The sequence below is a fragment of the Mucilaginibacter pankratovii genome (assembly GCF_014773265.1).
Lineage (GTDB): Bacteria > Bacteroidota > Bacteroidia > Sphingobacteriales > Sphingobacteriaceae > Mucilaginibacter > Mucilaginibacter pankratovii.
Genome location: NZ_JACWMY010000003.1, coordinates 57,672 through 113,534, shown reverse-complemented (window position 1 = coordinate 113,534; position 55,863 = coordinate 57,672). Strand labels below are relative to the sequence as shown.

Sequence of the window (55,863 nt, the reverse complement as noted above, 5' to 3'; positions counted from 1 at the left end):
ACAAACCGTAGAACAAAAGCTTAAAGCTTTATACGACCTGCAAACCATCCACACCAAAATTGATAAAATTCGTCAGGTACGTGGTGAATTACCTATGGAAGTTGCCGATCTGGAAGATGACGTAGCCGGATTAGAAACCCGTATACAAAAAATAAAAAACGAGCTTGATGATCTTGAGGACGAAATTGTAACCCGCAAGAACCTCATCAAAGACTCACAAGCCAACACCAAAAAATACGAGGCCCAGTTAAACGAGGTTAAAAATAACCGCGAATACGATGCTATCTCCAAAGAAATTGAGATACAGGGTTTAGATATACAAGTAAGTGAGAAAAAAATTCGTGAGTTTGGTTTTGAAATTTCTTCAAAAACGGCCATTTACGAAAAAGCACTGGCCGACCTTGATGCACGCCGTGCAGACTTAGATGCTAAAAAAGACGAGTTAGGCACCATTACCGCCGAAACCGAAAAAGAAGAGAACGAGCTAACTGCCCTGGCAGAAAAAGCTATCCCGAACATCGAAGAGCGTTTGCTTACTGCGTACAACCGTTTACGCGGCAACGCGAAAAATGGCCTGGCTGTTGTAACCATTCAGCGCGATTCTTGCTCTGGTTGCTTTAACCAGATCCCGCCACAACGCCAGTCGGATATACGCCAGCGCAAAAAAATCATCGTTTGCGAGCACTGCGGTCGTATCCTGGTTGATGAGCTAATGGCTTTGGAAGAAGAGAACGCATAATAAGCAACCAACTATAAATTTATATTTAGAAGGCCCCAGCTATGGGGCCTTTTTTTGTGGGCGGGTATTTATTCCAAGGGAAAACTATCCATGTACTTGCGCCCTTTATCCATTTACCGGGATGGCTGCATGCTGCACCTTTGTATTGTTAATAACAATAAACAAAACAGCAAAATGAAAAAGCAATTTTTAATACCCACCCGCGACGAAGTAACCCCAACCAACCAGGCCATATTTGATAATCTTAAAAAAGCCCTCGGTTTTGTACCTAACCTGTACGCTGCTATAGCTTATTCTGATACCGGCCTTGCCCGCTACCTCGCTTACCAAAACGCTAAAACAACTTTAACCAACAAAGAAAAAGAAGCCGTTAACTTAATTATAAGCCAGGTGAACGAATGCCAGTATTGTTTAAGCGCGCACACCGTAATTGGTAGAATGAATGGCTTTAGCGATGAACAGATACTGGACCTGCGCAGAGGCAAAAGCGAAAACCCTAAACTGAATGCTCTGGTACAGTTAGCCGCCGACATCACCCGCAACCGTGGTAACGCTGCCGATGAAACCGTAGCAGACTTTTATGCCAATGGCTACACCAACGAAAACCTGGTTGATTTAATTTTACAGATAAGCGATAAAACCGCTATGAATTACCTGCACAATTTAACAGATATTGCGGTAGATTTCCCGGCAGCACCGGCATTGTAATAATGCCGCCCGGCTTAAGCAAATTAGAGATGAGCGCAGAAAACAAAAGATACCCGCTACCACCATTTAATATGGAAACCGCCTTGCAAAAAGTACAGGCGGCAGAAGACGCCTGGAACACCCGCGACCCGGAGAAAGTGAGCCTGGCGTACACCATAGATTCGGAATGGCGCAACCGTACCGATTTTATAAACGGGCGCGAGGAGATCAAAGCCTTTTTAACCCGCAAATGGGAAAAAGAACTGGATTACAAACTGAAAAAGGAACTGTGGGGCTTCCGCGAGAACCGGATGGCGGTACGTTTTGAGTATGAATGGCACGATGAAGCCGGGCAATGGTACCGCAGCTACGGAAACGAGCTTTGGGAGTTTGACGAGAATGGCTACATGCAAAAACGCTTTGCCAGCATAAACGATATGCCCATTGCCGAAACTGACCGTAAATTGTAAGTAATGACAGAGCAGCAGAGCTTTACCCTGGTTAATCCGCAAACTGGTAACCTCGCTTTTAAGCTTTTTAGTTTTAGCGATAATAGTTATTTCGACCATGTGCAGCGGAATAACTATTATTCGCTTATTTGGATAAAGGAGGGGAGCGGTAATGCGCGCGCCGATTTTAACGACCATGCCTTTACAGCCAATACGTTGTTTGCCTTTGCGCCGTATCAGCCCTTTATGTTTACACCGAAAGACGGGATAGCCGGGCTTGCCCTTCATTTTCACCCCGATTTTTTCTGCATCCATAAACATCAAAAAGAAGTGGCCTGTAATGGCGTGTTGTTCAATAACATCTATAACCCCCCGTTTTTACATTTAGACGAACCCGCTTCCGCAACGCTGGAAATGTTAATTTCGCAGATCCGTACCGAAATGCAGAACCCCGCGCTGGCTCAGTACGAGCTGCTGGTATCTTATCTTAAAATATTGTTGATAACCGCTTCGCGTTTAAAAACACAGCAGCAGCCCGAAGCCGAGAAGGTATTGGAAGGGGCAAAGGAGCCCTTCATCCTGCAGAAGCTGAAGGATTATATAGAGCAGCATTTTAAAACCCGCCACGCCGCAGGAGAGTACGCCGACTTGCTTAACATCACCCCGAAAGCGCTTGCTAAGATCGCCAAGGCGCATTTCAATAAAACACTTACCGATATGATCTCCGAGCGCATTATCATCGAAGCCAAGCGCGAACTATACCTCACCAATAAGCCCGTAAAAGAAATCGCCTACGAACTGGGTTATAACGACGAAAGCTACTTTAGCCGCTTCTTTAAAACCAATGCTGATGTAAGCCCGCAAATGTATCGCGATACGGTTGGGTTTAACAGGATGGGGGAAAACGATTTTCAGCGGGCGGGGCGACCGTATGCGGGGTGATGAGGTGATGGGTTGGGCTGAGAAATCGCTTAACAGGCAAGTCAATAAACTATATTTAGATGGCTCTCATTTAAGGGGCTTTTTTGTTGGGTAGTTTTGGTGCACAACCTTTTCAATAATGCCTTGCAGCCTAAATAAAACTGTCTGCCGGTTTTTATAATGATTTTTGTTAAAAAATTTACCGTCGATAAGCTTGGTATCGGTGGCAAAATCGTCGATGCTCACTTCAAACTGGGCTGAAGGAACTTGTATTTCAAAGATCGTATGGCAACTATGATCTATATAAACCGTTAACTCAGTTTTTTTACCATTATAAATTCTTGTGTATTGCGGGTATAATATTTTTTCGTTTTTAATTCGTTTTAAATTATTGAGTACGGTATTTAAAAAAGCCGGCGGAATAACTCTCGCTTCGCTGATATTGCAGCCGTCGAACTGTCTGATGTAAGATTTATTGTCATGTTTCCAGATGATATATTTCGTCTGCGATGAGTTGCAGCTATCGAGCTTAATTGCTTGTACGCCTCCTAAACAATTCAAATAATAAAATACAATAGTGTCTACGGTCTGCTGCTTTAACTCAATAATCGCCCGTTTTACCTGAGTTTCGGTGTCCCCGAATTTAATGCGGCTCAATGTAATCGAATCTGCCTCCTGCCCGTGCACCAAGCCGGAAAACAATAAAAAACATAACAGGCTTATGATTCTTTTGTGCATTTAAAAGGAATAATATGCTTTAAATATAACAGGAGTTCTCTTCCAAAACAAGCACGCTCCCTTTCAAAACATCCCCATCTGCTTACCACCTTTCGGCGTAAACAAAGTCAAATCATACGAGGGCATTTCCCGCCCTGCTAAAAAGCGTACACAGGCCATGCGGTATAGCTGGTGGATGGAGTTGGCCACATGCCCGTCGCCGCTCATGCGGCGGCCAAATTCGCTGTCGTTCAGGTTACCGTCGTGGCAGGCTTTTATCATGTTCAGCACCTTCTCGGCGCGGTCGGGGTAAGCTTTGTGCACCCAGTCGGTAAAGATCTCGGCAATGCTGCCGTTGAGGCGTACAATGGTAAAGCCGGCGGAGAGTGCGCCACGATCGGCGGCGGCTTTAATAATATCGGGCACCTCGTTACTGTTTAAGCCGGGGATGATAGGCGCTACCATTACCCTTACGGGGATACCTTTTTCGGATAGTTTTTGGATCACCGCCAGCCTGCCCATGCCAGTTACGGTACGCGGTTCCAGTTTTTGGCGGAGCGATTCGTTCAGCGTTGTGATGGAGATATTTACATGCGCCAGGTTCATCTGCGCCATTTCGGTTAAAATATCCATATCGCGCAATACCAGGTTGTTTTTGGTGATGATGCTTACCGGGTTTCGGTATTTATGAAAAACTTGCAGCAATGCCCGGGTAATCTTCAGCTTGCGCTCGGTAGGCTGGTAGCAATCGGTATTGCCCGATAGTACGATGGGTACGGGCTGGTAACCCTTTTTATTAAAATGCTTTTCCAGTAGTTCGGCGGCGTTGCGCTTTACGATGATCTTGCGCTCAAAATCCAGCCCGGCGCTAAAGCCGTAGTACTCGTGGGTGTTGCGGGCGTAGCAATAAATGCAACCATGCTCGCAGCCCTGGTAGGGGTTTACCGATACAAAATGACTCAGGTCCGGGCTGTTAGATTCGCTTACTATCTTTTTGGCGTTCTCCTCAAAAAGCTGCGTGCGGGTATCTTCCAGCAGCAGTTCGTCCAGCCCTTCAATATGGTCCAGTACGTATTTTTGCTTTAAAAACTTGTTGTGTGTGTTTACCTGGGCGCCTCTCCCCTTAAAAAACTCCCCGTTCTCCTCGTGTGCCATAAGCACAAATTTGCTAATTTAATTAGCAAATCACAACTGTACCAAATTGTTTTTTATGGCATAAAGTACAAGGCCTACGCGGCTTTTTATTTGAAGTTTTTCAAAAAGCTGGTCGCGGTACCCATCAACGGTGCGCGCGCTGATACACATATGGTCGGCAATTTCTTTGTAGGTAAGTTCGGTGCCGGCCAGTTTTAAAAACTCCAGCTCGCGGCTATTCAGCTTTATTTCGTCGGCGCTGCGATTGTAGCTGTTCACCAGGTGGCGGGTAACAAACTCGGGGTAATAAATTTCGCCCTGTGCTACTTTGCGGAGGGCGTGTTCAAACTCGTAGGGTTCGGCATCTTTTAGCAGGTAGCCTTTTACGCCAAGCTTTACCATGGTTAATACCTTTTCGGCATCCTCAAACATCGATAGTACAATTACACAAATGTCCGGATAGTTTGATTTTAGCCAGCGCGCGGTTTCTATGCCGCCCATTACCGGCATATTGATATCCAGTAAAATAATATCAGGTTTTAGCTGTGGGGATAGCTTGCGGGTAAGCTCTTCGCCATTGGCGGCCTCGAACAGTATTTTGTACCCGCCCAGGCTGTTTATCAACGATACCAGCCCACTCCTGAACAGGCGGTGATCATCAACCAGCACTATTTGTATAGCTTCCGTGGGCATCTGTTTGTTGTAAAAGGGGGATACTAAAATTGTGATACAACAACCCCTTCCTTTGTTGCTTTTTAGCAACAGCATCGGTAAAGGCTGCTCTGTCCTGCTTGTTTTTAGTGCCGACGAGCCGTTTTTAACCTATAATATCAAAGAAAACGGCTACATCATCTGCGAGGGTTAAGTTAAAAAAATGTGAAGAATACCACAAACAAATTTTAAACTCTTTACCCGCGCCTGTTTAAGTGGCTTTGCAGCCCGGATCAACCTGGTTCTGCACCCTTGCGAAAACACAGGAACGCAACCGCCAGGCACGAATAAAGGATAGCATTTGAAGCGTTTGCGATGCCCCAAAAAAGCAAAAAATAGTTGTAGTTGTTTTTGTAGGCCATGTAAGCGTACGACGCGAAGAACATAAATGTAATAATGCAAAAAAAAAGGAGTCCGGTATTTACCCAGAAACCAGGGAGCTTAATAATTGATAAAGGTTGCAATGTGTAATGCATTAATTCCGAAAAATACAGGCAGCATAAAACAATAAGTACTACGTCCTGCAGCAGGATGCTCATGGTATCGAGTTTCCAGAAACCCTGAAAAAAAGCCATGTTGATAATGGAGAATCCGATAGTAAAAACGATGGTCGCCCCCAGGTGTTTTTTAAATGCGGGTGTTTTGAGCTCCCCCAGCAAAAAGAGCGCGTTAAATAAGAAGAAAATGGCCATTTGGATATTAGCGATCCATAAATTAGAGTGATTGATGCTGAACCAGTTATGAATAGTGCCAAATTCGTAAATTACGATATACAGCAAAAAAGGCATAAAATAGCTGTACGGTGTTCCCTTCATTTTTGGCCATTGTACAAATGCCACTATAAAAGCCATCAGTTCGAAAAGAAAATAGATATAATCTGACCACAACATTGCCGACAATATACGCATTCGGCCTTACAGCAAAAAGCAAGACTAACAAGCCTCAACTAAACGGCAAAGCCCTCATGAAATAGTCTTCCACCGGTAGGGAAAATCTCCCCTGCCCGGTGAGATTTAGAGGGCCCCCGCTGCCTATGTATGTTTAGCTATGGGATCTATGGTAATGGTGATGGTGCAGCCTTTGCCCGGCTGGCTACTGATATCGGCAACACCGCCGATAAGAGAGGCCCTGTTCTGCATATTCCTCAGGCCCGAGCCGCCCGTGGTCAGGGCGTCGATGGAGAAGCCGGCGCCATCATCGGCAATAGTTAGCCGGAAGGAGGTTTCGGTATATTTAAGGTTGATCTTGAACTGCCTGGCGCCGGCATGTTTAAGCGCATTATTCAGCGCTTCCTGGAAGATGCGGAAGATCACCAGCTCGCGCTCGTCGCCCAAACCAAATGATTGCCCCTCAATATCCATCACCGCATCCATAATACTGCTTTTGTTTATGCGGTCTACTTCAATAGCTATGGTTTTTACAAGGCCAAGCTGCGCGATATGCTCGAAACTAAGGCTTTTAGACAGATCGCGCAGATCGCCGATGGCCTGGGCAACCAGTTTGCGGCTTTCGTCTATCTTATGAGCCTTATCGGTTTCGTTTAAATTGCCCGTAAGCGCCAGGTTTAGCTTTACAAAAGAGAGCACCTGGGTAATATTGTCATGTATCTCCTGGCTTACATAATGCAGGGTCTGCTCCTGCATCTCTATCTGGGTTTTAAGCAGTTCCTGGCTAAAAGCGGCCTTTAGCTGCTCCTGCTCCATGTGGTATTTGTTATGCCTGCGCTGGTACAAAAACAAAAAGCCAATAATAAATACGGCCAGCGATAGCAGCATGCCGGTGCCGGCTATAACTATATTGATAATTTCCTGATCGGGTTGAGGCATAGGAAGGAAATAATTAAACAGGTATATAATATAGCGTTGGCTATATCGGATATCATTCGGTATAATAAATAGTAATCATAACTGCGCTTGTAGGCCATGTAGCTAAACGACGCAAAGAACAAAAATTCGCCCAGGTAAAAAAATAATACACCTGTACATAACCAAAACCCCGGCAGTTTAACAATGCTAAGGCTATTGCTGAACGAAACCTGCATAAGCTCCCAAAAGTAAACACCCGTAAGAAATATGATCACAATTGTTTGCAGTATAATGGCACTTACGTTAAGTTTCAAAATCCCCTGGATAAAGAATTGGTTGATGATGTTATAACCAAGGCATACAAAAATGGTTATTAGTATAACCTTTTTATAAAACGGGCTTTTAAGCATGTTCCTGATAAAAAAGCTGTAAAAGGCAAATTCAACAGTGGTTATAAAATTGGTTGCCAACATGTTGTTGTTGCCGATGCTGAATTTGTTATACAGCGACCCGGTTTCGTACAATACAATTACGACCAGGAACGGGATAAAGAACTTATAATCAGATTCCAGTAGCGACCTGTATTTTACCAGGGCAATAAAAAGGGCAAACAGTTCAAAGCCAAAATAAATTTCAAATGTCATATTGCTAAGGGGGGATATGCCGTAGCAATATAACATTTTAGTAAATACAATTTAAGCCCCTATACGCAATTGTCGGGCGGGCACATTTTACCATGATTTAACCCATCGCCGCCGGTAACTTCTTCGCCGCTTGCTGCCGCGATTGTTTTAGCTTGAGTGCTCATTAGCATATCAACATGGGCCGCCTCGGGCGATGGTGCTTTGGTGGCCACAAGTACGGTCATCAGCCTATTGTGCGCGTGTTCGGGGATATCGGTTAAAATATTTTTCTTATCGTGGATCCCGAAATAAATGCGCAGGCCGAAACCGGTAGAGTCGCCGGTGTACCCGTTATCGGCGAATAATTTATCGATAGCTTCTTTAGAGAACCATATCGATTTACTGTCTTTTTTGGGGTCGAGGGCTTCGAATTTACCATCTTCGCGCATGATCTGCATCCTCTTGAAATAATTGTCAGAGAGTCTTTTGATCTTAGCTGCAGGTACGTCGGCTCCTGCCGCGCCCTTCAGATCTGTAGTTGCCATAGTTAATTGTGTTAGGGTTTAAAACTGTTTTCTAAGTTAGGAGTTGGCGTTTAAATTAAGGGGGTGTTTTCACGGTATTTTTTACCGTTAAAGCCGCGTTTTTTTTGGGTGTTCTGCTTCTTTCGGCGCAGCCAATTATGGTGTTACTTTGTCATATCAGATAATTAGTTGATTGTGCCTCTGCTTAAGGGTTACAACCCGGGCAAAGGAAAAAAAGTGTTACAAGCGCTTAGGCTCAAATAAGCGTTTAAAGTTAATCCTTACTTCGGGGGAATTTAGGGATGGAAGGAATGGTTGGGGAGCAATTCGCTCCCCGCGCCTCCTTCCAATTAAGATCATCTCTCCCTCAAAAAAAGGCCCTGCATCTACCAGCAACAATTTAGGCCCCTTGTGCGTTATCCACCCATGCGCAAGTTTTTGCAAAAACTCTTATATAAGCCCGTAGTACGGCTTACTGATAAATACTCGTCGAGACCAAGCAAAAACCGGGTGGATAAAGCGCTTAACGCGCTTTACAAAAGCATCACATCGAAACCGGGCAAAAAGGGGCTGGTGATACCATTTGATGCGAAGCACGATAAATTCATTATTTTTTCCGATCAGCATAAGGGTGCCCGAGATGGTGCCGACATATTTGCGCATTCGCAGCGGAACTACCTGGCCGCCCTGGATCATTATTACCGGGAAGATTTTACCTATATCAACCTTGGCGACAGCGAAGAGCTATGGGAGAATATTTTTTTGACCATAAAAAGGCACAATAAGGCAACTTTCCTGAAAGAGAAGCTTTTTATTGACAAAGAAAGATTTATTAAAATATTTGGCAACCACGATCTGTACTGGGGGAATGATCCGCTGGCGATGGTGAGCCTGGCGCAAATTTATGGAAAAGTGATAAGGGTGTACGAGGGGGTGGTATTGCAAACCAGTATTAACAATAAGCCGCTCTCCATTTTTATGACACATGGCCATCAGGGCGACCTGCAAAGCGATGGTAACTGGTTTAGCAAGTGGTTTGTATCTAATGTATGGGGGCCGCTGCAAGGGTACCTGCGCATTAACCCCAATACCCCGGCTTATAACAACCAGCTGAAAACAGACCATAACCGTATTATGTACGAATGGAGCAGCCAGCGAAAAGATCTGCTGCTGATAACCGGGCATACCCATCAGCCGGTGTTTCGGTCCTTAACGCAATTGGAAAGTTTGTACATCAGCCTGGATAAAGCAAAAGAAGCGAACGATGCAATAAAAACAGCCGAACTGGAAAGAACGATAACCGGCCTGCATTTAAAAGGAAACACCCCGCCCGATTTTAACGGCTACCTGGACACTTATTTTAACACAGGCTGCTGCTGTTTTGATGACGGCGATATTACCGGGATAGAGATTGAGGGCAATTGCATCCGCCTGGTAAAATGGACCTACCATAGAAAGGTTAGTGAAAGGATTGTATTGGAAGAGTGTAAGCTGGAGGATTTGAAACTGGCGTGAGAGTTGAGAATCAAGAGATAAGAAACAGGGCAGAAAAAATCGCAGCAGAGGTTTTATCTTGATTCTTGGCTCTTGATTCTTGACTCGTCCTGTTACCCGTCCAGCAGAAAAACAAAAAGCTCTTTAGGGCCATGGGCGCCTAAAACAAGTGTTTTTTCTATATCGGCGGTGCGGCTTGGGCCGGTAACGGTAGTGATCATGGATGGCAAGCGGGTGCCGTATTTTTCTTTGAGGAGTTTAAAGCCGTCTTTAAGATCGAGCACCAGTTGCGAGGTGTAGGCCAGCACAATGTGTACCGGCGGGTAAATGCTTAGCCTGCGGCCCGCCGCATTGGCGTTAGAGAGCATGATGCTGCCGTTGCGGGCAATCAAAGCTTCGCAGAGGGTGAAGCCAACATCGGCCTGTTCAAAATCTTTGTCGGTTTCAAAAAAGGGGTACTCGTAAGTGTTTAGCACTTGCTGCAGGGCGGGTTCCCAGCAGTATATTTTATGCCATTTGCGTTCTTCGGCAAGCTCCAGCAGGTTCTCAATAAATTGTACCTCGTCCTCACAAAAAACAAACTGACCGCTTACGGCCGTAAACTGCTCTGCAAAAACCACCTCCAGCAAATCCTCGTTGGGCGGATACATGGGCAGGTCTTCCAGGTTGGGATAGGGGTTATCGCGCTTTTCTAAAAGTGCCTTGCGCACTTTTTTTAACAGCTTTTCTTTTGATGTAGTGATATCCCTCATGGTATAGCTAAAAGCAAAAAGCTTAAAGCGAAAAGGTGTTGCTTTGTCCTTTCTGCTTTAAGCTTTTTGCTAAATAATTATTTAGTCCTTCGCTGTTGTATCGGTTTCACCGGGGTTTCTGGAAAAAGTTCCCGAGTGGTCGCTCACACCTTCGTGTATTAAGCTCTGTGCAACAGGCTCCTGGTTACTTTCGCCTTCGCCATTTACAAACTCATCGTAAGTGGTGCGGTTATCAAACGGGCGTTTACCCAGCAATTCTTCCAGATCTGATTGGAAAAGAATTTCTTTTTCGATCAGCTTGTTGGCTAATTTCTCCAAACCTTCACGTTTATCTATCAGTAAAGCTTTGGTACGTGCGTAAACTTCAGAGATCTGGTTGCGTACTTCGTTATCAATCAGTTCAGATGTTTTTTCTGAATAGGGCTTGTTAAACTGGTACTCGCCCTGTTGGTCGTTGAAAGATACATTACCAACTTTTTCGTTCATACCATAAATGGTAACCATGGCGTAAGCCAGTTTGGTAATGCGCTCCAAATCGTTTTGCGCACCGGTAGAGATCTTACCGAAGGTGATATCCTCGGCAACACGGCCGCCCAAAGTCATACACATGCCATCAAGTAATTGCTCGGTGGTGTATAAAAATTGCTCTTTTGGCAGGTATTGGGCGTAACCCAATGCTGCAACACCGCGCGGAACGATTGATACCTTCACCAACGGATCGGCATGCTCTAAAAACCAGCCTGCTATAGCGTGGCCTGCTTCGTGGTAAGCCACAATGCGTTTTTCTTCCGGAGAGATGATCTTGTTCTTTTTCTCTAAACCACCAATTACACGGTCGATAGCATCCTGGAAATCCTGCATATCAACGGCCTCTTTGTTTTTACGGGCAGCTATCAAAGCAGCTTCGTTACAAACATTGGCTATTTCGGCACCGGCAAAACCAGGGGTTTGTGCCGATAATTTTTTAGCATCTACACCCTCTGCCAGTTTAACCGGTTTTAAGTGCACTTTAAAGATCTGCTCGCGGCCAACCAAATCCGGTTTATCAATAGATACCTGCCTGTCGAAACGTCCCGGGCGCAATAAAGCGGAATCCAGTACATCCGGGCGGTTGGTAGCTGCCAGGATGATAATACCACTGTCGGTACCGAAACCATCCATCTCTACCAGTAACTGGTTCAGCGTATTTTCGCGCTCATCGTTACCACCTACAATATTGTTTTTGCCACGGGCACGGCCAATAGCATCAATCTCATCAATAAAAATGATACACGGCGCTTTATCCTTTGCCTGGCGGAACAGATCGCGAACACGCGATGCACCCACACCTACAAACATCTCCACAAAATCGGAACCCGAAAGCGAGAAGAACGGCACCTGCGCCTCGCCTGCAACGGCTTTGGCTAACAAGGTTTTACCTGTACCAGGTGAGCCAACCAGCAATGCGCCTTTTGGTATTTTACCACCCAGGTTGGTGTATTTTTTTGGGTTTTTAAGGAAATCTACAATTTCCATAACCTCTTGCTTGGCTTCTTCCAAGCCGGCAACATCATTAAAGGTAACCGATACCTGTGCTTCTTTATCAAACAAGGTAGCTTTTGATTTGCCGATGTTAAAGATCTGGCCACCGGGGCCACCGCCACCACCACTGCCCATACGGCGCATGATGAACAACCAAACACCCACCAACAGTACTGCCATAATAATACATTGCACCAACCAGTTGCTCAGCAGGTTTTCTTTGCTTTGCGCATATTCTATTGAAGTTAATCGCCCGTCGCCAACAGCTTTATCAGCATTGCTGATAGATTGTTTAAGGCTTTCGTAAGATGCATCAGTAAAATAATATTGCGGGCCATCGGCATTCAGCTTCAGGTTGCCTTGGTTTTTATTGGCATCTGCATATTCCGGCTTATTGATGCTGTCTTTCTTGATATAAACCTCGGCCACTATCAGGTCGCCGTTTTTGTAGGCGGTGATCTTTTCAACATCGCGGGTCTTCAGCATTTTGTTAGCAAAACGCTGAAAGTTTATCACCCTGCCGTTGTTGCCGCCCAAAAAGGTGGGCACCACAAGCAAACCAATAATAGCTATGGCGTAAAGCCACATCAGGTTAAACTTTGGCGGTTTGGGTGTAATTTTTTTATTCGGTATTTTCCTTATCGGTTTTTGGCCATCGGCCTTTTTATCTTTTTCCATTTTCTACAAGCTCAACAATCAATAATAATTAATTTAAAAAGGGCATCTCATTTTTTGAGCTTTGTTTAAGCGCTTTTATAGCTTTTAATTTCAGCATCACCCCATAGATCTTCAACTCCGTAATACTCGCGTTTATCGGTGCGGAAGATATGTACAACTACGTCAATATAATCCAGCAGTATCCATTCGCCATATTCAAGCCCTTCCTTGCGCCAGGGATCTTGCTGTATGGCTTTGTAAATTTCTTCTTCAACACTATTTGCTATTGCTTTTACCTGTGTGGCAGAATCGGCATGGCAAATCACAAAATAATCCGCTACCGAACTTTTGATATTCCTAAGGTCGAGCCTTACCAGTTCATTCCCCTTTTTCTCCTGCATACCATGTATGGCCAGTTCAGAAATATAGGTAGATTCATTTATCACTTTACTTTTTACCATCAAAAAGAATTAGTTTTGAACGATTTGGGTTTATAAAATATTATACGTTGCAAAATAACATAATTTCAGGATTATTTGTTGGACAAAATTTAGTGACACTAAAAGAAGTTGACTCCACCAATAATTTCCTCAAAAGTATCTTGTCAAATTCCAAGCCAGTACCTGATGGTACGGTCATTATGGCAGAGAGCCAATACGCCGGCCGCGGGCAGCACCAAAACACATGGCATGCCCAGCCGGGTAAAAATTTAACCTTCAGCCTGTTATTAAAGCCCCATTTTATTTCACCCACCCAACAATTCGACCTTACAAGAGCCGTTAGTTTAGGGGTTTACGATGCACTGCAGCCCCTGCTTGGCGATGATTTAAAAATTAAGTGGCCCAACGATATTTACTTTGGCAACCGCAAACTGGGCGGTATGTTAATTGAAAATATGATACAGGGCGGACAAATAAAAAATGCCATTGTCGGTATCGGGCTCAACATTAACCAGGATAATTACCCTGAAAGTGCCGGAAGCGCCATATCTGTTAAGCAGATATTACAAAGGGATTATGATTTGAAAGATATATTATCTGAAATTTGCAGCCATATAGAGGGCTGGTATCTTAAATTAAAGGCCGGCAAAACAGATTTGGTAAGGAGTACGTACTTAAGCCGACTATACCGTTTAAACGAAGCAAGCGAATACCGGTCTAACTGGGAGACTTTTACAGGCACCATAAAAAACGTTGTGGATAATGGCTTGCTGGTTGTGGAGCGCAACGGCACAGAAGAACAATATAATTTAAAGGAAATAGAATTTTTAAACAAATAAGATGAAGAGATTATTTTTAGTAGTTGCAGCATTGGTAATAACAGCCGCAGCCCATGCACAAATAGAATCACCGGTGAGATGGTCATACGCAGCAAAGAAAGTTAGCGCTACCGAAGCGGTGGTATATTTGAAAGCCACAATACAGAAGGATTGGCATATCTACTCGCAAAACGTAAAAGAAGGCGGCCCATCTAAAACCGCTTTTACTTTCAACCCATCAAAAGAGTACGCGCCGGTTGGTAAAACCGTGGAGCCAAAACCCATTAGCAAATACGAGGACGTGTTTAAAATGAACGTAGGTTATTTTGAAAAAGAGGTGGTATTTAGCCAAAAGATTAAGTTAAAGTCGGCAAAGGCAAACGCTGTAACCGGCAAACTGGAATTTATGGTTTGCAACAATGTAAAATGCCTGCCACCAGATGAAGTTGAATTCTCTATCCCTTTAGGCAAATAATTTTTAACAAAGGATAGGTAATGGCCACAACAACCAGGCGCAGCACGCTCCGCAACGGGATCATTTTTTTAGTAGCGATATTTTCTTTAACTTTTTTTGTGCCAATGCAGGCAAAGGCATTTCAAAAAGCCGATACTGCTGCCGGTGAATTACAGTTTACCGATATCCCAACCGCGGCAGATAGCATAGCCATCCGCAAAAAAGCCGACTCGGTTGCCAAGGCGAAAGCAGATTCTGTTGCGAAAGCCGGGGTTACAAAAAAGTCTGTCGATTCGTCAAAAGAGATTCCGAAATCCCTGTGGCAGATATTTATTGAAGGCTTCCTGGGAGGGCTTACGGCGGTCATATTGCCGTGTATTTATCCTTTGTTGCCATTAACCGTAAGCTTTTTTACCAAAAAAGCCGGCAGTAGATCTAAGGGGATCATGCATTCGGTTATTTATGGGCTATCTATAATTATTATTTATGTTGCCCTCGGGCTCATTATTACGCTTTCGTTTGGGTCTGATGCGTTGAATGCGCTGGCAAGCAACGGCGTGTTCAATATATTTTTCTTTTTACTGCTCATTGTTTTCGGTATATCCTTTTTGGGCGCGTTCGAGATCACCTTACCAAGTTCCCTGGCAAATAAACTTGATCAAAACTCCGACAAAGGCGGATTGGCCGGCATATTCTTTATGGCCTCTACATTGGTTGTAGTATCGTTTTCTTGTACGGGGCCAATAATTGGTACTTTACTGGTTGATGCTGCTTCCAAAGGGCATCGCCTGGCACCGGCCATAGGGATGTTTGGGTTTTCTTTTGCCCTCGCTCTGCCATTTACCATTTTCGCCTTATTCCCATCGTTGCTAAAAAGCCTGCCAAAATCCGGCGGATGGTTAAACAGCGTAAAAGTTGTTTTAGGATTCCTGGAGCTGGGCTTCGCGCTTAAATTTTTATCGAACGTAGATTTGGCTTATCATTGGAACCTGTTTGGCAGGGAGGTGTTTTTATCACTGTGGATAGCCATTGGGTTATTATTGGGGCTTTACCTGTTGGGTAAGCTGAAATTCTCGCATGATAGCGATGTGCCTTACGTCACCATACCGCGTTTGTTTTTATCGATAGTGGTTTTCGCGTTCGTAATATATATGGTTCCCGGACTTTGGGGCGCGCCGCTAAAATCCATCAGCGCGTTTTTACCTCCTGAAGGGACGCAGGATTTCAATCTTTCGCAAGCACCGGATGCAGGGAACGCCTCTTCGACGGCCGTTCCTTTTACATCAAGCATAAAGGAGCGAAAATATGCGGCCAATTACGCCAGCAATAAGATAAAGGGACTCGAGCCCTGGTATGATTACGAGCAGGCGCTGCAGGTGTCGAAAGAGCTGCATAAGCCAATTTTGATTGATTTTACAGGCTTCGTTTGCGTTAATTGCCGTAAAATGGAATCGGATGTATGGTCTGACAAAGAGGTTTTTAAGCGGATAAAAAACGATTTTATTTTATTGCAGCTTTTTGTTGACGATAAGGCAGACCTCGACCCGAAAGATGTTTTTGTATCTACTTACAGCGGGAAAAAAATAACCACCATTGGTGCTAAATGGAGCGATATGGAAGCAAAGGATTTTAACTCCAACTCGCAGCCAAATTATGTGATTATGGACGGCAATGGCAATGTGTTAGTACCGCCACAGGGGGCGAATTACAGCGTAAGCAACTATATTAAATTCTTAGATAGTGGCCTAAGCGCCTATAAAGCTGCCAAATAAGGTACGATCATTTTTCCTTACAGCTTCATTCGCTTTAATGTCCGTCATTCTCGGCAAAAAAGTGTAAATTCGCCGAACTTTTGAGGCGGTGTATAAAGTAATGCCTTTTATACCGTTAATAAGCTAAGCAAATACACTATTATAAGCTACAAGGGCGTTCCCCAATCAAATGACGCAGATCAAAAAAATAGGACTTTTTACTTCGGGCGGCGATGCGCCGGGAATGAACGCCGCTATTAGGGCGGTTGTGCGTACAGCAAAATATTACAATATAGAAGTTGTGGGCATCCGCCGCGGCTACGAAGGCATGATAAACGGCGAGATGTTTCCGATGGACGGAAAATCTGTTGCCAATATTATTCAGCGTGGTGGTACCATCCTGAAAACAGCACGCAGCGAGCAATTTAAAACCGCCGACGGTCGCCGCTTGGCGTACGACCAGCTGGTTAAACACGGCATACAAGGCCTGGTTGCCATAGGTGGCGACGGTACCTTTACCGGTGCACGTATATTTGGCAGCGAATATGATATGCCGGTAGTTGGCTTGCCCGGTACCATTGATAACGACCTTTACGGAACTGATTTTACCATCGGGTATGATACAGCCATTAATACGGTAATTGATGCCGTGGATAAGATCCGCGATACGGCAGAATCGCACGACAGGCTTTTTATTGTTGAGGTAATGGGCCGCGACAGCGGGTTAATTGCCCTGCGTACTGGCATTGCATCGGGCGCGGAGGCTATCATCATCCCCGAAACTAAGCGCGATATTAACGCGCTGATGGACAGACTGGAAAATGGCCGTAAGGATAAATCATCAAAAATTGTGATGGTTGCCGAAGGGGAAGACCCGGGTGGCGCATTTGAAATTGGCCGCCAGGTAAAAGAAAAATTCCCAAATTACGATACCCGTGTATCTATCCTCGGTCACATCCAGCGTGGCGGTAAGCCATCGTGTATGGATAGGGTGCTGGCAAGCCGCGTAGGCGTAGCAGCCGTTGAAGCACTTAGAGATGGCCATCGCAATGAGATGATAGGCATTGTACATAACGAGATCGCGTTTACGCCGTTTGAGCATGCCTGCAAACACCACGTAGAAATTAACGCCAACTTTTTAAAGATCGTAGAGATACTATCGATATAAGGGTAGGATTACCTATAACACGAGAGCCCGGTTGCGCAAGTAACCGGGCTCTATTGTTACCACTCTGTCATTTCGACCAAGCGATAGCGAGGGAGAAATCTTGTTAGACATGCAAAGCCCGCCTTGCAAATCCGCTTTGCATGTCTAACAAGATCTCTCGTCGCTGCGCTTTCCTCGAGATGACATGGTTTTTTGAGGGGGTTAAATATTCTTCCCGTCAACAATCTTAAAAAAATCTTCGCGGTAGGTATCGCCTACGGGTATAATTTTATCGCCGATGAAAATGCGGCTGCGTTCGATGCTGTCGATCTTGTTGATGGATACGATGTAGGATTTGTGCACGCGCATAAAATGTTTCTCGGGCAGGGCGTCTTCCATCTTTTTCATGCCCTGCAGGGTGATGATACGTTCGGCAGGGGTAAAAATGGAGATATAATCTTTCAGGCCTTCGATAAACAAAATATCGTGCAGGTACACCTTTTGAATTTTATGCTCGGTTTTCACAAAGATAAAATCACTCATAAAATCATCCTGTTTTACAGGTTCTGCCGGGGCTGCGGGTTTTGCCGCCGGCGCAATAACCGTTTGCGCTTTTTGTACCGATTTAAAAAACCGGTCGAAAGCGATGGGTTTTAGCAGGTAATCTATCACATCCAGTTCGTAGCCCTCCAGCGCGTATTGCGGGTAAGCGGTACAGAGGATCACTTTAGCCTTGCCGTTTGAGATCTTCAGGAACTGGATGCCGGTAAGCTCGGGCATCTGCACATCCAGAAAAACCAGGTCGATGCCGCCATCCTGCACCAGCGTCAGCGCCTCTATGGGGTTGGTGGTGGCTTTAACCAGTTTTAGGAAAGGTATTTTGGAGATATAATCTTCCAGTATGTGGAGGGCCAAAGGCTCATCGTCTACTACAAGGCATCTGATCATGGTTATAAAACTAAGGATAATTGTACGGTATAGGTGTCGTCTTCGTCGCGAATTTCTAAATTATATTTAGATGGGTATAGCAAATCGAGCCGGCGCCTTACATTGATAAGGCCGATGCCGCCCGATGCATCGCGGTTATGGGTGTGCTTTTTATTCTGCACAAAAAAGTACAGGTGGCTCTCGCTCAGGTTTATTTTTAATACAATGGGCGACGCCGGGTCGTTAGCCACGCCATGTTTAAAGGCATTCTCTATAAATGATATCAGCAGCAACGGCACTATGTATTGGTTGGTAACCTCGCCATGTACCTCGTAATTGATGAAGGCCTTGTTGCCAAAACGGATCTTCTGCAGGTCGATATAGTTTTGCAGGTATTGCAGTTCTTTGGTCAGCTCTACCTTATTATCGTTACATTCATATAGCATGTAGCGCATGATTTCGGATAGCTTCAGGATAGCCTCGGGGGTGGTATCCGATTTTTGATAGGCCAGCGAATAAATGCTGTTTAACGAGTTGAACAGGAAGTGTGGGTTGATCTGCGATTTTAGGAACGACAGCTCGGCGCTGAGGCGCTGGTTCTCCAGGTCGCGCTGGATGCGCTCGTTCAGGAACCAATCTACCGTAAACCTAAATATCGTGCTCAGGAACACGAAAACTACGCTGGTAAAGGCCGAACTGACGATATATTGCCAAAAACCTATCTCTTTACCCATCCGCACCAGGATGATGGGCTTAAACAGCAAGGCCAGGCCATATTTTGCAATCCCGATGATGATCACGGTACAAATTACCGTCACCACAAATTGCCAGTATTTCTTTTGATCTAAAAACCGGGGAATAAAATCCAGGTAGTTTAAATAGAAGAGCCCGATGTTCACCACACCAAAAACCACAAATATCACAATAAGGCTTTGCAGGCTGGTTTTGCCGCCGCTGTAGGCTATAAACACGAAGAACGAGATCATGCTTAGCCAAAAAAACACATGCCAGAATATTTGCCAGCTTTTTTTCATCAAATAATATACGTTTTCACTGCACCTAAAGTAGCGTTTTGACAGTAAATAAGCCTGTTAATTACATGCTGTGTCCCCGTTTTTCGACGAACGGGCAAAAAAAACCGATGAACAGGGTTTAATCACTAAAAGGGCAGTTCATCTACAATTCCTGCCCGTTGGTCTAATTGATTTTAGCGCATGGGTAATTTAGTATTCCTTTGTTCTATCAAAATCAACACACAATGAAAAAGTTAGTTTCAAATTCAAATCCATTCATTTTATTATTGGCACCAGTATTATTTGCCATTGTAATGGGGGTTAGTTACCAGTTTGAACAAAAAACACAACAATTTGCATCTGCACATGCATCAGCTACCCAGGCCAAATCGCTTTTTGTTAAGGGAGTTGGTTTAGTAAAAACTGTTGTATCTGTTGCCCAGGAAAACGTATGGTAATTCGTACCGAAGGCCTATCGTTCAGCTTTGGCAGCCAGCAGGTTGTTAAATCATTATCCCTTCAAGTTCCGGAAGGAAGTATATACGGATTTTTAGGCCCAAACGGTGCCGGGAAAACCACCACCATCAAAATGCTGCTTAATCTGTTGCAAACAGATGAAGGCAGCATTTTTGTTTTCGAAAAAGAACTACAAACCAACCGCATAGCTATACTGTCGGAAATTGGCTCGCTGATAGAGCAGCCCGCTATATACGCCCACATGAGCGGCCGCGAAAACCTGTTGAACCGCGCCATGCTGCTGGGTGTAAAGGATGCGCGGGTTGATGAGATGCTTGCGCTTGTGAAACTCACTAACGCTGCAGGTAAAAAAGCCGGGCAGTATTCCCTGGGGATGAAACAACGCCTGGGCATAGCGCTTGCTTTACTAAGCGACCCCAAGCTTTTGATACTGGATGAACCCACCAACGGGCTGGACCCGAATGGCATCATCGAGATCCGCGAGCTGCTGGTACGCCTCACCCGCGACCATAACAAAACAGTATTCATAAGCAGCCACCTGCTGGCCGAGATAGAGCGGATGGCCACGCACGTGGGTATTATTAATAACGGCGAGCTGTTATTCCAGGGCAGTGTGAAGGACCTGGAGGCTATTAGCCAGCCGCAGGTGTATGTGGAGACCGATAATACGGTAGATGCGGCCAACCTGCTTAAACGCAACAATTACGAGGTTGTTGATATAAACCACGAGAACCTTACCGTTCCCTTTACCTCTAAAAAGCAAATGGGCGAAATAAACGCCCTGCTAAACCAAAACGGCATTACGGTATTTGCCATTAACAAACAGCATAAAGACCTGGAGAACTTATTCCTGGCTATAACCAAAAGCAACTAAGACAGATGAAGGGATTTATACTATCGTTCCGGTCGGAATTTTATAAGAGCCGCAAAACCGCGGGTTTCTGGGGTGCTATTTTACTGCCGTTTTTTGTAAGCCTGATGGCGTTACTGATATTTTATTTTAAAAGCGAAAAGTTTATTACCATGCCCGCCATGATGCTTTGGGTGCAATTTGCACTGGTGGCACTTGGGTTAATGGGGACTTTGTTGTTGCCTATGTATACCATATTTGTTGCTTATTCGGTAAACAATGTGGAGCACAAGGCCGATACCTGGAAAACCTTATTTAGCTTACCTATTTCGCGTTGGTCTGTTTATGGCGCCAAGTTTGCCTACGCGGTGTTCCTGGTACTTTTATGCCTTACGCTGTTTGTGCTTTTCACTATCACCTTCGGCAATTTACTTAGCGTACTTAAACCCGAGTTGAAATTTAACACCTATCACCTTGAGTGGGAATTGACGCAGGTTTACTTTAAACTGTTCCTATCCTCACTCGGTATACTTTCCATCCAGTTTTTAATGAGCTTACTGTGGAGCGATTTTATAAAACCAATGGGTGTAGGCTTTATACTTACCATAGTTGGCGTTACAGCGGCATCTAAAGGATGGGAATATTCCTATGCCTTCCCTTATGCTCACCCTATGGTAGCATTAACCACCATGTTTAAAAACAAAAAAGGCCCGGCGCAGGATATTGTAATAGATGTATTTACGAAAGATGTTTTTGTAGCGGTGGCGGTATCAGCGGTGGTGTTTGTAGTAGGATACTTTATTGTGCAACGAAAGAGTGTGAAGTAATACTTAGAGGTTAGTTGACCAGAGGTTAGAGATTAGAAGCGACTATCGTGGGCTAATCTCTATTTAACTAATCTCCAATCTCTTAAAAACCTATCTTACCGGCTTAGGATACACCGGCAAACTCTCGTGCCCGGCTGCATCAACCGATTGCACGGCAAACAGGTAGTTATCCTTTGAATAGCCGATGGTTGCATTGGTATCGGTTACATAAAATTTCTTTTCCCAGTAGGGGCTGATGGTTTCGCGCATCAGTACATAATATCCCGCCGGCGCTTTGCCTTTTGGGGCATCCCATTTTAGTTTTGTTTTATTGGTGAGGTCGCTGGTGATAACGCCTACGTTTTGTGGCTGGCCGGGGGCCAATGCCAGGTTTGCCAGGATAGAAAGGTTCATGCGGGCGATCTTCTGCGTATAATCATAGTCGGCAAAATCGGGCAGATCGCCGTAATCCACACCATTTTCTTTGCGTACATCCTGGTGCTGGCGGTCGAAATTCTCGTTCATTTCGGTAAAACGTACGGCGGTAAAACCCTGCTCCAGAAAGGGGAGGTGGTCGCCGCCGCGCAGGTAGCGGTCGGTACGGTAAATGAGCTTTACATCCAGTTGTTCTACATAGCGCTCGCCTATCTCCTTGGCGTAGCGGGCTAGCTGGCGCGATTGGCTATCATTTTCGCCGCCCAGGGATTTCAGCGCGGCAATTTCTTTTTCGGTAGCAGCGGTTGGTATGCCATCGCTAAACACACGGATGCTGCGGTTATCTTTTAACCCGGTTTCCATGCCGTAGGTGTTGCCTACGATGTCGTTATTCAGCATGGCGTCTACCTGCCATCCTTCGGCTTTGGCGCGCTTAGCCACGTTGGTAGAGCCGTACAGGCCCTGTTCTTCGCCCACAACCGCCATAAATATAATGGTAGCTGGGAACGAACGTTTAGCCATCACCCTGGCCAGTTCCATCGACACGGCGGTGCCTGATGCATCATCCACCGCGCCGGGGGCAAAGGATGTAGAATCCATAGCCTTGGTAGCCCGCGAATCGTAATGGCCGGAGACGATGTAAACCCGGTGATCCGCCGTGTCTGTTCCCTTTAAAATGGCCAGCACGTTCTTCATCGGCGTGTTTTTGCTTAAGCGCCTGCCCTGTGGCTGTACAAAGGCATCAAACTGCACTTTCAATCGCCCGTTTGATGCTGTAGCATATCGTTCGTATTCCGCTTTTATCCAGTTACGCGCAGCACCAATACCTTCAGTTTTGCTGGTAGTATCGCTTAGGGTATGCCTTGTTTTAAAGCTTACCAATTTGCGCACAATGGCCTCAATGTTTTTGTTGGAGACCTCGTCCACCATTTGTTTGATGGTGGCATCCTGTTTTACCACAGTTTGGGCGGATGCTGAAAGCGTGAAACAAGAAAGCAAAAGGATAAAAGCGTTTTTCATACAGGCAATTTAATTATTCTGTTTCCTCTCCTTCAACTGTCTCCAAAATGTTACCCGGCTGTTTAAAATTGCTTTTTACAAAATGGCACCAGTCGCATTCTTTTTTGCCGCAGCCTTCGCTGAATTCGTGGTTCATGATCTTTTGGTAAACGGTCGTAATTTGCCCGGTAACATCCTCAATATCCTGCGGACTGATCACTACTTTTTCCTTAAAATACTCGTCGCTTACCGGTTCTATAAAATCAAATACGGTGTTTACCACCTGCCAGTCGTTGGTGCGGTCGTTATCTATCAATATCTTGTAAAAAACCGCCTGCCGCCAGTAATCGCCACCGTTGGGTGCATCGTTGGTAGGGCGAAGCAGTTTATCCTTGGCGTTGCGTACGCGACCGGTTTTATAATCTACCACGGTAACATCCTTGCCGTCGAACTCAATTTTATCCAAGTTCCCCTTTATTGGCACGCCGCCTACCTCAATGTTTTTAATGCTACGCTCGGTTTGGGCCACCTTGTTCCAGTTGGGAGCATTTAACTCGTAATAGGGCGGGAGGATCTTTTCGCCGTAATCTACCCGCAGTTTAAAGTCGGTTTTGGTGAACGAATCGCGGTTGCGGTACATGTACCATTTAAATTCCTTTACAAAATCTTCGGTCGGCATAAATTCATTGCCGTATTCGGGCAGTTTGCGATAAGCTTTGTTGAGCGCCCAGTGCACCGCCTGCCCAAAAGTAGCTGACGGACTTTTGCCCGACGGCACGCGTATCAAACACTGGAAGTAAAACCTTAACGGACAATCTAAATAATTGCTGAGGTGTGTAACCGAAAGCGTGTAATTCTGCAGTAATTGATTAATGTAATTCCTGTCCAGCAGTTCTACAACGGGTTTATCCGCTTCGCTGAATTGGGTTGCAAAAAAGCCGAGCATATCGGTATCGCTTACTTTAGGGAATTGTAATTGCAGCTCGGTATCCGCCAGGATTTCGCCGATGAACTGCGACGGCTCCTGGTCCTTGCCTTTGGCATCTTTGCCGGCGTAAGAGATGTTTAAACATTGCTTGGCGCGGGTGATGGCCACATAAAATAGCCGCCGTGCTTCTTCTTTTTGCGCGATATCGTCTGATGCCGAGCTGGTGAGCGTATCCGGGTAGCTGAAACCGTAATTGCGTCCCTTGCCGTCCCATGTTTTTTTATCGCAGCCGATGAAAAACACATGCTCAAACTCCAGGCCCTTGGAACCATGCGCGGTTAGAAAATTGATGCCGTTATCAGAGAAGATCACTTTGTTCAACTCCAGGCGAATGTTGTTCTTTTTCATCAGCTCGACGGTAGCGATAAGGCCGGATAATTTTATCTCCGGGTCTTTACGGCTTTCGTCCTTTAGGAAATCGAAGAAGCTGGTGAGGATCTGCATGTGTGTGCCCTTATCCTGCTGCTGCATAATGTATTTGAGGATGCCCATTTTGGCCACCACGTCCTGGAAGAATTGCTGCAGCGTAACGCTCACCGCCGATTTTAGCAATTCATCAATATCGTTGATGAGGTATTTCATCTCCACGTTGGGCTGCTTGCTAAACAGGTCTGTTTGGGCAACCAGCTTCATCTCGTGGATATAGCGTCGCAGACTGGTTACCGGCTCGTTTTTATTTGCTGTAGCGAAGTTCTCTTTAGATACAGCGATGCTGGCCTTGGCAATTTCGATGGGCGGGATGCTGAACAGATCGTAGTGCAGAATCTCAAACAACAGTTCGTCCCCACTATAAGGCGAATCCAGCTCCATAGCAAGATAGCGCAGGATGTTCAGGATCTTCTCACCAAAGGGGACGGTGAGTATATCTATTTTTCGCTTGGTATTTACAGCGATCTTCTGCGCTTCCAGGTAAGTAAGCAATTCCTCCACCTGGCTGTGGTTGCGGTATATCACGGCTATTTCGCCGGGCTCGGTGCCTTTATCAACCAGTTTTTTTATTTGCAGGGCGGTGTTCACTAATTCCTGCGCGGAATTTTCATACTCCTGGATGATGGGTTCCACCACCAATTCATCAAAGCGCGGGTGCGATGCTTTCAGGTTTTTATCCAGCCTCAACTGGCTGGTCAACCGCTCTTTATTATTATTGATGAGGGCTTTGGAAATATCGAGGATATGCTGGTTGGAGCGGTAATTATGTTTAAGCACCACGGTATGCAGGGCGCTCACATAGTCTCCGGCAAAATCAAGAATGTTCTTCATGTTTGCGCCCTGGAATTTGAAGATCGACTGGTCGTCATCACCCACCACAAACACATTTGGTGTTTCCCAATAGTTCAGCAAGAATTTCAGTAATTCATTTTGCGAACCACTGGTATCCTGGAACTCATCTACCAGAATATATTGGTAGCGCTCCTGGTATTTGCGCAGGATCTCCTCGTTCTCGCGGAAAGCTTTTAATACCCAGATGATCATATCGTCATAATCGTACCGGCCGCGTGCCTTCATTTTATTAGCATAGTTCTCGTACTCGGCAACAGCGGCTAAAAGCTTAGCCATGGTATCTTTGGCCTTATCGATGTCCTTTTGTTTTGGGTCGCCTATGTTGATGCCGGCTTTTAGATTAGCGCGCTTATAAATGAACTCCTCTCGGTTGGGCAGGTCGTCCAGGTATTCCTGCACGGCTTGCACAATCAATTCTTTGCTCCAGTTCTCGCGTTTCATGGTAGAGAAGAGGGTTTTTAAGCGGGGCGCATCGTAATAAATATCGCCGGTAAAACGCTTCAATAAATGCTCGTTGCCGAACTCATCCACCAGCTCGCGGAAAAGCATGGCCGATTCGAGGTCGGATAACGACTCCAAATTCAGCTTGCCGAAGTACTCCAGGTTTTCCTGGATGATCTCATTACAAAAAGCGTGGAAGGTATAAATGTTAATACGATAAGCATCCGGGCCGATAAACTCGAATAGGCGTTTACGCATGGCCACGGCACCCGCGTCGGTATAGGTAAGGCACAGGATTTCGTTCGGCTGAGCATCGGTATCGGTTAGTATCTTACCAATTCGCGCGGCAAGTATCTGCGTTTTACCCGTGCCGGGTCCCGCCACTACCAGCACCGGGCCATCCATTTTATTTACCGCCGCAAGCTGCTCCGGGTTTAAGCCGGCAAGCGCTTCGCGGAATTTGATGTTGTATTTATTGAGGGTTGGTTGCGTCATTGTAAAAGTAAAATTACTAAAAATAATAGCGTTAATAGTCGCGAAAAAATAACGATGCAAAGATTTGCTTTTACAGGTGGGAACCTTACTTTTATAAACGATTAACCCCTAATTCCTTACACAAATGGAAACCCCATACAGTGGCCGCGCGATCATAACCGATAATTTCGACAAAGTGGAAATCGTAATTCCCGGCAAGCGGAACTATTTTGTATTACTTTTCTTTTGCGCGTGGATGGTTGGCTGGTTTTTTGGTGAAACAAATGCACTAACCATGTTTGGCCATGATGGCGCGATTGACCTTTTTATGATAGCGTGGCTTACCGGCTGGACTTTAGGCGGCATATTTGTAGTGAGCACTATTCTTTTTATGCTGCTTGGCAAAGAAACTATTGAAGCGGGGCAGGGCACTATTTCCATCCGAAACCAAGCATTGTTCTTTTTATCGCCTAAGGTGTACGACTTAAATGAAGTTAAGCATGTACGCGCCTTAGAAGAGTTTTCGATTTATAACGGGTTTCAGTTTGGCCGACGGGAGCAAAAAGGAATTTTAAGTAACTATAATTCGGGCACCGTTAAGTTTGATTATGGCCTAAAAACAGTAAAATTTGGCAATGACCTGGACGAGGCGGAAGCTCGCTATATCATCGAGCGATTAAAAAGCAAAAAGATATTGACGGAGAAGAATTTTTAGCGGGGAATAATTATTCAAATAAGGGCTCCTGCCTGTTATCCCAAAAGTATAGAACGATGATAGAACGCTCTTCAACTTTATAAAACATAGAAGTTTGTTTGGAGATTACGGCTTGCCTCACATCTGCGGAAATGGAGGCTTTATACATTTCAGGATGCATCGCAATCATCTGTAGTACTCTGCGAACTCTTTTAATAAAAACACCCGCTTGTCGGGTGCTCCATTTATTCTCAATAATCAAAACTATAACGTCGAACGTTTCCTTTGCATCATCTGACCATTCGATAGATCTGATCATAAATACTTTTCGTACTTCGCCATTACTTCGTCGTGGGGCGTAAGTTTACCTTCGGCGGCCTGCTTTTTTGCCCGTTCAATTCCTTGTTGCACATGGCTTGGCAAATCATCCCAAAAATCTTTTCCGTCGTTATCAAATAGCTGTTTAATTTGCATTAACAGATTTTCATCTTCCACTTCTAACAAGCGTTTAGCAAGTTCAATTTTCTCTGCCAATAAGTTCATAATCAAATTTAATGTTTAATTTCTAAATCGAAGAAGCCTCAAAACAAAAATAGCGACAGGTTTCAAACCCATCGCTATCTTAAATAATATTATAAAGCCTCTTACTTCTGCCTGAACCAAACCTGTATCGGCGCGCCGGAAAACTCAAAATGCTCGCGCAATTGATTTTCGATGAAGCGGTAGTAGGGTTCTTTTACATACTGTGGCAGGTTGCAGAAAAACGCAAACATGGGCGATTGACCGGCTATCTGGGTGATGTATTTAATTTTTACGTATTTGCCTTTTAAGGATGGCGGCGGATAGTTCTCGATGATCGGCAGCATTACCTCGTTCAGTTTTGAAGTCGGGATCTTGCGGGCGCGGTTGGCGTAAACCTGGTTGGCTACATCTATCACTTTCAGTACACGCTGTTTTTCGGTTACCGAAGTAAATACGATTGGCACATCGGTAAAAGGCGCTATTTTTTGTTTGATCTGGTCCTCGAAAACCTTTATGGTTTTGTTGTTCTTCTCGATCAAATCCCATTTGTTCACTACTATGACGATGCCTTTTTTGTTCTTTTCTGCCAGGTGGAACAGGTTTACATCCTGCGACTCCAAACCTTCTACGGCGTCGATCATCAGGATAACCACATCGGCTTCTTCCAAAGCTTTGATGGTGCGCATTACCGAATAAAACTCGATATTTTCTTTCACCTTGGTTTTCTTACGCATCCCGGCGGTATCGATCAACATAAAATCGTGGCCGTACTGGTTGTAGTGGATGTGGATACTATCGCGGGTGGTGCCGGCGATAGGGGTAACAATGTTACGGTCGTGACCTATCAGGGCGTTAATGATAGATGATTTGCCTACGTTAGGGCGGCCAACAATGGCGTATTTAGGGCGTTCGTTCTCATCAAACGGTACGTCTTCGAAATGTTTAACCACTTCGTCGAGCAGTTCGCCGGTACCGCTGCCTGTCATAGACGATAAGGTGTAGATCTCGCCAAGGCCTAAACTGTAAAACTCGGTAGCGTCTGCTAATTGGGCATTGTTATCCAGCTTATTTACCACCACAAATACGGGTTTTTTACCCTTGCGCAGGATGTTGGCGATCTCATCGTCCAGATCGGTGATGCCGGTGGTAACATCTACCATAAAAAGGATAACAGATGCTTCTTCAATAGCGATCAATACCTGCTCGCGGATGGCAACCTCAAAAAGTTCTTCGGAGTTGGCTACGTAACCGCCGGTATCAATAACCGTAAATTTCTGGTCGGTCCATTCGCTGGTGCCGTAATGCCTGTCGCGGGTTACGCCGCTAAAATCGTCAACAATAGCTTTACGGCTTTCGGTTAAACGGTTGTATAAAGTGGATTTGCCAACGTTTGGCCTGCCTACTATAGCTACTATATTACTCATTTCAATTTTAGATTTTAGATTTACGATGTACGATCTGGCCTCTTCAAACCGCTATCCATAAACCTTATGCTAATTTACAAATCCGATCAGCATAAATCTAAAATCGTAATTCGTAAATCGTAATTCTTTGTTATTCGTACCCGAATTTTTTCAGGTAATTTTTCTTGCTGCGCCAGTCGGGGATAACCTTTACAAACATTTCCAAAAAAATCTTCTTCTGGAAAAACTCTTCCATATCGCGGCGGGCGTATGTGCCTACTATTTTCAGCATTTCGCCCTTATTGCCTATTACAATGTTCTTTTGCGAATCGCGCTCTACAATGATCTCGGCACTGATGCGGTGCAGTTTCTCGCCTTCCACAAAAGCGGTTACAATAACCTCGGTGCTGTAAGGGATCTCTTTTTTGTATTGCTTAAATATCTGCGCGCGTATCATTTCTGATGCGAAGAAGCGGTCGTTACGGTCTGTCAGCGCATCCTTTTCATAATAGGCGGGGTGCTCGGGCAGTTCTTCCAGTATCAGCTCCATTATACCCTGTATGTTGTGGCCGTGCAGGGCAGATATCGCGAAGACGGCTTTAGGGTTCAGTTTTTCCTGCCAGTAATCAACTTTCTCTTTTACTTCCGTTTCATCGCTTTGGTCAATCTTGTTCACCAAAACAATAAGCGGGGCGGTGGAGCCTTCCAGTTTTTTCAGTACATCCTGCTCATTGTATTCTTCATGGATATCGGTGACCAGCAGTATCATATCGGCATCTACAATAGAGCCATCTACCTGATGCATCATACTTTCGTGCAAAGCATAGTGCGGTTTAATGATACCCGGCGTATCCGAGAATACAATTTGGTAGTCTTCTTCGTTCACAATTCCCAAAATGCGGTGGCGTGTTGTTTGCGCTTTTGGAGTGATGATAGACATTTTTTCGCCCACGAGGGCGTTCATAAGGGTTGATTTACCCGCGTTGGGTTTACCAATTATACTTACAAAACCTGCCCTGTGTGCCATAAAAAAATAATTAAAATATTATTTGGACTGCAAAGAAACGAATTATATCTTTGCAGTCCAATAAAAACGGAGTGCAAATTTCATTTTGACAATTGGAAACAACTTTCCGGAGTTATGAACGGAAGGCAATATATACCAAATACAGTGCGGGATGGAGCAGTTGGTAGCTCGTCGGGCTCATAACCCGAAGGTCGTAGGTTCGAGTCCTGCTCCCGCTACCCAGAAAATTAGAAAGCCTCAAGTCTTTACGATTTGAGGCTTTTGATTTCTAAAAGCGGGGCACAAAACCTTGGCTTCCTTTCAAAGGAACAACATTGCGGATGTTATGGCCGCGATGAAAATTAAACATAGTGCGGGATGGAGCAGTTGGTAGCTCGTCGGGCTCATAACCCGAAGGTCATAGGTTCGAGTCCTGTTCCCGCTACCCAGGAAAATTAAAAGGCCCTTTAGAGAAATCAAAGAGGCCTTTTTTTATATTAGTGCCTGATTTTAACCTAAATACTTATCACAACTCAAACCCTCAAATGAAAAAAATGAAAAAAACGCTTGTCCTTAGTGCCTTGTTTTCGCTGTTACTGATCTCCGGCAGCTATGCTCAAAACAAAAAAGTAGCTGTAATTACATTTTACGCGGTAAAGCAAATTGGCGTGTCGAGTTTTGGCACAGCAGCTAAAGTGGCTATGACCCAACTTATTGACGACCCAAATTTTAATATGGTGCCGCTGTTGCAAAGTTTTCACGATCAGTTTTTTAACACATACTCCAAAGAATTTCCGTTTGAACTTCTACCAGAGGCAGATGTAACCGGCAATGCCGATTATAAAGCATTCAACCCTGTAGGCGAGGCAACCAGCGGTATTTTAAAAGATAATTACAATATCCCTATTGATGGATATAAAATAGTATTGCCGGCCGCTGGTCGTGCAAACGAAAACGCACTGCTCAAAATATTTAGCCGGGCAGATGGCGTAATGAAGGTATATATAGATTTTGACCTGGTAAAGATCGGCTTTGGTGGAATGGGTGTAGTTAAAGTAAATGCACACGCCAATATTGCATTATTTAATAAGGATGGCGATAAAGTGTTTTCGATAAGGGAAGATGCCAAATCAGAGGGCTCGAGCCCGCTTATTGCCGACGTGCCGGTTTTAAAGATTGAGAAGATTTTACCTATGTGCGAAAGCGCTTTAGCACGGTTAATGACAGATTTGCAAAAAGACCTTCCTAAGATGATAAAAAAGGCGAATTCTAAGTTGTAAGGAGCCTTCCCTGTTTTAACTGAAGAGCCTCAAGTCGAAAGATTTGAGGCCTTTTGCATTTGGGGCTTTTTGTTAACGCTGTAAAGCAAATTATCTGATGCGCCCTACTGCGGCGGCATCTAAATCTTTCTCTATTATAGGTCCAATTTGGGCCATCCAATGGATAATTATCCCAATTCCGTCGATAATTTTGCACCAACCGTCTATTATTAAATTGGTTAATAAATAAAATAACTAATTTGCATTAGAGAATTTTGAGCATTACATAGCCCTACCTCATCATTCAGAGAAGCCAATACTAAAACAACCGATACGCCCCCTAATGAACATGCGCGAATTTTCAATCGAATGAAATTTTGTGTGAATTCGCTTGTACGCATTTAAAAGATTTTGAAATACCATTAGCAAAAACTAAAATATTTAAGATGGAAAAGACCAACACAAATTTCAACAGGCGTGCCTTTCTTAAAGCCTCGGCCCTTGCGGGAGGTGGGCTGCTGATCCATTTTAGTGCCCTTGGAAAATTAGGGCTTGCCGAAAGGGGCGTTGATGCCGGCGCTGCTGCAGAATGGAGCGAAATAACCGGTTACATCAAGATCACCGCAGATAATGTTATTAAAATTATTTGCCCCAACCCCGAGTTTGGGCAAAATGTAATGACATCTCTCCCGATGATGGTAGCCGAAGAACTGGATGTTGACTGGAAAAAGGTAGCGGTGGAGATGGGGCCGCATGATAACACTAAGTTAGGCCCGCAGTTTACCGGTGGCAGTAATTCCATGAGGATGTACTGGAAGCCGTTACGCCAGGCAGGTGCAGCTGCACGCAATATGCTGATGCAGGCCGCGGCGCAAAGCTGGGCGGTACCCGTTGAAGAAATAACAACCAAAGCCGGTGAAGTTTATCACGCAAAAAGTGGTAAGAAAGGGAGGTACGGCGATTTCGCCGCAAAGGCATCGGGCATCCCTGTACCTAAGGATGTAAAGCTAAAAGATGTAAAAAGCTTCAGCGTTGTGCGGCATTCGCAAAAAAACGTGGAGGGAACGAAGATCATCAGCGGGAAGCCGCTTTTTGGGTTGGATTACAAGCACGAGGGCATGCTCATTGCTATGGCTGTGCATCCGCCGGCTTTCGGGCTCAAACTAAAATCATTTGACGCAAGCCAGGCTTTAAAGTGCCCGGTATAAAAGATGTTTTCACCATCAAATTATATGAAGATGGATTTGAGCAGGGCGGGTTTGATACGCGCACTTTTAATGAATTGCTCGCGGTGGTTGGCAAAACCACCTGGGAGGTGATGCAAGCCCGTAAAAAACTCATAGTTGAATGGGAACCCGCCGGCGACACCAAAGATACCATGATGGGCAGAGGCGGGAAAAGGGAGGTTATTGTTCCGGGGGAGCTGGAAAGCACCGAAAAACAGTTGGAGAAGATGAAGCTGTATGCCAGTAAACCCGCCCAGCAATTAAGAAAGGACGGCGACTCGGAAACGGCTTTCAAGAATGCGGCCCAGATCATCGAGCGCACCTATAATGCCCCCTTCCTGGCGCATAACTGCATGGAACCAATGAACTTCTTTGCACATGTTACCGATGAAAAAGCGCTGCTGGTGGGCCCATTGCAAGCACCCGGCTGGACAGAACCCACACTCTCCAAAATTTTAAAGCTCCCTGCCGATAAGATCGAAATACAGATGACCCGTATGGGTGGCGGCTTTGGCCGCAGGGCATACGGGCATTACCTTACAGAAGCGGCACTGATCTCTAAACGGGCAAAAGCGCCTGTTAAACTCATCTATAGCCGCGAAGACGATACCACCTATGGTATTTACCGCCCAATGTACACTGCTACCTATCGTGCGGCATTAGACGCTAACAAAAACCTTATTGGGTTTCACGTTAAAGGCGGCGGTATACCCGAAAACGCCATTCATGCAAACAGGTTCCCGGCGGGTGCAGTGGATAATTACCTTGCCGAGGGCTGGGAGATCGCATCCAATATCACCATAGGTGCATTCAGGGCGCCAAGATCTAATTTCAATGCTGCCGCAGAACAATCTTTCCTGGATGAATTAGCCGAAGCAATGGGTAAAGACCCGATGACTTTAGGTTGGAATTGTTGAAAAGGGCGAAAGAAAACCCCGTTGGTAAGAATAACGAATATGATGCCGACCGATATGCGGGCGTGTTGAAATTGGTTAAAGAAAAATCGGGCTGGAACGGGCCCGAACAAAAGAAGTTCAGCCGCGGCGTTGCTGCCTATTTCTGCCATAATTCCTATGCGGCCCATGTAGTGGATATGACCACCAAAGAAGGGCAGCCTTATGTAGAAAGAGTATTTAGCGCTATAGATTGCGGAATAGTTATTAACCCCGATGCCGCAACCAATATGGTACAGGGTGCGGTTGTTGACGGTATAGGGAATTCCCTGTACGGCGGACTTACGCACAAGAACGGCGCGGTACAGGAAAACAACTTCCACACCTACAGGATCATCCGCATGCACGAAGCACCTAAAAAGGTAGAGGTGCACTTTGTTAAAAATGACATTGACCCAACCGGCTTAGGCGAGCCGCCCTTCCCGCCGGTGTTTGGGGCGGTGGCTAATGCCTTGTATAAAGCTTCGGGCAAGCGTTTCTATCAGCAACCTTTTTCGTCACCGCAGCCCGAAATGCCTGCTGTTTAACTAATTAATCTTTTTTCAACCATAACATTAAAATTATGATCACTCTAAATATTAATAAGAAAACCTACCATGTTGGCGCAGAACCCGACACACCTTTACTTTGGGTGCTTAGAGATCATGTTGGCCTTGTGGGTACAAAGTATGGCTGTGGGGTGGCGCAATGCGGTGCATGCGTAGTGCATTTAAATGGTGAGGCTGTGCGGTCATGCGTTACAAAAGTAAGCCGCGCCGAGGGAAAGAAAGTAGTAACCATAGAGGGCCTTTCGGCAACTAACACTCACCCCTTGCAAAAGGCATGGCTGGAGTTGGATGTTTCTCAATGCGGGTATTGCCAGGCCGGGCAGATCATGTCTGCTGCTGTGTTGCTTAAAGAAAAAGCTAAACCTACCGATAAGGATATTGATGATGCCATGGCGGGTAATATTTGCCGTTGTGGTACTTATTTGCGCATTCGGGAGGCCATCCATTTAGCCGCTGAATTGCAGGGAAAGGGGGAAACAAAGTAATGAACAAGCGCCGCGTTTTTATCGTTACCGGGTTATTATGTGCGATGGTAGGCATAATGGCTTTTACCCTAAATAAGGACAATTATCCAAAAGTTGCCCGTGCATCAGCTTTGCCTGCGATTAAAAAAGACAGTGTTGCTTCTGTAACAGCCTTTAAACAGGTTTACACCGTACTGATGAGTGCGCGCTGTATGTAATTGTCATCCTGCGGGGAACATACCATTACAGGGCGACGATAGCCATTTGCATACCATGCTGCCTAAAAGAGGTGTTGACGGAAAAGGCGTTTACGCCATGAAGTGTGCCAACTGCCATCAGCCCACCAATACTGCGGGATTACATGCTCCTCCCGGTAACCCCGACTGGCACCTGCCGCCAGCAAACATGAAAATGGTTTTCCAGGGCAGAACGCCGCGCCAATTGGCTAAGCAACTGGTAGACCCGAAACAAAATGGCAACAAGGATATGAAAAAGCTCATAGCGCATGCTGATGACGGCCTGGTGCTAACCGGTTGGAACCCGGGCGAAGGGCCTACCTTGCCTCCGATGAGCCATGCCGCATTCAAAAAAGCCTGGTTAACCTGGCTTAATAACGGGGCTTATGCTCCGGCGGATAAATAAGAATGGTTGTTCACCACCGGTTCTAAAACTAAGCCGTTATGATTTTCGTAACGGCTTTTTCTTTGCCGCCTCATTGCTGAATTGTGCAAGATTGTCGGGCCGGATCTATCAATTATCGGTTACATTATTTTTCCATCAGCACTAACCCTAACTATAGTGCCTATATAGTGATAATCGTAAACATCTACTTTACTGGCCATAAATAACGAACTACCATCTTTTAACTTCTTTACGATCACGGGCCAACTGTTAGAGCAACAGCTATAGCCGCCGTTGCTGTACTGTATGCCATCTAATGGGAAGTACCATTTTCTCGCTCCTGTTTCACTGTATCCGGCCATCGAAACGCTAAATCCGTTAGAGTATTCATTCTGCAGCGCTATTATATCGCCATTATTGATCACGCTTGATGAAGCCAAATTGGTAGTTAATTTACGATCCAGAAACATTCTTGCAGATGAAAAGACGAAAATACCCCTGGTATTACCCGGCGTCACAATATAATTACCGGTTTTGCCTAAGTCAACATTTACCATACCGAAGTTCCCTGTGTTTAACGCCGCTTCGATACTGGTGGAGCTTGTTACCAGGCCCGTGGAGCTTAATTTTACAAGGCATACCGAGTCGCAAGCATCGCAATAATAATTAGGCGAAGGTGTTGCCGGCTTTATACCTGCTATGGTATAGCCATCGGTTTCTGTAAGAACGTTGTAGGTGTTTTTTAAAAGTAATGCCGCAGAAAACAAGCGGTTCCATACCACATTTCCATTCCCGTCGGTTTTGATTATAGCGGTTCTTGGTTGTACATTTCCGTATATATCCACTATGACATTTTTTGAGCCGGCTAAAATAAAACCCTGGTCTGCCGTTTGTTTTGCACTTACTAAGTTTTCAATCTCAATAGGTTTCGACCAAAGTATCACACCTTCTGCGCTGATCTTGATAAGGTTGTTCTGGTCAGCCCCTCCTGTTGTGTTACCAATACAAATGTAAGCGTTATCAGAGCACTTCTCAATGGAGCTTAGTTTAACGTTAGCGGCCAGCGTTTTAATGTTTTTTTGACGAAAATCTTTATCAAGCGTTATTAAAAAATACGAAGGTACTGTGGGAAAGGTATTCTTATCAGCGGAAAAGCCCAAAAACAAAAAGTCGCCGTCGCCTTTTTCAACAATGTCTATAGGGTTTACGCTTTTACCTGCCCACTCAAATTCACGCTGCCCGGCTATCACGCTTAACCGTGTTTGAGTGGTATCAAAGGCCTGGTCCGCCTTGTTAGTTATTAACCTTACGGTATAAATTCCACCTGATTTATAACTGTGTACCGGATGCCTTAGCTGCGATTTTTCGCCATCACCAAAATCCCAGGTATATGTGATGTTGTTGGCCGAGTCGGACTGGTTTTTAAAGTAGAAATTAGAGTCGATAACGGCAACAGTATTATTTTGCCTGCCATTAAATCGTCTATCGAAAACCTGAGTACTGAACTTGCTACTGGGTGCGGTTACTTCTATGGTTTCCTTTTCAATAACAATTTTATCTGTTTTTTTGCAACCAGTGTACCAGGTAAAAGCTATTAAACAGATTGCTAATACAGGAAATAACTTTTTGATGTGCACAATATTATAATTTAATTTTTTCTATAAATATTACAGCCTTATAGCCATATACATTTTCGGTACTTACACAGATCAGGGAGTCATCATCCCTGAAAAGTTTTAAAGGCTGCAACTTTGTAACGTAACTTTTTAAGACGGTTTTAGCAGGGTAACTGATTGCTGTTATAGATTTATTTGACAATTCAGAACAGTAGATTATCGTTCCCGGTTGATTAAAAGCGAAATCGGTATAATTGGTGCCGTAGTAGTTAAGGTCACTTTCAAACGTTAGGTCGCTGGTGTAAACTGTTCCATGTGATCCTGTAATAAACTTTTTACCATCGGGGAATGATTTGAGAATGGTTGGATCAAGATTATGGTCTCCGTGGTACTTGTCTTCAAACTTAACTATAGGTTTTCCGTCATTATCAAGCTTAAAATAAGTAAGCTGCGTAGGGGTTATGTTAAATGTTATATCAATAAATTCCGATGATCCTTCGAGATTAAGTAAATGGGTGTTATCGTAATAGGCTGTTCGGCCAATGAGTTTTTTTGTTTTTCGGTCGTATATTTTTACGTTATTCTCATAGGAATATGTTTGCGATCTCTCTGTTGCCGAAACCGCTATTTTATCGCCAAATACAGCCGCCGACGCAACATTTTCACCACCTACAAATATTTTATCGGTAACGGTTAGCGTTGCAGCATCTATAATAAAAAGCCAGCCATCAACTGTAGGTGCATATATTTCCGTCTTGCTATCTATAAGGCCCATCGCCGCGTATCCCAGGCCAATATCAAGGCTAAGCTTTTTTAGTGGTTTGTCGGCAGCATAATCGTAGGAATTAATGGTACCGGCTACGTTATCAAACAAAAAAATAACGTTTGCCTGTTTGTCGATCAACGCGTGCGAAACCTTGGTGTTTAAGTAAGCGTCTTTTCTGCTGTAAGTAAGATTTGCCGAAACATATTCGATTTTAGAATCTTGAGTATACGAGGCCGTTATTGTGAAAGACGCATCCGGTATCCTCGGAATGTTAGTTACGGTATAACTTGTCGAATCTGCATTTTTATCACTTTTTGAGTATTAACATACTCAAAAACACCGCCCTGAAATATTCTTGTTGATTGGGTTAAGATGTACTCTTTAAAGCCCGGATAGTTAATCTTACTCCACTTTAAAGTTAAGGTAGAGTCATTTACAATTTTGTCAATAGCAATGCTGATAGCGGTTGGTTTACGAATTACAGTTATCTCGGTTTCTGTTTTTTTTACTATTACTTCTTTATTGCAGCCCCAGATAAGGGCACTTAGCACAATAAACATTAAATAAACCGGGTGTTTCATGATAAGGTATAGATACAAACAAATGTATTGAATGAGCTACGAAATAGCAAACGGTAAACGTTAGTACCCAGTTAATGTAAGGTAAACTTATCTGTCTGTCTTTCACCTTTCTTCGAAACACAGTAGATAGTAAACGCAAATCCGAAATTATGAGGCCAGTCAATCACCCCCCTCTTTCCTCGTTTTGGCTACAAATGCCCGCAATTAGCCTACAAGCGCATACCGGCACCTCTCCACCTTTGTTTTATTAAATAATTAAAAACATTGTGTTATGGAAAATCAAAAAGGAAATAAAGTTTGGTTCATTACCGGTTCGTCTCGCGGGTTTGGACGCGTTTGGGCGGATGCTGCATTGAAACGTGGCGATAAAGTGGCGGCTACTGCCCGCAACGTGGATAGCATAGCCGACCTGAAAGAAAAATATGGCGAAAGCGTATTAACTCTGGCGCTCGACGTAACCCGGCCCGAGCAGGTAAAAGCGGCCGTGGAACAGGCGCATGCTCACTTTGGAAGACTGGATATTGTATTGAACAACGCCGGCTATTCCTTAGTTGGCACCATTGAAGAGGCCGGCGCGGATGATATCCGGGCACTTTACGAAACCAATATTATCGGCCCGGTATCTGTTATCCAGGCTGCGTTACCGCTGTTGCGGAAACAAGGCGGCGGCCATATACTGGGAACCTCGAGTAACCTTGGACACGTTACGCTGCCGGTTATCGGCTACTATTGTTCATCCAAATGGGCATTTGAGGCTATACACGAAAGCCTGGCCGCAGAAGTTAAGGCTTTTGGTATAAAGGTAACTATTATTGAGCCGGGGGCGTATGCTACGGAGTTTGGCAGCCAGGGGTCTCTGAAGTTTGCGACCGGCCAGGATATCTACGCTGATTTTAAGGCCGGTTTTTTTGATAGCTTAAAAACGATGGAGCGAGGCGACCCCGAAGCTACTCCCGAAGCACTCTTTAAGATAGTTGATGCAGAAAATCCACCGCTACGTTTCTTCTTAGGGAGCCATTGTTTGCCCTGGGTGCGCAACGCCTATGCAGAACGCTTAGCTACGTGGGATGCCTGGACGAATGTTTCTAATTCGGCGCAAGGCATCTCAAAGTAAAAAAGGACCCAGAGTTGAGAAGCGGCTTGGTAAACCATAAATGATAACCGATATTTAAAATATTATCGGTTATCATTTTAAAATGGAATGAGATATGAAAAAAGAAGAAAATGATCTTTTTAAAATAGAATCGCTATCCGCAGCGCACCGGATGTTTGGTTTGCCTAAACCCTTGCATCCGCTGATAAGCCTCATTAATGGGGCGCATGCACAAGTGGAGATTCCAAAACTGCCTCAATACCATGTGCTGGGCTTTTATAAGATATCCTATAAGCCAAAAATCGGCGGCAAATTAAAGTATGGCCAGAGTTATTATGATTTTGATGAGGGTGGCTTACTCTTCGCCTCGCCGGGGCAGGTAATTGGCAGTAACGACAATGACGCCAGCGTATGTTCGGAATATACACTGCTTATCCATCCCGATTTCTTTTTGGGCTACCCGCTGGCCAAAAACATTAAACAGTACGGCTTCTTTTCTTATTCTACTAACGAAACCCTCCATCTTTCGGAAGATGAGAAAGCAACTATCATAGAGGTTTTTAAAATGATAGAGAACGAGCTGAAGGGCCGGATAGATGATTTTAGCCAGGATGTTGTTATCTCGCAAATTGAGTTGTTGATGAATTACGCCAACCGGTTTTATAAACGCCAGTTCATTACCCGCAAAGCGGTGAATAACGATCTGCTACAGAAGCTGGAAGAAGTGTTGAATTTATATTTTAACAACGAAATCGCGTTAACGCAGGGGTTACCCACAGTGGGGTACCTGGCAGAAAAGCTGAACCTTTCACCAAGTTATTTGAGCGACATGCTGCGGTCGCTGACCGGGCAGAACGCACAGCAGCACATTCACGATCAACTCATTGAAAAAGCGAAGGAAAAGCTATCAACCACTAATTTATCGGTAAGCGAGGTTGCCTATGTTTTAGGCTTCGAACATTCGCAATCGTTCAGTAAGCTATTCAAAACCAAAACAAATCTTTCGCCGGTGCAATTTAGAAAGAGCTTCTTTTTATCGTAGAGGGGAGTCAGGCTTGAACACTCAAATTAGCCACGGACATCGATAGATCGTTATTTCGCCACCAGGGCTTCTCCCTCAAATACCACACCCGGCCAGCCATGGGCCATAAACTGCCTGATGTTTTGATGATCTGTAGCGGTAGGGTTGGCCAGTACCGATTGGTAGTGTTCGGCAAATAAGTAAAGCGTATCCACCGCGCTTAAGTTATTTATTTGGGCGAAAGCAAAAACCTTTGCACTACCCTGGTTTTGTGTCGACTCGTTATAGGCTTCGCCGTTTTTAAACGCTGTTGGCTGGTGCTTGTAATAGGTTTCTATAAATTCAATAACGGCGCTAAAAGCAATGGTGTTTTTCTTTAAGCCCGAAATTAAGGTGAGTAGTTGTTCTTTCATGGAGCACAATATTTGCCCGAAAATAGAATAAATATTCTTTTTGATACAAAAGGCAAAAACTAATGTAGCGGGTTTTGAGGTTGTAGAGGCCTGTCATTCCTTTTCGGCCGACCACCTGCCCGGGTGTTCAATTGAACCATCGCTCGATCCTGTCCAGATGCCCGTCATAACCCTGCCGTTGGCCGTTACATCCATGGTATACAAAACGCTTTCGATATTGCCGCTTATAATCACCGATTTCATGGTCAGCACTTTTGTATTTACATTGTATTCGCCGGTAATGCTATCCGTACCATCTGCGCTGCCATCTACCGCATGCCATAAAAAAAGCCCGGTATACTTGTTTTCGCCGCCTTCCTGTTTCAGGGTGAAAGAGCCTGTCCAGTGCCGGCCATCGTTACCAAGCGCGCTGGTAATATTCCATTTGCCTGCGAGGGATGGTTGGGGCGCCGATTTTGAACCGCATGAAACAATCAATTGTGCCATTAGTACAGCTAAAAGAATTTTTACAATGCGCATAGCGGTTGGGTTTAAAATATTGATTTATAGGATAAAGATAGGTAAACCAACATGCCATTGTAATCACGTACTGGAAATATATTTTCACCCCCAAGGCTATTACCCCGGAAAACAGCAAAGCCTCAAACCAAAGATCTGAGGCTTTGCTGCGGGGCATTTTTTATAACTATTAATCGGGATCTATAAATTTTATTTAAGCACAGGTATATTGATATAGCTATCGTTAAACCACTTTATCTGCAATGGTGTTTTGGCATCTTTTATACTTTCGTTGCTCACGTTTTTGCCGGTGCCGTAATTGATCTGTTCGAAAGGGCTTTTGTTAATATTAAGTACAATTACAATTTTGCTGCCTTTGCCTAAGCGCCTGCTGGTGATATAGGTATTGGTAAATGGGATACTCTCCACTTGCCCGGGCCTCAGCAACCGGCGCTTTTCGGTGCTTGTTGCATAACTGGCCCTACCCATAAAGTACGACAGGAAGAAATACTTCCCATCGGGCATTTGCTCAAACAGCAGCACGTGGTAATCCATATCCTTTTTGTTGATCAGGGTTTTTAACAAGCCCGAGAAGGCTCCGCTGATGGTTAACGGTTTAGTTAGCACATCGCTGGTGAAAACCAGTCCGCTGGTGTTCAGGCTATCATAAATTATCTGGTTCTCGTAATAATAACTACTCAAACCATCGCGATTGGCAAAGTCTATCTTTTGTGGCATAAAGGATTTTCTTAGCGGCTTGATGGCGGAAAGATGCTTGTTATCGAGATAGAGCTTCAATGTATCGGTACTCATTTGTTGTAGCGAGGGTACATGCCGCCACTCGTTACCGCCCATCACTTCAAAATTAAAGTGATCCTTTAGTATTGCCGGTTTCGGCTTGTTTTTAAACACATAATCGAACCATTGGTAGATCACCTCGTGGATATTTATCCGCGCAGCACTATCAATACGATAGCCGTTATAAACCGAATCCGGGTATCCCTGTGAGCCAAAGTGGCCGTAAGGGCCAATTAGCACGTATTGGTTTGCTTTGGGGTTATGCTTCATCAGTTCGCGGTAATAGTACATCCCGCCTATTTGCCCGCCATCGTAATAGCCCGTTGTTGTTAAAACCGGGATATTGATATTGGCGAACTCCTTTTTGTAAGGGATCATATCCTGCCAGTACTTATCGTAAGTAGGGTGGGCAACCCAGCGCTGAAACATGTGGTTAGTACCCCTGCCGGTTAAACTGTCCAGCGAGCGGTAGGCATGGCCGTCGTTATACCATTTCCAGTACAGGTCGCCCCATTGCGGGCCGCGGTAATCCTTTTCGTCGAGGAATTTATTGTTGCTGGTGTAATACGTCCAGGGGAACACAAAGCTCATTTGCACGTTGTTGGTCATGGGTACATCCAGCCCTGGCGCTACCGCTGCCGATGGCACAATGGTTTTAAGCGCGAGATGCAGTTTCTTAGTAGCCGCCCATTGGGTAAAGCCGTTGTAGCTGCCGCCGTACATGCCCACCCGGCCATCGCTCCAGGGCTGTTTGCTTATCCAGTCTATTACATCGTAGGCATCCCGGCCATCGGTTTCGTAAGCCAGCACCTCGCCCGGGCTGTTCCACTTGCCACGGCTGTAGGCTATTACACCAACGTAGTCTTTATCAGCGGCCTCCTGTATTTTCAGCGTGTCGCTGCGGCGGGCGTATATAGTAAACTGGAGAATAGTGGGAAGCTTCTCTGTTACGCCTTTTTTGCGGACGGTCATCACGGTAACCAGTGCGCCGTCGCGGGTTTTCAAGAGGATGCTATCGCGGATATATTGCCCCTTAGCCGGTTGGTTTTGTGCCGATGCCATCTTGCAGAAAACAAGGCATAGCAGTAGCAGGGAGAATGTTTTTCTCATCATTTTAATGGTGTTAATGTGTATTTATTATTTTTATTTATCTGCGGCCCAAAGCTTGAATTTTACCGATTGCCGTTCGGAAACCTCCAGTTCGGTGCCTGTATGAAGGGTTATTTTTAAGCGGTTGCCGGTATTTTTCCCAACCTCGCGGATGTGTTTTCGGTTGACGATCTGTGCCCGGTTTATCCTGAAGAACAGCTCGCCGTCCAGCCGGCCCTCCAATTGGTTAAGCGAGCTTTTCAGAAACACGTTTTTTTCACCGTAAAAGATCCGGGCATAATTATCCATCGATTCGATAAGGTGTACCGAACTCCACTGGATTAAATGGTACTGCTGCCGGTCTTTCACAAATATTTGCCCGGCGGCATCCGGGCTGTTCACCCTTTGTCTTACCTGTGCTAGGGCTTTTTCAAAGCGTTCCTGGCGGATGGGTTTCAGCAGGTAATCCAAAGCGCTAACCTCAAATGCCTTAACGGCATACTGGTCATAGGCGGTGGTAAATATAACCAGCGGGACATGCTCCAGCGATTCGAGCAGGTCAAACCCCGATCGTTCGGGCATCTGGATATCCAGGAACAGCAGGTCGGGCTTTAGCGATATTATCTTTTCTGAGGCTTCATCTGCATTGGAAGCCTCGCCGACTAATTCAAAATTAGGGTAGTTGGCTAATAAGCGCTTTATTTCGTTCCGCGCGGCGCGCTCGTCATCAATGATCAATGCCCGTATCTTTTTCATGCCAACGGTATTTTAATGGTTGCCGATACCGTTCCGCCTGTTTCATTGATGTTAAAAGCGGCTGCATTTTGATAATGAAGCTGCAGGCGTTCATTCAGGTTCTTCAAACCCAAACCATGAGATTCCGCGGCTGGCGTAAATTTACCGGGGTTGCTCACGGTTATGTTTAAATAGCCATCAACTTTCAGGATATGGATGGCTATCAACCCGCCGTTTTTTTGCTTGCTGATGCCATGCTTAACGGCATTTTCGGTGAGGGTTTGAATACTTAAGCGGGGAAGCAGGATGTTCTGCGAAAGATCATCATCAGCTATATGGTATTGCAAACGCTCTTCAAAACGCAGTTTTTCAAGCTCAAGGTAATCTCGCACAAGTCCGAGTTCTTCTTTTAAGCTTATCAATTGCTTATCGCCATGATAAAGGGAGCTTCTTAGCAATTCTGAGAGCAGGTCTATAGCCCTTCGAGCGGAAGTGGGGTCATCACTAATTAAGGCTTTAATATTATTAAGCGAATTGAACAGGAAGTGGGGGTTAAGCTGCGCCGACAGGTTGTTTAACTGTGCATCGCGCGTGATCACAGCCAGCCGGCCATTTTCTTTGGCAATGCTGATCTCGCGCTGCGAATAATGGTACAGGTGATAGGCCAGCAGCCAGATAGACATCAGCCTGATGCCCGCCACCAGGATGCCATCGCGATAAAAATCAAAAAACTCCCCAAAGGGTCTCGAAATATCGGGCTGCAGCCATAACCGTATGTAGTAAATTTTTACGGATGTTACCAGCAGGTAAACCAGCCCCAATACCAAAACGGCCGGCACCAGCCTTGGCAGTAATTTATTTAAGCCCAGGTTTTGCCAGCCCCTGCTTAGGGCGAAATTGCGGTACAAATGCGTGATGAGGATATAGATAAAAACATCGGTACTAAACTGTATTACACCCAGCATCCAGTTAAATCCTTTTGGACTATATCCGGCATATCCCCAGTATAACGCGGCAATCGACCAGCCAATAAGCTGGCATTTCCAGTAAAGCGATATAGTGATGCTCCTTTTCAATTTGTTGCGGATGATTTACATACCAAAGCAACAAAAACTATTATATAGTTAAAGCATAAAGTACATGAGTGCAGCATTTATGGGGATTAGCGCGGCGAATAGGAGGCTACGGTACAAGCCGTAGCCCGAAATCCCTACTTTTTCGGCGCCGTAGCTTTTAATGCTTTATGATATTCATCCAGGCATTTATTAAGCGGCTGGCCTTTTTTGTGGATGCAATCGCAAAAATCGTAACAAGCTTTTGGGTTAGCGCTCACCCGGCATTGGCCCGCACATTCGGGCAGGGTGTTGCGGGGCATAATATCAAATATGTTGGTAAGTGCCAGCACCACCATAGCGACGGTTGCCACCACGCCGGCAAAAAAGGCTATCGGGAACCTATTGCTAATCGCTTTTACGGTCGGCTTCTGGTTGTGATTGAACGGGAAAATGAATTTTAGCTTATCGTAATTCCAGCACAAAAGATACAGGTTTGCCAGCACCATTAATGGCGATGAAAGCAGCGAACCCTCAAAGCGCACCGCCAGCGACAGGATACAAATGTTCAATATAATGGGAAAATAGAGCAACGCACCCAAAACCACCGTTCGGGGAATGAGTAACAGGATGGCTGCCGTTACCTGCAGCACACCAATAAATGTGTAATAGCCTGTATGGTGTAGGGCCTCCAAATAATTACCCATGGGGTGATTATTGGATAGATCGGTAAACCGCTCGCCCATAATTTTTACAAAGCCGGATGGTAGAAAGCCAGCCGCCAGCGCAATGCGGTTAAAAACGGCAAAGTACCGCAGCCACCGGTTTGCCTTTGCGCCGGCGTGCAGCCGATCAAGTTTTGAGGAAATACGCATAGTTTAAATTAGGTGAAGACCGCCCGTGTTTCTGTTCGTTCGGCTTAATGCCACAAAGTGCCAACCAGCCCCAAAACAATCCCCATCCATAGGCCAATGATAATTCCGATAACGCTTACCACGTAGGCTAACGCAGTTCTCCAGCCTCCGCGATAGCGCAGAAAATCCATTATATAATAAAATACACCACCGGCCGCACCGGCTAACGGTACGATAACCAATGGCCGGATCATCCAATACTGTCCCCACTCCGGTCTGGGGTGGTTAACGCCTATCAAAAAGATGGAGATGATAATAAGGCCTACGCCGGCGCCGATCAGCATGAGCTTACCCAATGGGAATGGATGGATAGCTGTTGTTTCTAAATTTTTTGTTGGTGTCATAACTATGGGTTTACGTATTTGTGAATAACTTTTTTAAACGAGCAAAGAACTTTATAAGGCAAAGTAAATAAAAGAACTTTGAATTTCAAAGTGTTTATTGAAAATAGTTTGCTGTTAATTGTAAATGTTTAATAATTAGCTGTTTGAGGTTGGTTAACGCCCAATCTTCGCACAGTTTAAAAAGCAGGTAGAAACCCCTGATTTTAAAATAATTGATGCTATTGACTAATATGCTGTGTATGTTTACATCACACACCTACTGATATGGATGCAAATTTATCAACACTTGAACCCCCTGTAACCGTTTGTACAGGCGATTATTTGGATACGCTGCTACATGGTCCACATAATTCATCTGCTATGGATACGGAGTTAAAGAAGATAAATGCGCATGTAATACAGGAGGAAGCGTTGATGATGAGGCTGCTCACTTCAATCGGTATAACGCTTTTTGTGGTAATACTTGTTTGTCTGTTTTATTTACCCGGGATAGCCGCAATGGGGGTTGTTGCTTTCCCACGTTAATTCAGCGAGTCGCTTTTTCTATTGACGATGTTAAGCTTGGGGGCACATTAATATATACTAAGTGCCGGCTGAAAAACAAGAAAGCCCTAAATCTGCAAGATTTAGGGCTTTTCTGCGTTATGGTCGGTTACAGGGCCGCTAATAAGCGGAGTTGAATATTATCCAAAGTACCCAAACCAGTCAAAAAAGGGTTACCTTACAAGTACTCAATCGACATATCAAAAAAATGTTTAGCACAGTTTTTTTCAGAAATTTATGGTGTGTTGTTGTTTTTATGATGAGTAGCGTTATTGCGCATGCTCAACCGGGACCATATACTGGAACACTTAAGTTCCGGTTATTTTATAAGGGAAATCTTGTTGAGCAAAACGATAGCACCTGGCATATCAGCCCGGCATTGGAAGACCCTCGCTTTGCCTCAATAAAATACATCAATAGCTATTACCATATTATACCCCGAAAAACACCCGTTGGTGGTGATGTGCCTGCTAATTTTTGTTTTTCGATAGTGCATTTAAATGATAGCATGGTGGTGTACGTCCCAGAGTTTGCTTACAAGCGCGAGGTTGTTTTGGATAGTCTCTCTTTTAGCAGGGGGATTTACCATATTCCCGACCATCTGTATGACCTGAAAGGGCTTTTTAAAAACGAAAAACATAGCCGATTTTTCCCCAATATCGATAGCACATGGCAACCGTTTACGAATCGTACATATGAGTGTTACCTCGAAAAAGTAGAGAATATAGATCAAATAAGTGATGAATCTTTTTCCTCACTGGGCAACGTTTCCAACTTTAGAGATATGCATCTTTATAGAGCCCCGAATAATCAGCTCTACTATTATCGCAACAATGCAATTCTGAGTAGCGTCAACAATCGTCAATTTATTGTTTACAAGGTTTGCGAAATAACAGACAGTACGTTTTGGGGCACTAAAATGGAATCCCCTTTTGTTTCATCCCTTTTTCAAAAGAATGGCCAGCTTTATGCTATTGCCGCCCGTAAGTACAACGCCGACGGCATATACAGTTCATATGGAATCTTTAAAGTGCATTTTATTAAAACAAAGGTTGATACTACATTACGAAGGTATTTAACGGGTAAACTCTATAATGACCTTTACCAGATAGCGATGAGTAATGAATATATAAATGAGCGACGCAAGAGACAGGTCTCACAGCTATTTAAAAAATTAAAATTATGAGCCGGGGAGTTAAGGTTGCAATAGGGCTTTTGGGCGTATTACTGGTCGCTTATGGAGCGCAGCTGCTTTCTTATAAGGATAGTAAAGGTAGTCCTGATAAGAGATTGAGCCAGAATGGTGCCGTATTACCAATACTAAATGAAAACGGGCCGTTGTTGATAACCACAGCGGCCGACGCTATTTTGCTCAAGACATACCAAATGGAAATTCTGCGCTCCAACCTAAGCGACGATGGAGATACGGCATCTACCCTTACGGATGTTGATGTTGAAAAACAGGCCGAAGAAATAAATATGGATGTTAGAAAAGGTAAAGTATGCTATGCGCCGGGTAATAACTTTAAGCTATTTAATTTTGAATTGGAGAATTGCGGCGGTACTTGTTTTTCAAGTTGGATTACATTTGTGCATTTTAAATGGCATAACAAAGAGTTTGTTAAATCGCTGGAAACCATGTCGGTTGATACAATATACCAATTGCCCGACGGCAAGTTTCTGCTCCTCGAAAGCGGTTTCGAACATCCAATACAGGCTTATTACGCAGTACGCCGAGCGGCAAAAGTAATTTCTTTTCTTAAAGATTCGATTTTGGTTCACCCGATCAGCTATCATGGAACTAATGGATTTACATTTCGTCACGACGACGACAATCAGCCCAGAATCAATACTTATATTAAATACAGCCCGCAGGAACAAACTCTTACTTATCAGTATATCAGCAACAACAGTTACTTCGGTAATGCAAAAAATATTGATTCATTGCGGCGAGGAACTTTTAGCTACCAAAATGGCCATTTTGAGTTTCAGTCTGAAAAGATTAGCGTACGTGAATTTTAAAAGGCCTCAAATCTTTCAATTTAAGGCCTTATAAGCAATAATCTAAAGCAAAATTTGCTATTTCAAATTCTCCGCAAAAAAATCTATAGTACGTTTCCAGGCGAGTTCTGCTGCGGTTTTATCATAACGCGGGGTAGTATCGTTATGGAAGCCGTGGTTTACGTTCTCGTAAACAAAGGCCTGGTATTTTTTACCGTTCTCTTTTAGGGCTGCCTCGTAGGCCGGTGCACCCGCCATTATCCGGGTATCCAATGATGCGTTATGGATCATCAGCGGCGCATTAATTTTAGGCACATCTGCCGCTGCTGGCTGGCTGCCATAAAATGGCACAGCTGCTGCCAGATCGGGCACGCGTACGGCCATCATGTTGGATATGCCGCCGCCATAGCAAAAGCCCACCACACCAACTTTGCCATTGCAATCTTTATGGGCCTTAAGGTAATTGTATGCCGCTATAAAATCTTCCTCCATTTCGCCTTTATCGCGCTTGCTTTGCATTTCGCGCCCGGCATCATCATTGCCGGGGTAGCCGCCCAGCGGTGTAAGTGCATCCGGCGCAAGAGAAATAAAGCCGGCCAGCGCGGCCCTTCTGCCTACATCTTCAATGTAAGGGTTTAGGCCACGGTTCTCGTGTACCACAATAACGCCGCCCAGCTTCTTTTTAGCATCAATAGGTTTTGAGAGCAACCCTTTGATGCTGCCGCCTCCTTTTGGCGAGGGGTAGGTGATGTATTCTGATTTTAAGCGCGGGTCATCTGCCGTTACTTGTATTTTTGTTTTGTAATCGGGCATCAGAAAACTCATTAGCGCCGGCACGGTTAACCCGCCAACGGCATACAGAGATAGTTTTTGCACAAATACGCGCCGGTCGAGCCGGTTGTGCGCGTAATCATCATACAGGTCAAACACTTCCTGTTTAATGTCTTCTTTGTTGATCTGGCTCATCGTTATTGGTTTTATTCAAATGTAAGTATTCGGGCCAATGGCTTGCTAACCAAATAGTAACAGTATCGTTACGTATAAAGTTTTGATGTTATTTTCAGCGGATCGATGCGGTGAAGAAATGCTTGCTTTACTACTTTTTAGTATATTCACCCAGTAACACAATTCGCCCATGAAGAAAACCCTCACCCTTAGCCTGCTCGTGCTGTCGGCAGCAAGTTTTGCGCAGCAAAAACCGCTAATTGGCTTTACGCCGGCATCATCGGCCAAACAAATAGCCTCCGAAAAAACCTACGACGCGGCCTTGAGCGCCCAGCGCATTGGCGAAACCATAAAAGCGCTGTCGGCCTACCCGCACAACTTAGGTTCGCCCGGAAGCAAGGCCGTAGCTGATAAAATTTTGGCGATGTATAAAAGCTACGGACTGGATGCGCATCTCGAAACCTACACCGTGCTGTTCCCATCACCAAAAACAAGGGTATTGGAGCTAACAGGGCCAACAGCCTATACGGCGTTGTTAAAAGAGCCAGCATTAGCAGAGGACGGTACATCGGCGCAAGCCAACCAGCTACCAACCTATAATGCCTGGAGCGCCGATGGCGACGTAAGCGGACAGCTTGTATTTGTAAATTACGGCCTGCCCGATGATTATATTAAGCTGGCCTCGATGGGGATAGATGTAAAAGGAAAGATCGTGATAGCCAAGTATGGCCGGTCGTGGCGGGGGATTAAGCCGAAGGTGGCTTATGAGCACGGCGCTATCGGCTGCATCATTTATTCGGACCCAGCCGACGATGGCTATTCTGCCGGCGACGTTTATCCGAAGGGGGCTTATAAGAACGAGTTCGGCGTACAGCGCGGCTCGGTGATGGATATGGTGCTTTACCCCGGCGATCCGCTTACACCCGGCGTGGGCGCTACCAAAGATGCCAAACGCTTAAACAAGGATGATGCTACTACCATATTAAAAATACCGGTGCTTCCTATCAGCTATCACGATGCGCAACCCCTGCTGGCCGCATTGGATGGACCCGTGGCCCCGGATGGATGGGCCGGGTCGTTGCCTATAACTTATCACATTGGCGGCGGTAAGGCCATGGTGCATTTAAAACTGGCGTTTAATTGGGATATGGTGCCTGCTTATAACGTAGTCGCGAAAATTAAAGGCTCGGCCTACCCGGATGAGTGGGTGATGCGCGGTAACCACCACGATGCCTGGGTAAACGGCGCCAACGACCCTATTAGCGGGCAGGCAGCTATGCTGGAAGAAGCCCGCGCCCTTGGCGAATTACTTAAAACCGGCTGGAAACCTAAGCGCAGCATTATCTATTGCTCCTGGGATGGCGAAGAGCCGGGGCTGATAGGTTCCACAGAATTTGCGGAAGGCCACGATAAAGAGATCCAGCAAAAAGCGGTAGTGTATATCAACTCGGATAGTAACGGCCGGGGCTTTTTGGGTGCCGGCGGCTCGCAGGCGCTGGAAAGTTTTGTAGATGAAGTAACGCAGGGCGTAACAGACCCGCAAACCAAAGTAAGCGTTTTCGACCGCAAAAAGGCGATGCAGCTGGTTAACGCATCTTCCACCGGCGATAAAAAAGAGATCATGGAGCGCAAGGGTCAAAAACTGGAAGCGCTGGGTTCCGGCTCGGATTTCTCGTCATTTCTGCAGCATTTGGGCATCACCACGCTCGATCTTGGTTTCGGCGGCGAGGATGGCGGCGGCGAATACCACTCCATTTACGATTCTTTTGATGATTACAGGCGCTTTAAAGATCCTGATTTTGTTTACGGTGTAGCGCTTGCCCAAACCGCCGGTCACTCGGTACTACGCATGGCCAATGCCGAGGTGCTCCCCTTCGATTTCAGAAGCTTGCAGGCCACCATCAGCAAATACGCCACGGAGTTGAGCAAACTGACGGATGATACCCGCGAGACAACAAAAATGGATAACCAGCTCGTCGCGGCCAATTACTATAACCTTGCTGCCGACCCAATCCGGCAATACAAGGCCCCGTTAGCTAAAGATACCGTGCCCGCCATTGATTTTAAAGCACTTACCGGCGCGTTGGATTCCTTAAAGAAAAGTGCCGACAAACTGGCCGCTTACTGGAGCGCCGCCGTACTTAAAGATGGTGACCATGATAAACTGAACAAGCTGCTATACCAGGCCGAGCAGCAATTGTTAACCGCCGAAGGCTTGCCGCGCAGAGGCTGGTATAAGCATACCATTTATGCCCCTGGCTTTTACACCGGTTACGGCGTAAAAACGCTTCCCGGCATTCGCGAGGCTATTGAACAACGCAACTGGGAAGAAGCGAAACAACAGATCACCGTGGTATCGGCGAGGATAAATGCATTGGCAACCTACCTGAGCGACGGGGCGAAATAGTTGGCAACTCTTTTAAAATCGATGTAGCAATTTGCCTTGCTGCTGCGTAATTGTATTAAATACAACTATATGAAGCGTTTCCTGCCTATCCTTTTGCTTATCGTTTTAGCTGTTACTGCCTGTAAAAAAGAAAATTCCATAAAAGAAACGACGGGTCCGGATCCTATCCCGCCAAAACTAATATCCAGCGATACGCTTACCACGGGCGGGCAATGGGGTATCGCTATGGGGCAAACCAGCGCCGAGATCTATGCAAAAGTACAGGCCATGCGTAGTGAACGCGGCATCACCCATATGGGGATCGTTAATAATGTATACACCAACCTCGAGAGCCTGGAAAATAAAATACCACTGTACTCATCAGTTTATTTGGATGAAACAAAAGGAACCAGCACCGGCATCCAGCTCAATTTTGCCGATGATAAGGTGAATACCATATTTACCAATGATGGCGTGCAGCTAAATAGCTGGCCCGCCGGTAATGATGCAAGCGCTAAGGTGAGTGTTGGCAACCCGGTGGATGCGGTATATCAAAAGTTGGTTAACATTAAAAATCAGGGGACTTATGCTCATAAATTCGAGCGGATGTCTATCTTTTTTAAAGACGTAGCTAAAGCATACGACCCGCAGATGAGCGCTTCGCCGCAATGGTACTTTGGTACAATCCCAAGCAATAAGCGCTACAATTTTGTGCAGTATATTTTTACAGCAGGTAAGCTCAGCGCTATTTATTCCACCGTTTACGAGATCCGGTAAAGCCGCTCGCTGTGGAAATGTAGCCAGTTTACAGCCTATGCCTGTTTGCGTTTAGCCGTTAAATATTTGCGCAGGGGCATATCAAAAACTACCATTACCAGCCAGGCAAAACCCAACAAGAGCAGCATACTAATGGGGATAATATATTCCAGCTGGCTTACCGATGGTTTATACTTGGTGTTATAGTTGGCGAAGATCCAGATAAAGGTATAGTGCGTCATGTACAGCGGGTAAGAAATATTGCCCGAGAAGATACAGATCTTGGTTAACCCGGGTTTAAGCGTAGCTCCGGCCCCTAATGAAACAAGCAAAGGGAAATAAACCAGTACAACCAATGGCTCGGTTAACCAGTTCCAGCTGCCAAAAGGCATTACAAATGCCAGAAACAACAGCACCGCCAATCCTAAAAAGCCAAGCCTGTTTTTGATAATGATGTTATAGCGGTAAACAAGTAAACCTGCCAAGAATGAATAGGCTATGCGGATCCCGCCGTCCCAAAAGGTGCCGCCACTCCAGCCGCCCATTAAATTCCCCGAGTGGCTGGCCACATAGAAAATGCCGGCCGCGGCTAATAGCGCGGGCAATATCAGCCATTTACGGTTAAGCCTGTATAGTACCAACGCATAAAGTATATTGGCTACATACTCCCAAAATAACGACCAGGCCGGCGCATTTAAGTTAAAGAGGTTGAAATACCGTTCTGCCACCACCGGGTAGGGAATCATTAAAAGGGAGCAAAGAAATATTAAGGTAATCTTACCTGCATTGTAAGCATCTGCCACGGCAACAATGGGATCGAAAAAAAAGCCAAGCAGCGCTAATACCGAACCTATAACAACCAGCGGATGTAAACGGATCAGCCTCGATTTAAAAAATTCCCATACGCCCATTTTGCCTATACGGTTATCATAGGCATAGCCAATAACAAAGCCCGATAAGCAAAAGAAAAAGTCGACCGCCAAAAAACCATGGCCGATAAAATTCTGGCTGTAGTCGGTATAAACTACTTCAATAAAATGAAATAGCACAACAGCGAGCGCCGCCACGCCGCGCATTCCATCAAGAATTTGGAAATGTTGTTTGCTTTTTAAGGTCTCCGGGCTCAGTGTGCTCATGTTTATAGGTATAGACGGAGCCAAAAGTATCATTAAAATTAAAACCCGCTGATAGAAAATCAACTTGGGGGTTTAAAAATGAGAGGATGTTTTATACTATTTTGTTTTAACGGCACGGCGTGCCAGGCTTTCCAACCGTTTTTTTGATTCGGCGTTACTTTTCCGGGCATTGGCAATCCAAACATCGAGTTGCTTATAGCCCGGGGTACCAGACCTGTAAGTTGTTGCTATGGGGCATTTGCCATCGGGGCACATCACCCAATCCAATTCGGTACGGGATGTATCTTTATCATAAAGGATCACCATGAAAGCGTCGCGGAGCTCGGCTTTAAAATCAAACAGGCCTTTTTTGGCGTTCTTCCCTTTTACCGGGCTTACCTTAACCATAAACAATTGCTGGGAAGTTAGCACCTCTCTTACCTTTTGATCGCCGAAAAGAGAATCAGCAGATACGGTATTTACCGGTGCTTTTACAGATCTATGAAAGGAACTCAATCCCAATGCAAGGCAGGTGGCTATAACACACAGCAGAAATGACTTCAGGAATATTTGACCGGTGATCTTCATGTGATAAATATAAGGAAGAGTAGCGGGCTTATTATTTCCGGTCTGAATATTTTGTATTTTTTTAAACACCCTGCTATTGAGCGCTTTGCCGATTGGTTTGTAACATAAAGTGTTGCAGGCTATCCTAATTGTATAAATTCGCATACCATGAACCTTAAATACATCACCTCCGCATTGCTCATTGGCTTATTATCTTTACCATACCTATCCCACGCACAAAACGCGGCGACACCCGATAGTATCGACGTTTTTGTAAAAACTAAAATGCAGCAGAAGCATATCCCCGCACTGCAGCTGGCTGTGGTAAGGCAAGGGAAGATCGTCAAGCTTAAAAGCTATGGTATTGCCAACCCCGAGAACGCTATCGCGGCTACCGATCAGAGCATCTTCTCCATCAATTCTATCACCAAAGCCTTTGTGGGTGTAGCGGTAATGCAATTAGCCGAAGAAGGGAAATTAAAAATCTCGGATCGGGTTTCTACTTATATAGATAGTCTACCGGCTGCATGGCAACAAATAACCATACAGCAGGTTTTAACCCATACATCGGGCTTGCCGGATATTTTGGATGAAACAGAACAAGTAATGGGCAATGGCGACGAACAAGCGGCCATGAAACAAGTAAAAGCCCTGCCGATGGAGTTTAAAACGGGCGAAAAGTTTGCCTATAATCAAACAGGCTATGTACTCATCGGGCAGATCATTACAAAGCTAAGCGGCATGCACTTCACAAAATTTATTGAGGAGAGGCAGTTTAAAGTGGCCGGGATGAAGCTGACAAGGTTTGGCGATTCGTTCGATATTATTCCTAACTCGGCGGGTGCCTATACCAATGTTAAGCACGTAGGGAACCGCTTCATCCGCAATAGCCCCGGCGTAGGTTACATGCAGTTTCCGGTGTTCTTCCGCACCGCTGCAGGCATTTTATCAACGGCTACAGATATGGGTAACTGGATAATTGCGCTTAAAAGCGGCAAGCTGTTAAAAAATGAAGCAAGCATCCAAGCCATGTGGCAGCCCGCTATTTTAAATAACGGCAAAATAGGCGGCTTTAACCAGCTTACTAATGGCTACGCGCTGGGCTGGCCAACGGTTACGCGTGAAGAGCACCCAGCTGTTGGCCCCGTTGGCGGCGGAAGAAACGCGGTGTTTGTTTATTTAAAAGATGACCTTTCTATTGTGGTGCTGAGCAACCTGATGGGCGCAAACCCAGAGCAATTTGTTGATGAGATTGCCGGATACTACATCCCCGAAATGCACGAGATCAATGGGTTTGGCTTATCGCCATCGGTAAAAAAACTACGTGCTGAATTGATAAAGCAAGGGTTTAGCAAAGCGATACCTATAGCTGTAAAACTGAAAAAACAAACACCAGACTTAGATTTGCAGGAAGATGAGCTGAATGGCTGGGGATACCAATTGCTTGGCCAGAAAAAGCCAGCAGAAGCGGTTGCCATATTTAAACTGAACACCGCTCTTTATCCAAAGAGCGCAAACGCTTACGATAGCCTGGGCGAAGCGCTTGAGATCACCGGGAATAATAAAGAATCGCTTTTAAACTATCAAAAGTCGCTGGCTTTAAACCCAGGTAACAAAAACGCCGCCGAAAGAATAAAGGCGCTTAGCAATTAATACCAAAACAAAAAATAGTGCAAGCAGGCATTCAACTTAGTTGGATGCCTGCTTTGTTTTTACTCACCTCCAAGTTCTATCCAAACGGGGCAGTGGTCGCTGGTTTTTTCCCAGCCGCGTACGTGGCGGTCAACCCCGGCGGCCAACAGGCGACCCTCCAGGCTGGGGCTCAGCAAAAAGTGGTCGATACGTAAACCGGCGTTACGGCCGTACGCGTTGCGGAAATAATCAAAAAAAGTGTAGATC

At 45.1% G+C, this 55,863-nt stretch carries 61 protein-coding genes and 2 tRNA genes (2 of these 63 running past the window's edge); 31 read left to right on the top strand and 32 right to left on the bottom strand.

Annotation, left to right across the window (positions count from 1 at the left end; genetic code table 11):
• The 4 genes from IDJ77_RS06175 to IDJ77_RS06160 all read left to right on the top strand — a co-directional run.
• Positions 1–739: the 3' portion of a zinc ribbon domain-containing protein gene (locus tag IDJ77_RS06175; protein WP_191188069.1), read on the top strand. 5 nt of this gene lie to the left of the window's left edge; the window shows 739 of its 744 coding nt (coding positions 6–744); its start codon lies off the left edge, out of view; its stop codon occupies positions 737–739.
• A gap of 174 nt (positions 740–913) precedes the next feature.
• Positions 914–1,447 carry a carboxymuconolactone decarboxylase family protein gene (locus tag IDJ77_RS06170; RefSeq protein WP_191188068.1) on the top strand — a complete coding sequence of 178 codons (534 nt, stop codon included), beginning with the start codon at positions 914–916 and terminating at the stop codon, positions 1,445–1,447.
• Positions 1,448–1,476: 29 nt separating this feature from the next.
• Entirely contained in the window at positions 1,477–1,896 is a 420-nt protein-coding gene (locus tag IDJ77_RS06165; RefSeq protein WP_191188067.1) for a nuclear transport factor 2 family protein, read from the top strand.
• A 3-nt stretch (positions 1,897–1,899) separates the two neighbouring features.
• Positions 1,900–2,817: a helix-turn-helix domain-containing protein gene (locus tag IDJ77_RS06160; RefSeq protein ID WP_191188066.1), complete on the top strand. Its 918-nt coding sequence runs from the start codon at positions 1,900–1,902 to the stop codon at positions 2,815–2,817.
• A 66-nt stretch (positions 2,818–2,883) separates the two neighbouring features.
• On the opposite strand, the gene IDJ77_RS06155 is transcribed toward IDJ77_RS06160, so the two are convergent.
• From IDJ77_RS06155 to IDJ77_RS06145, 3 genes are all read right to left on the bottom strand, one after another.
• Complete coding sequence (locus IDJ77_RS06155) at positions 2,884–3,534, bottom strand: hypothetical protein (protein ID WP_191188065.1); 651 nt, start codon at positions 3,532–3,534, stop codon at positions 2,884–2,886.
• Positions 3,535–3,597: 63 nt separating this feature from the next.
• Positions 3,598–4,668: a PA0069 family radical SAM protein gene (locus tag IDJ77_RS06150; RefSeq protein WP_191188064.1), complete on the bottom strand. Its 1,071-nt coding sequence runs from the start codon at positions 4,666–4,668 to the stop codon at positions 3,598–3,600.
• A 30-nt stretch (positions 4,669–4,698) separates the two neighbouring features.
• Positions 4,699–5,340, bottom strand: coding sequence for a response regulator transcription factor (locus IDJ77_RS06145; RefSeq protein WP_191188063.1), 642 nt, complete (start codon positions 5,338–5,340; stop codon positions 4,699–4,701).
• A gap of 31 nt (positions 5,341–5,371) precedes the next feature.
• Between IDJ77_RS06145 and IDJ77_RS06140 the strand changes: the two genes are divergently transcribed.
• A complete protein-coding gene (locus IDJ77_RS06140; RefSeq protein ID WP_191188062.1) occupies positions 5,372–5,512 on the top strand; it encodes a hypothetical protein in 141 nt (46 codons plus the stop codon).
• A 79-nt stretch (positions 5,513–5,591) separates the two neighbouring features.
• Here the strand turns inward: IDJ77_RS06140 and IDJ77_RS06135 are convergent, their stop codons facing one another.
• The 4 genes from IDJ77_RS06135 to IDJ77_RS06120 all read right to left on the bottom strand — a co-directional run bounded on the left by IDJ77_RS06135 (position 5,592) and on the right by IDJ77_RS06120 (position 8,331).
• Positions 5,592–6,248 (bottom strand): hypothetical protein, encoded by a 657-nt coding sequence (locus IDJ77_RS06135; RefSeq protein ID WP_191188061.1) that lies wholly within the window; start codon positions 6,246–6,248, stop codon positions 5,592–5,594.
• A 141-nt stretch (positions 6,249–6,389) separates the two neighbouring features.
• Positions 6,390–7,184, bottom strand: a complete 795-nt coding sequence (locus IDJ77_RS06130) for a sensor histidine kinase (RefSeq protein WP_191188060.1) — start codon at positions 7,182–7,184, stop codon at positions 6,390–6,392.
• Positions 7,151–7,807, bottom strand: a complete 657-nt coding sequence (locus tag IDJ77_RS06125; protein WP_191188059.1) for a hypothetical protein — start codon at positions 7,805–7,807, stop codon at positions 7,151–7,153. The genes IDJ77_RS06130 and IDJ77_RS06125 overlap by 34 nt, the downstream gene beginning before the upstream one ends.
• Positions 7,808–7,866: 59 nt before the next feature.
• Positions 7,867–8,331 carry a hypothetical protein gene (locus IDJ77_RS06120; protein ID WP_191188058.1) on the bottom strand — a complete coding sequence of 155 codons (465 nt, stop codon included), beginning with the start codon at positions 8,329–8,331 and terminating at the stop codon, positions 7,867–7,869.
• A gap of 405 nt (positions 8,332–8,736) precedes the next feature.
• On the opposite strand from IDJ77_RS06120, the gene IDJ77_RS06115 reads away from it, so the two are divergent.
• Positions 8,737–9,825 carry a metallophosphoesterase gene (locus IDJ77_RS06115; protein WP_191188057.1) on the top strand — a complete coding sequence of 363 codons (1,089 nt, stop codon included), beginning with the start codon at positions 8,737–8,739 and terminating at the stop codon, positions 9,823–9,825.
• Between the two features lie 92 nt (positions 9,826–9,917).
• On the opposite strand, the gene IDJ77_RS06110 is transcribed toward IDJ77_RS06115, so the two are convergent.
• From IDJ77_RS06110 to rsfS, 3 genes are all read right to left on the bottom strand, one after another.
• Positions 9,918–10,556 carry a LutC/YkgG family protein gene (locus IDJ77_RS06110; protein ID WP_191188056.1) on the bottom strand — a complete coding sequence of 213 codons (639 nt, stop codon included), beginning with the start codon at positions 10,554–10,556 and terminating at the stop codon, positions 9,918–9,920.
• 81 nt (positions 10,557–10,637) lie between these two features.
• Positions 10,638–12,755, bottom strand: coding sequence for an ATP-dependent zinc metalloprotease FtsH (ftsH, locus tag IDJ77_RS06105; protein WP_191188055.1), 2,118 nt, complete (start codon positions 12,753–12,755; stop codon positions 10,638–10,640).
• A 65-nt stretch (positions 12,756–12,820) separates the two neighbouring features.
• A complete protein-coding gene (gene rsfS / locus IDJ77_RS06100; protein WP_191188054.1) occupies positions 12,821–13,195 on the bottom strand; it encodes a ribosome silencing factor in 375 nt (124 codons plus the stop codon).
• Between the two features lie 92 nt (positions 13,196–13,287).
• On the opposite strand from rsfS, the gene IDJ77_RS06095 reads away from it, so the two are divergent.
• The 4 genes from IDJ77_RS06095 (at position 13,288) to pfkA (ending at position 17,365) form a co-directional block, all read left to right on the top strand.
• Positions 13,288–14,013, top strand: a complete 726-nt coding sequence (locus IDJ77_RS06095) for a biotin--[acetyl-CoA-carboxylase] ligase (RefSeq protein ID WP_317174311.1) — start codon at positions 13,288–13,290, stop codon at positions 14,011–14,013.
• Position 14,014: 1 nt separating this feature from the next.
• Positions 14,015–14,467 carry a protein-disulfide reductase DsbD domain-containing protein gene (locus IDJ77_RS06090; RefSeq protein ID WP_191188052.1) on the top strand — a complete coding sequence of 151 codons (453 nt, stop codon included), beginning with the start codon at positions 14,015–14,017 and terminating at the stop codon, positions 14,465–14,467.
• Between the two features lie 20 nt (positions 14,468–14,487).
• Complete coding sequence (locus IDJ77_RS06085; protein ID WP_224750992.1) at positions 14,488–16,218, top strand: protein-disulfide reductase DsbD family protein; 1,731 nt, start codon at positions 14,488–14,490, stop codon at positions 16,216–16,218.
• A 169-nt stretch (positions 16,219–16,387) separates the two neighbouring features.
• Positions 16,388–17,365: a 6-phosphofructokinase gene (gene pfkA / locus IDJ77_RS06080; protein WP_191188051.1), complete on the top strand. Its 978-nt coding sequence runs from the start codon at positions 16,388–16,390 to the stop codon at positions 17,363–17,365.
• A gap of 201 nt (positions 17,366–17,566) precedes the next feature.
• Here the strand turns inward: pfkA and IDJ77_RS06075 are convergent, their stop codons facing one another.
• On the bottom strand, positions 17,567–18,292 hold the full coding sequence (locus tag IDJ77_RS06075) for a LytR/AlgR family response regulator transcription factor (protein WP_191188050.1): 726 nt from the start codon (positions 18,290–18,292) through the stop codon (positions 17,567–17,569).
• 2 nt (positions 18,293–18,294) lie between these two features.
• Complete coding sequence (locus IDJ77_RS06070; protein WP_191188049.1) at positions 18,295–19,305, bottom strand: sensor histidine kinase; 1,011 nt, start codon at positions 19,303–19,305, stop codon at positions 18,295–18,297.
• A gap of 224 nt (positions 19,306–19,529) precedes the next feature.
• On the opposite strand from IDJ77_RS06070, the gene IDJ77_RS06065 reads away from it, so the two are divergent.
• Genes IDJ77_RS06065 through IDJ77_RS06055 form a run of 3 tightly spaced genes read left to right on the top strand, consistent with a single transcriptional unit; the run spans position 19,530 to position 21,438 of the window.
• A complete protein-coding gene (locus IDJ77_RS06065; RefSeq protein ID WP_191188048.1) occupies positions 19,530–19,742 on the top strand; it encodes a hypothetical protein in 213 nt (70 codons plus the stop codon).
• Positions 19,736–20,635, top strand: a complete 900-nt coding sequence (locus IDJ77_RS06060) for an ABC transporter ATP-binding protein (protein ID WP_191188047.1) — start codon at positions 19,736–19,738, stop codon at positions 20,633–20,635. The genes IDJ77_RS06065 and IDJ77_RS06060 overlap by 7 nt, the downstream gene beginning before the upstream one ends.
• A gap of 5 nt (positions 20,636–20,640) precedes the next feature.
• Positions 20,641–21,438, top strand: a complete 798-nt coding sequence (locus IDJ77_RS06055) for an ABC transporter permease (protein ID WP_191188046.1) — start codon at positions 20,641–20,643, stop codon at positions 21,436–21,438.
• A gap of 90 nt (positions 21,439–21,528) precedes the next feature.
• Here the strand turns inward: IDJ77_RS06055 and IDJ77_RS06050 are convergent, their stop codons facing one another.
• Both IDJ77_RS06050 and IDJ77_RS06045 read right to left on the bottom strand, forming a co-directional pair.
• Positions 21,529–22,872 (bottom strand): M20/M25/M40 family metallo-hydrolase, encoded by a 1,344-nt coding sequence (locus tag IDJ77_RS06050; RefSeq protein WP_191188045.1) that lies wholly within the window; start codon positions 22,870–22,872, stop codon positions 21,529–21,531.
• A gap of 13 nt (positions 22,873–22,885) precedes the next feature.
• On the bottom strand, positions 22,886–26,056 hold the full coding sequence (locus IDJ77_RS06045) for an ATP-dependent helicase (protein WP_191188044.1): 3,171 nt from the start codon (positions 26,054–26,056) through the stop codon (positions 22,886–22,888).
• Positions 26,057–26,180: 124 nt separating this feature from the next.
• Here IDJ77_RS06045 and IDJ77_RS06040 point away from each other — a divergent pair, with 124 nt between their 5' ends.
• A complete protein-coding gene (locus tag IDJ77_RS06040; protein ID WP_191188043.1) occupies positions 26,181–26,750 on the top strand; it encodes a hypothetical protein in 570 nt (189 codons plus the stop codon).
• Positions 26,751–26,760: 10 nt separating this feature from the next.
• On the opposite strand, the gene IDJ77_RS06035 is transcribed toward IDJ77_RS06040, so the two are convergent.
• The 4 genes from IDJ77_RS06035 to era all read right to left on the bottom strand — a co-directional run bounded on the left by IDJ77_RS06035 (position 26,761) and on the right by era (position 29,681).
• On the bottom strand, positions 26,761–27,048 hold the full coding sequence (locus IDJ77_RS06035; RefSeq protein WP_191188042.1) for a type II toxin-antitoxin system RelE/ParE family toxin: 288 nt from the start codon (positions 27,046–27,048) through the stop codon (positions 26,761–26,763).
• Positions 27,045–27,272 (bottom strand): hypothetical protein, encoded by a 228-nt coding sequence (locus IDJ77_RS06030; RefSeq protein WP_191188041.1) that lies wholly within the window; start codon positions 27,270–27,272, stop codon positions 27,045–27,047. Before IDJ77_RS06030 ends, IDJ77_RS06035 begins: the two co-directional genes overlap by 4 nt.
• Positions 27,273–27,373: 101 nt before the next feature.
• Positions 27,374–28,675, bottom strand: coding sequence for a ribosome biogenesis GTPase Der (gene der, locus IDJ77_RS06025; protein ID WP_191188040.1), 1,302 nt, complete (start codon positions 28,673–28,675; stop codon positions 27,374–27,376).
• 130 nt (positions 28,676–28,805) lie between these two features.
• Complete coding sequence (gene era, locus IDJ77_RS06020; RefSeq protein ID WP_191188039.1) at positions 28,806–29,681, bottom strand: GTPase Era; 876 nt, start codon at positions 29,679–29,681, stop codon at positions 28,806–28,808.
• 145 nt (positions 29,682–29,826) lie between these two features.
• On the opposite strand from era, the gene IDJ77_RS06015 reads away from it, so the two are divergent.
• From IDJ77_RS06015 to IDJ77_RS27580, 9 genes are all read left to right on the top strand, one after another.
• Positions 29,827–29,903: transfer RNA gene (locus IDJ77_RS06015), tRNA-Met, on the top strand.
• Between the two features lie 129 nt (positions 29,904–30,032).
• Positions 30,033–30,109 (top strand) — tRNA-Met (locus IDJ77_RS06010).
• 96 nt (positions 30,110–30,205) lie between these two features.
• The gene (locus IDJ77_RS06005) at positions 30,206–30,940 is read left to right on the top strand and encodes a hypothetical protein (protein ID WP_191188038.1); all 735 of its coding nucleotides are present in this window, start codon (positions 30,206–30,208) and stop codon (positions 30,938–30,940) included.
• A 425-nt stretch (positions 30,941–31,365) separates the two neighbouring features.
• The gene (locus IDJ77_RS27600) at positions 31,366–32,127 is read left to right on the top strand and encodes a molybdopterin cofactor-binding domain-containing protein (RefSeq protein WP_224750991.1); all 762 of its coding nucleotides are present in this window, start codon (positions 31,366–31,368) and stop codon (positions 32,125–32,127) included.
• Entirely contained in the window at positions 32,115–33,062 is a 948-nt protein-coding gene (locus tag IDJ77_RS27595) for a xanthine dehydrogenase family protein molybdopterin-binding subunit (protein ID WP_317174310.1), read from the top strand. The genes IDJ77_RS27600 and IDJ77_RS27595 overlap by 13 nt, the downstream gene beginning before the upstream one ends.
• Entirely contained in the window at positions 33,059–33,625 is a 567-nt protein-coding gene (locus tag IDJ77_RS27590; protein ID WP_224750990.1) for a molybdopterin cofactor-binding domain-containing protein, read from the top strand. The genes IDJ77_RS27595 and IDJ77_RS27590 overlap by 4 nt, the downstream gene beginning before the upstream one ends.
• A 35-nt stretch (positions 33,626–33,660) precedes the next feature.
• Positions 33,661–34,131: a (2Fe-2S)-binding protein gene (locus IDJ77_RS05995; protein ID WP_191188037.1), complete on the top strand. Its 471-nt coding sequence runs from the start codon at positions 33,661–33,663 to the stop codon at positions 34,129–34,131.
• Entirely contained in the window at positions 34,131–34,328 is a 198-nt protein-coding gene (locus IDJ77_RS27585) for a hypothetical protein (RefSeq protein WP_224750989.1), read from the top strand. Before IDJ77_RS05995 ends, IDJ77_RS27585 begins: the two co-directional genes overlap by 1 nt.
• A gap of 55 nt (positions 34,329–34,383) precedes the next feature.
• Positions 34,384–34,752: a hypothetical protein gene (locus tag IDJ77_RS27580; RefSeq protein WP_224750988.1), complete on the top strand. Its 369-nt coding sequence runs from the start codon at positions 34,384–34,386 to the stop codon at positions 34,750–34,752.
• Positions 34,753–34,871: 119 nt separating this feature from the next.
• On the opposite strand, the gene IDJ77_RS05985 is transcribed toward IDJ77_RS27580, so the two are convergent.
• The 3 genes from IDJ77_RS05985 to IDJ77_RS05975 form a co-directional block, all read right to left on the bottom strand.
• The gene (locus IDJ77_RS05985) at positions 34,872–36,368 is read right to left on the bottom strand and encodes a PKD domain-containing protein (protein WP_191188036.1); all 1,497 of its coding nucleotides are present in this window, start codon (positions 36,366–36,368) and stop codon (positions 34,872–34,874) included.
• Between the two features lie 4 nt (positions 36,369–36,372).
• Positions 36,373–37,251, bottom strand: a complete 879-nt coding sequence (locus IDJ77_RS05980; protein ID WP_191188035.1) for a hypothetical protein — start codon at positions 37,249–37,251, stop codon at positions 36,373–36,375.
• Between the two features lie 137 nt (positions 37,252–37,388).
• Entirely contained in the window at positions 37,389–37,694 is a 306-nt protein-coding gene (locus IDJ77_RS05975) for a hypothetical protein (RefSeq protein ID WP_191188034.1), read from the bottom strand.
• A gap of 271 nt (positions 37,695–37,965) precedes the next feature.
• Here IDJ77_RS05975 and IDJ77_RS05970 point away from each other — a divergent pair, with 271 nt between their 5' ends.
• Together IDJ77_RS05970 and IDJ77_RS05965 are read left to right on the top strand one after the other, a co-directional pair.
• On the top strand, positions 37,966–38,808 hold the full coding sequence (locus IDJ77_RS05970; RefSeq protein WP_191188033.1) for an SDR family NAD(P)-dependent oxidoreductase: 843 nt from the start codon (positions 37,966–37,968) through the stop codon (positions 38,806–38,808).
• Positions 38,809–38,902: 94 nt separating this feature from the next.
• The gene (locus IDJ77_RS05965; RefSeq protein ID WP_191188032.1) at positions 38,903–39,829 is read left to right on the top strand and encodes a helix-turn-helix domain-containing protein; all 927 of its coding nucleotides are present in this window, start codon (positions 38,903–38,905) and stop codon (positions 39,827–39,829) included.
• A gap of 50 nt (positions 39,830–39,879) precedes the next feature.
• On the opposite strand, the gene IDJ77_RS05960 is transcribed toward IDJ77_RS05965, so the two are convergent.
• The 7 genes from IDJ77_RS05960 to IDJ77_RS05930 all read right to left on the bottom strand — a co-directional run bounded on the left by IDJ77_RS05960 (position 39,880) and on the right by IDJ77_RS05930 (position 45,651).
• On the bottom strand, positions 39,880–40,221 hold the full coding sequence (locus tag IDJ77_RS05960) for a HopJ type III effector protein (protein ID WP_191188031.1): 342 nt from the start codon (positions 40,219–40,221) through the stop codon (positions 39,880–39,882).
• 93 nt (positions 40,222–40,314) lie between these two features.
• Positions 40,315–40,740: a hypothetical protein gene (locus IDJ77_RS05955; RefSeq protein WP_191188030.1), complete on the bottom strand. Its 426-nt coding sequence runs from the start codon at positions 40,738–40,740 to the stop codon at positions 40,315–40,317.
• 189 nt (positions 40,741–40,929) lie between these two features.
• Positions 40,930–42,630 carry a CocE/NonD family hydrolase gene (locus IDJ77_RS05950; RefSeq protein WP_191188029.1) on the bottom strand — a complete coding sequence of 567 codons (1,701 nt, stop codon included), beginning with the start codon at positions 42,628–42,630 and terminating at the stop codon, positions 40,930–40,932.
• A 30-nt stretch (positions 42,631–42,660) separates the two neighbouring features.
• Positions 42,661–43,362, bottom strand: coding sequence for a LytR/AlgR family response regulator transcription factor (locus IDJ77_RS05945; RefSeq protein WP_191188028.1), 702 nt, complete (start codon positions 43,360–43,362; stop codon positions 42,661–42,663).
• A complete protein-coding gene (locus IDJ77_RS05940; protein ID WP_191188027.1) occupies positions 43,359–44,417 on the bottom strand; it encodes a sensor histidine kinase in 1,059 nt (352 codons plus the stop codon). Before IDJ77_RS05940 ends, IDJ77_RS05945 begins: the two co-directional genes overlap by 4 nt.
• A gap of 134 nt (positions 44,418–44,551) precedes the next feature.
• On the bottom strand, positions 44,552–45,268 hold the full coding sequence (locus IDJ77_RS05935) for a DoxX family protein (protein ID WP_191188026.1): 717 nt from the start codon (positions 45,266–45,268) through the stop codon (positions 44,552–44,554).
• A gap of 44 nt (positions 45,269–45,312) precedes the next feature.
• Positions 45,313–45,651, bottom strand: coding sequence for a hypothetical protein (locus tag IDJ77_RS05930; RefSeq protein ID WP_224750987.1), 339 nt, complete (start codon positions 45,649–45,651; stop codon positions 45,313–45,315).
• Between the two features lie 264 nt (positions 45,652–45,915).
• Here IDJ77_RS05930 and IDJ77_RS05925 point away from each other — a divergent pair, with 264 nt between their 5' ends.
• The 3 genes from IDJ77_RS05925 (at position 45,916) to IDJ77_RS05915 (ending at position 48,216) form a co-directional block, all read left to right on the top strand.
• Entirely contained in the window at positions 45,916–46,176 is a 261-nt protein-coding gene (locus IDJ77_RS05925; protein WP_191188025.1) for a hypothetical protein, read from the top strand.
• A gap of 151 nt (positions 46,177–46,327) precedes the next feature.
• Positions 46,328–47,380 (top strand): hypothetical protein, encoded by a 1,053-nt coding sequence (locus IDJ77_RS05920; protein ID WP_191188024.1) that lies wholly within the window; start codon positions 46,328–46,330, stop codon positions 47,378–47,380.
• A complete protein-coding gene (locus tag IDJ77_RS05915; protein WP_191188023.1) occupies positions 47,377–48,216 on the top strand; it encodes a hypothetical protein in 840 nt (279 codons plus the stop codon). The genes IDJ77_RS05920 and IDJ77_RS05915 overlap by 4 nt, the downstream gene beginning before the upstream one ends.
• A 57-nt stretch (positions 48,217–48,273) precedes the next feature.
• On the opposite strand, the gene IDJ77_RS05910 is transcribed toward IDJ77_RS05915, so the two are convergent.
• Complete coding sequence (locus tag IDJ77_RS05910) at positions 48,274–49,161, bottom strand: dienelactone hydrolase family protein (protein WP_191188022.1); 888 nt, start codon at positions 49,159–49,161, stop codon at positions 48,274–48,276.
• Between the two features lie 169 nt (positions 49,162–49,330).
• Between IDJ77_RS05910 and IDJ77_RS05905 the strand changes: the two genes are divergently transcribed.
• Positions 49,331–51,547 carry a transferrin receptor-like dimerization domain-containing protein gene (locus IDJ77_RS05905; protein ID WP_191188021.1) on the top strand — a complete coding sequence of 739 codons (2,217 nt, stop codon included), beginning with the start codon at positions 49,331–49,333 and terminating at the stop codon, positions 51,545–51,547.
• Positions 51,548–51,616: 69 nt separating this feature from the next.
• The gene (locus IDJ77_RS05900; RefSeq protein ID WP_191188020.1) at positions 51,617–52,303 is read left to right on the top strand and encodes a hypothetical protein; all 687 of its coding nucleotides are present in this window, start codon (positions 51,617–51,619) and stop codon (positions 52,301–52,303) included.
• Positions 52,304–52,338: 35 nt separating this feature from the next.
• Here the strand turns inward: IDJ77_RS05900 and IDJ77_RS05895 are convergent, their stop codons facing one another.
• Entirely contained in the window at positions 52,339–53,418 is a 1,080-nt protein-coding gene (locus IDJ77_RS05895) for an acyltransferase family protein (RefSeq protein ID WP_191188019.1), read from the bottom strand.
• A 96-nt stretch (positions 53,419–53,514) separates the two neighbouring features.
• The gene (locus tag IDJ77_RS05890; protein WP_191188018.1) at positions 53,515–53,985 is read right to left on the bottom strand and encodes a hypothetical protein; all 471 of its coding nucleotides are present in this window, start codon (positions 53,983–53,985) and stop codon (positions 53,515–53,517) included.
• A 147-nt stretch (positions 53,986–54,132) separates the two neighbouring features.
• Here IDJ77_RS05890 and IDJ77_RS05885 point away from each other — a divergent pair, with 147 nt between their 5' ends.
• A complete protein-coding gene (locus IDJ77_RS05885) occupies positions 54,133–55,617 on the top strand; it encodes a serine hydrolase domain-containing protein (protein WP_191188017.1) in 1,485 nt (494 codons plus the stop codon).
• 59 nt (positions 55,618–55,676) lie between these two features.
• Here IDJ77_RS05885 and xth read toward each other — a convergent pair whose 3' ends face one another.
• Positions 55,677–55,863: the 3' end of an exodeoxyribonuclease III gene (gene xth / locus IDJ77_RS05880; RefSeq protein WP_191188490.1), read on the bottom strand. The gene runs 590 nt beyond the window's last position; 187 of the gene's 777 nt are visible here — the last part of the coding sequence; its start codon lies beyond the right edge, outside the window; the stop codon is at positions 55,677–55,679.

Excerpts from the sequence above, each read along its gene's own strand:
- IDJ77_RS06170 (WP_191188068.1), top strand. The coding sequence starts at position 914 with ATGAAAAAGCAATTTTTAATACCCACCCGCGACGAAGTAACCCCAACC.
- IDJ77_RS06165 (WP_191188067.1), top strand. The coding sequence starts at position 1,477 with ATGAGCGCAGAAAACAAAAGATACCCGCTACCACCATTTAATATGGAA.
- IDJ77_RS06160 (WP_191188066.1), top strand. The coding sequence starts at position 1,900 with ATGACAGAGCAGCAGAGCTTTACCCTGGTTAATCCGCAAACTGGTAAC.
- IDJ77_RS06155 (WP_191188065.1), bottom strand. The coding sequence starts at position 3,534 with ATGCACAAAAGAATCATAAGCCTGTTATGTTTTTTATTGTTTTCCGGC.
- IDJ77_RS06150 (WP_191188064.1), bottom strand. The coding sequence starts at position 4,668 with ATGGCACACGAGGAGAACGGGGAGTTTTTTAAGGGGAGAGGCGCCCAG.
- IDJ77_RS06145 (WP_191188063.1), bottom strand. The coding sequence starts at position 5,340 with ATGCCCACGGAAGCTATACAAATAGTGCTGGTTGATGATCACCGCCTG.
- IDJ77_RS06135 (WP_191188061.1), bottom strand. The coding sequence starts at position 6,248 with ATGTTGTGGTCAGATTATATCTATTTTCTTTTCGAACTGATGGCTTTT.
- IDJ77_RS06130 (WP_191188060.1), bottom strand. The coding sequence starts at position 7,184 with ATGCCTCAACCCGATCAGGAAATTATCAATATAGTTATAGCCGGCACC.
- IDJ77_RS06125 (WP_191188059.1), bottom strand. The coding sequence starts at position 7,807 with ATGACATTTGAAATTTATTTTGGCTTTGAACTGTTTGCCCTTTTTATT.
- IDJ77_RS06120 (WP_191188058.1), bottom strand. The coding sequence starts at position 8,331 with ATGGCAACTACAGATCTGAAGGGCGCGGCAGGAGCCGACGTACCTGCA.
- IDJ77_RS06115 (WP_191188057.1), top strand. The coding sequence starts at position 8,737 with ATGCGCAAGTTTTTGCAAAAACTCTTATATAAGCCCGTAGTACGGCTT.
- IDJ77_RS06110 (WP_191188056.1), bottom strand. The coding sequence starts at position 10,556 with ATGAGGGATATCACTACATCAAAAGAAAAGCTGTTAAAAAAAGTGCGC.
- ftsH (WP_191188055.1), bottom strand. The coding sequence starts at position 12,755 with ATGGAAAAAGATAAAAAGGCCGATGGCCAAAAACCGATAAGGAAAATA.
- rsfS (WP_191188054.1), bottom strand. The coding sequence starts at position 13,195 with ATGGTAAAAAGTAAAGTGATAAATGAATCTACCTATATTTCTGAACTG.
- IDJ77_RS06090 (WP_191188052.1), top strand. The coding sequence starts at position 14,015 with ATGAAGAGATTATTTTTAGTAGTTGCAGCATTGGTAATAACAGCCGCA.
- IDJ77_RS06085 (WP_224750992.1), top strand. The coding sequence starts at position 14,488 with ATGGCCACAACAACCAGGCGCAGCACGCTCCGCAACGGGATCATTTTT.
- pfkA (WP_191188051.1), top strand. The coding sequence starts at position 16,388 with ATGACGCAGATCAAAAAAATAGGACTTTTTACTTCGGGCGGCGATGCG.
- IDJ77_RS06075 (WP_191188050.1), bottom strand. The coding sequence starts at position 18,292 with ATGATCAGATGCCTTGTAGTAGACGATGAGCCTTTGGCCCTCCACATA.
- IDJ77_RS06070 (WP_191188049.1), bottom strand. The coding sequence starts at position 19,305 with ATGAAAAAAAGCTGGCAAATATTCTGGCATGTGTTTTTTTGGCTAAGC.
- IDJ77_RS06065 (WP_191188048.1), top strand. The coding sequence starts at position 19,530 with ATGAAAAAGTTAGTTTCAAATTCAAATCCATTCATTTTATTATTGGCA.
- IDJ77_RS06060 (WP_191188047.1), top strand. The coding sequence starts at position 19,736 with ATGGTAATTCGTACCGAAGGCCTATCGTTCAGCTTTGGCAGCCAGCAG.
- IDJ77_RS06055 (WP_191188046.1), top strand. The coding sequence starts at position 20,641 with ATGAAGGGATTTATACTATCGTTCCGGTCGGAATTTTATAAGAGCCGC.
- IDJ77_RS06050 (WP_191188045.1), bottom strand. The coding sequence starts at position 22,872 with ATGAAAAACGCTTTTATCCTTTTGCTTTCTTGTTTCACGCTTTCAGCA.
- IDJ77_RS06045 (WP_191188044.1), bottom strand. The coding sequence starts at position 26,056 with ATGACGCAACCAACCCTCAATAAATACAACATCAAATTCCGCGAAGCG.
- IDJ77_RS06040 (WP_191188043.1), top strand. The coding sequence starts at position 26,181 with ATGGAAACCCCATACAGTGGCCGCGCGATCATAACCGATAATTTCGAC.
- IDJ77_RS06035 (WP_191188042.1), bottom strand. The coding sequence starts at position 27,048 with ATGATCAGATCTATCGAATGGTCAGATGATGCAAAGGAAACGTTCGAC.
- IDJ77_RS06030 (WP_191188041.1), bottom strand. The coding sequence starts at position 27,272 with ATGAACTTATTGGCAGAGAAAATTGAACTTGCTAAACGCTTGTTAGAA.
- der (WP_191188040.1), bottom strand. The coding sequence starts at position 28,675 with ATGAGTAATATAGTAGCTATAGTAGGCAGGCCAAACGTTGGCAAATCC.
- era (WP_191188039.1), bottom strand. The coding sequence starts at position 29,681 with ATGGCACACAGGGCAGGTTTTGTAAGTATAATTGGTAAACCCAACGCG.
- IDJ77_RS06005 (WP_191188038.1), top strand. The coding sequence starts at position 30,206 with ATGAAAAAAATGAAAAAAACGCTTGTCCTTAGTGCCTTGTTTTCGCTG.
- IDJ77_RS27600 (WP_224750991.1), top strand. The coding sequence starts at position 31,366 with ATGGAAAAGACCAACACAAATTTCAACAGGCGTGCCTTTCTTAAAGCC.
- IDJ77_RS05995 (WP_191188037.1), top strand. The coding sequence starts at position 33,661 with ATGATCACTCTAAATATTAATAAGAAAACCTACCATGTTGGCGCAGAA.
- IDJ77_RS27585 (WP_224750989.1), top strand. The coding sequence starts at position 34,131 with ATGAACAAGCGCCGCGTTTTTATCGTTACCGGGTTATTATGTGCGATG.
- IDJ77_RS27580 (WP_224750988.1), top strand. The coding sequence starts at position 34,384 with ATGCTGCCTAAAAGAGGTGTTGACGGAAAAGGCGTTTACGCCATGAAG.
- IDJ77_RS05975 (WP_191188034.1), bottom strand. The coding sequence starts at position 37,694 with ATGAAACACCCGGTTTATTTAATGTTTATTGTGCTAAGTGCCCTTATC.
- IDJ77_RS05970 (WP_191188033.1), top strand. The coding sequence starts at position 37,966 with ATGGAAAATCAAAAAGGAAATAAAGTTTGGTTCATTACCGGTTCGTCT.
- IDJ77_RS05965 (WP_191188032.1), top strand. The coding sequence starts at position 38,903 with ATGAAAAAAGAAGAAAATGATCTTTTTAAAATAGAATCGCTATCCGCA.
- IDJ77_RS05960 (WP_191188031.1), bottom strand. The coding sequence starts at position 40,221 with ATGAAAGAACAACTACTCACCTTAATTTCGGGCTTAAAGAAAAACACC.
- IDJ77_RS05955 (WP_191188030.1), bottom strand. The coding sequence starts at position 40,740 with ATGCGCATTGTAAAAATTCTTTTAGCTGTACTAATGGCACAATTGATT.
- IDJ77_RS05950 (WP_191188029.1), bottom strand. The coding sequence starts at position 42,630 with ATGATGAGAAAAACATTCTCCCTGCTACTGCTATGCCTTGTTTTCTGC.
- IDJ77_RS05945 (WP_191188028.1), bottom strand. The coding sequence starts at position 43,362 with ATGAAAAAGATACGGGCATTGATCATTGATGACGAGCGCGCCGCGCGG.
- IDJ77_RS05935 (WP_191188026.1), bottom strand. The coding sequence starts at position 45,268 with ATGCGTATTTCCTCAAAACTTGATCGGCTGCACGCCGGCGCAAAGGCA.
- IDJ77_RS05930 (WP_224750987.1), bottom strand. The coding sequence starts at position 45,651 with ATGACACCAACAAAAAATTTAGAAACAACAGCTATCCATCCATTCCCA.
- IDJ77_RS05925 (WP_191188025.1), top strand. The coding sequence starts at position 45,916 with ATGGATGCAAATTTATCAACACTTGAACCCCCTGTAACCGTTTGTACA.
- IDJ77_RS05915 (WP_191188023.1), top strand. The coding sequence starts at position 47,377 with ATGAGCCGGGGAGTTAAGGTTGCAATAGGGCTTTTGGGCGTATTACTG.
- IDJ77_RS05910 (WP_191188022.1), bottom strand. The coding sequence starts at position 49,161 with ATGAGCCAGATCAACAAAGAAGACATTAAACAGGAAGTGTTTGACCTG.
- IDJ77_RS05905 (WP_191188021.1), top strand. The coding sequence starts at position 49,331 with ATGAAGAAAACCCTCACCCTTAGCCTGCTCGTGCTGTCGGCAGCAAGT.
- IDJ77_RS05900 (WP_191188020.1), top strand. The coding sequence starts at position 51,617 with ATGAAGCGTTTCCTGCCTATCCTTTTGCTTATCGTTTTAGCTGTTACT.
- IDJ77_RS05895 (WP_191188019.1), bottom strand. The coding sequence starts at position 53,418 with ATGAGCACACTGAGCCCGGAGACCTTAAAAAGCAAACAACATTTCCAA.
- IDJ77_RS05890 (WP_191188018.1), bottom strand. The coding sequence starts at position 53,985 with ATGAAGATCACCGGTCAAATATTCCTGAAGTCATTTCTGCTGTGTGTT.
- IDJ77_RS05885 (WP_191188017.1), top strand. The coding sequence starts at position 54,133 with ATGAACCTTAAATACATCACCTCCGCATTGCTCATTGGCTTATTATCT.